This is a genomic window from Aeromonas sp. S2(2024) (assembly GCF_041402505.1).
Classification (GTDB): domain Bacteria; phylum Pseudomonadota; class Gammaproteobacteria; order Enterobacterales; family Aeromonadaceae; genus Aeromonas; species Aeromonas media.
This window is the reverse complement of sequence record NZ_JBGLRL010000019.1, coordinates 1-56,630: the sequence shown is the minus strand read 5'-3', so window position 1 is coordinate 56,630 and position 56,630 is coordinate 1. Positions and strand designations below refer to the sequence as shown.

The following is a 56,630-nucleotide window of genomic DNA, read 5'->3' as shown; positions in this document are numbered from 1 at the left end:
CCAGCATCAGCAAGACCCCCAGGGTCATGCCGGCCACCACCACGGCGGCGGCGAGAAAGCCGTCTCCGGTGATCCCCTCGGCCGCCTCCAGTCCCGGCAGCAGCAGGGAGAAGGCGCTGGCCGCCAGCATCATGCCGGCGGCAAAGCCCAGCATGGCGTCTTCCACCCGCTGGGGAACAGATCGCAGGAACAGGGCGGGCAGGGCGCCAAGCGCCGTGGCGGCAAACCCGGCGGCTCCGCCGATAAGGCCATAACGCACCCCGGGGCTGATGTCACCGGCCGCCAGCATGACGAGGCTCTGCAACAGGAGCAGCAGCACGGCGGCCAGGGCGAGCAGCAGTCCCAGGACGACGAGGGGGCGATCCGCTATCTGCTCGCGCAGTTGGACTGACCAAGAGGGGCTGAGGGTCGACGCGTTATCCATGGGGCCTCGGGGGACTGTGGTTGGGAGAGACGAGAGCGCCATTACATAACCTGGCCCCCGGTTTGTCCATGCTCGTGGACCGATTGCGGCAATCGGCTCAAGTTTGTGGTCATCCGGTCGCTCTTGTATCCCGGGCCCATGCCAAACGACATGGCCCTGTGCAACACGAGAGGGATGAGCGAGGGCGGCAGCTGTGATAGGGTGCGCGCCTGCGAACGCGCTTCCCCGCTCGTTCGCATTGTTTCATTTTCCCGTCAGGAGTCTCGGGTCACCGCTTACACGGATGTGATCGCCACTGTGCAGCTGCTTATCAGCAGTCGAGGATCACCAGCCAACATGTCTTACAAGAACCTCTCCATCGGCAAGAAGATTGCCGTGGTCTTTGCGGTTATCGCCGCCATCAACGTGATATTCGGTCTTTTTCTCGCCAGCGAGCTGCGCGGAGTTCGGGATCGGGTGCTCAATTTCACCGACTCCACCCTGCCGAGCGTGATCTCGGTGGAAACCCTGCTCTACGACGTCTCCTATGTGCGCCGCGCCCAGTTTGCCCTGCTGATGGTCGAGGACGCCGCCGATCAGCAGGCCCGTCGCGGCCGCATCCAGGAGAGCGTGGCCAAGGTGGAGCGCGCCCTGAGCGCCTATGAGGCCACCGTCGGGGCCGAGCACGAGCGCCAGGTGTTCAACCGGGCCAAGCAGCAGTGGCTGCACTACCTGAGCGCGGTCAACCGGGTCGACAGCCTGCTGGTGCAGGGGCTCAAGGAGCAGGCCAGGGACGCGCTGTTCCAATCCAACGGGAGCTACACCGAGCTGGAGCAAGGGGTCAACGCCCTGGTGGAGGTGAACCTCGGCTTCGTGCAGGAGAACCGCGGCAGCCTGCTTGGCAGCGTCAACATGGTGACGACCTTCGCCACTGTGAGCATCGGCGCCCTGCTGCTGTTCATGGGGGTGATGACCTGGTTCCTCACGCGCCAGATCTGCCTGCCGCTGCAGGCCGTGGTCGCCCAGGCCAACGCCATAGCGCAGGGGAACTTGACCCACAGGCTGGATCGCCAGCACATAGGGCAGGATGAACTGGGCATGCTGGCCAGTGCCTCCCTCAAGATGCAGGACAACCTGCGCGCTCTCATCGAGGAGGTGGTCGCCGCCGTGACCCAGTTGGGGGCCGCCATCGAGGAGGTGAGCGCCGTCTCCGAGCAGTCGGCCCAGGGGATCCAGAGCCAGCAGCAGGAGATCTCCCTGGTGGCGACCGCCATGGCCCAGATGAAGGCGACGGTGGCCGATGTGGCGGGCAACACCGAGGTCGCCTCGGAATCCGCCAGCTCGGCCAATGCCCTGGCCCGTCGCGGCAATCAGGATGTGCAGGGCGCCCTGGTGGCTATCACCCGGGTTGCCGAGGAGATGGAGCAGGCGGGCACCCTGGTGGCGGAGCTGGAGCGGGAATCGGCCCAGATCAACCTGGTGGTGGACGTCATTCGCGGCATCGCCGATCAGACCAACCTGCTGGCGCTCAATGCCGCCATAGAGGCTGCCCGCGCCGGCGAGCAGGGCCGCGGCTTTGCGGTGGTGGCCGATGAGGTGCGAACCTTGGCGGGCCGCACCCAGGCCTCGACCGGCGAGATAGTCGCCATCATCGAAACCCTGCAGGCCCGCGCTAACCAGGCGAAGGCGGTGACCAGCCAGAGCTGCGAGATGATCCGCCAGTGCGTGAGCCAGAGCGAGCAGACCAGCTCGGGGATCCAGCAGATCGAGGAGGCGGTCGGCCAGATTGCCGACATGGCGATCCAGATCGCCAGCGCCTGCGGTGAGCAGGATGCGGTCTCCGACGAGCTGGGCCGCAACGTGGAGCGGATCAACGAGTCCTCCAACGAGGTGGCGACCGGCGCCGATCACACCGCCCGCGCCTGTCTGGAGCTGAGTCAGCTGGCGGCGAGCCTGCGCCAGACCATAGGCCGCTTCCGCCTGGCCTGATGGTGGACGGCTGGCAGAGTACCAACGAAAACGGGGCCCCAGGGCCCCGTTTGCTATGTCACCACCAGGGTGCCGGTCTGGCTCAGACGCCGAGGCCGGTTCCTGTGTCTTTCTTGGCGATCAGCTCAATCTTGTAACCGTCCGGGTCTTCCACGAAGGCGATGACGGTGGTGCCCCCCTTGACCGGGCCTGGCTCGCGGGTGATCTTGGCGCCGGCGGCGCGCAGGGCGTCGCAGGTGCCATAGATGTCGTCCGCTTCCAGGGCGATGTGGCCGTAGGCAGAGCCCAGCTCGTACTCGCTCACCCCCCAGTTGTAGGTGAGCTCGATGACGGCCTCGTCCTTCTCGTCACCGTAGCCGACGAAGGCCAGGGTGTACTTGTATTCGCTGTTCTCGCTCTTGCGCAGCAGTGTCATGCCCAGCACGCGGGTGTAGAAGTCGATGGAGCGTTGCAGGTCGCCGACGCGCAGCATGGTATGCAGAATTCTCATTGCTCAATTCTCCGGGTTGGTGATTGGTACTGCTTTCAATCTAGGCCTTGAGGCCAACGGCTGGATATCAGCGGCCGCCGTCAGCTCTCCGGGTAGACCTTTTCTTTGTACTCGCACAGGTCTTCGATGATACAGGAGCCACAGCGTGGCTTGCGCGCCAGGCAGGTGTAGCGCCCGTGCAGGATGAGCCAGTGGTGCACATCCAGCTTGAACTCGGCGGGCACCACTTTCAGCAGTTTCTCCTCCACCTGCTCCACATTCTTGCCCACCGCGAAACCGGTGCGATTCGACACCCGGAAGATATGGGTATCGACCGCTATGGTGGGCCAGCCAAACGCCGTGTTGAGCACCACGTTGGCGGTCTTGCGACCGACCCCGGGCAGGGCTTCCAGTGCCTCGCGGTTCTCCGGCACCTCGCCGCCGTGGCGCTCCAGCAAGATGGCGCAGGTCTTGATGACGTTCTCGGCCTTGGTGTTGAACAGGCCTATGGTCTTGATGTACTCCTTCACGCCGTCCACCCCGAGAGCCAGCATGGCGGCTGGGGTATTGGCCACCGGATAGAGCTTGTCGGTGGCCTTGTTGACGCTGACATCGGTCGCCTGGGCCGACAGCAGCACGGCGATCAGCAGCTCGAACGGCGTGGTGAAGTTGAGTTCAGTGGTGGGATGCGGGTTGTTCTCCCGCAACCGCTCCAGTATCTCTCTGCGTTTTTGGTTATTCATCGAGTCTCATGTCTGTCTTGGTGCCAGCCCTCAGAGCTGGGTGGCGCGGGCACCGGCTGCGGGCAGGCTGCAGTGTGCCTTGTCGGCACGCTGTTTGCGGCCCATCCAGTCGTTGATGGCATTCTTGCCGGCGATGAGCAGGCCCAGGCCGATGAAGCCCCCCGGCGGCAAAATGGCCAGCAGCAGGCTGGCATCGGCATGGAACAGCTCGATGCGCAGGGACTTGGCCCAGTCCCCCAGCAGCAGATCGGCGCCGTCGAACAGGGTGCCCATACCGATGATCTCCCTAAGCCCCCCCAGCACCAGCAGCACCAGGGTGAAGCCCAGCCCCATCATAAAGCCGTCGATGGCCGCCAGCAGGGGCGGGTTCTTGGAGGCATAGGCCTCGGCCCGGCCTATGATGACGCAGTTGGTGACGATCAGCGCGATGAAGATGCCGAGCGCCTGATAGAGGCCATAGGTGTAGGCGTTCATCAATAGCTGCACGCTGGTCACCAGGGCCGCGATGATCATCACGTAGACCGGGATGCGAATGTCCTTGGGCACCCAGTTGCGCACCAGGGAGATGGCCAGGTTAGAGCTTATCAGCACCACCATGGTCGCAAGACCCAGCCCCAGGGCATTGGTGAAGGTGGAGGAGACCGCCAGGGTCGGGCAGAGCCCCAGCACCTGCACCAGGGAGGGGTTGTTCTTCCACAGCCCCTGCAGCATCAGCTCCTTGAGCTCTTCGCGGCGGCTGTTGCCTTCCTCGGCCGGGCTCTGGCCGTCAATCACATCAACTTGTTCCATTGCGTGTTCCGTTGTATGTGCCATAGGGGGTTCCGGTGTTAGGGGGTGGCGTCACAGGAGGGGGCCTCTTGCAGCAGATCGGGGTGCTCCTGTTGCAGCAGCAGCAGGTTTTTCACCGCCTTGACCACGGCGCGGGGGGTGATGGTGGCGCCGGTGAAGGCGTCGAATTCGCCGCCATCCTTCTTCACCGCCCAGCTGGCCGCGTTCTCCCTGGTGAGGAACTTGCCGACGAAGCTCTCTATCCAGCTCGATTTTTTCAGCTCTATCTTGTCCCCAAGACCCGGGGTTTCCTTGTGGGCCAGCACCCGCACCGCGCTGACGGCCCCCTTGGCATCTGTGCCGACCACCATGCGAATGGCACCACTGTAGCCGTCGGGGGCCACGGTTTCCAGCGCATAGCCGGTGTGCACCCCCTTGAGGGTCGCGGTATAGAGCGGCATGGGCTGATCGCTGCCCAGGTACTCGCGGCTGGTGACAAGCCGGCAGCTGGCCACCAGATCGTTGTCATAGCTCCCCGCCGGCAGCAAGGCTTCCAGGGTGCGCAGCTTCTCCAGCTGTTGCTGGTGGGCGATGCGATCCCGGGTCAGCTCGTTGGTCAGCACCACCATGGCGGTGCAGGCCAGGGCGAACAGGGCCAGGGTGACGCCGTTTTTGCGCATGCTCTTTAACATGGGAAGGCTCCTGAGAGTGAGATGTGCGCCATGATCATTTGCGGCGATCCCCATAGACCTTGGGGCGAGTCAGGCTATCTATCAGCGGCACGCAGAGGTTGGCCAGCAGCACGGCAAAGGCGAAGGCGTCCGGGTAGCCGCCAAAGCGGCGGATGAGGTAGACCAGCACGCCGATCAGCACGCCGTAGATGAGGCGCCCCTTGGCCGTGGTGCTCGCGCTCACCGGATCGGTGGCTATGAAGAAGGCCCCCAGCATGGTGGCGCCGCTGAACAGGTGCAGCATGGGGGTGGCGGTGGCGTCCGGCGTGGCCAGATAGCCCAGGGTGGCACAGAGCAGCAGGGCCCCCAGTACGGCGGTGGGAATGCGCCAGTTGATCACTTTTTGCTGCAACAGGAAGAGGCCACCCAGCAGGTAGCACAGGTTGACCCAGCTCCAGCCAATCCCGCCCCAGCCCTCGAACACGGCGTGAGTCATCACCTCGCTGGCGGTGAGCCCCTGGGTCAGGCCCGTCTTCAGGGTGTCGAGGGGGGTGGCCATGGTCAGGCCATCCACCCCCTGCTTGAGCTGCGCCAGGCTGTAACCGTCCAGGCTGAAGCCGGTGAAGATCACCGAGACGGCGTCCCCAAAGTCGACCCCGTAGGCGGCGATGCTGGAGGGGGGCAGCCAGCTGGTCATCTGGACCGGGAAGGAGACCAGCAGCAGCACATAGGCCACCATGGCCGGGTTGAACAGGTTCTGACCGAGCCCGCCATAGAGGTGCTTGGCGATGATGATGGCAAAGGCGGTGCCGAGTACCAGCATCCACCAGGGCAGCAAGGGGGGCAGGGAGAGGCCGATCAGCACGGCGGTGAGGGCCGCGCTGCCGTCCAGCAGGGCCGGTTTGACGGGGCGGCCGCGTAGGCGCAGGACCAGGGCCTCGCAGCCCAGCGCCGTCACCAGGGCCAGCAGGATCTGGATCAGGGTTCCCCAGCCGAAGAACCAGGTCTGGGCCAGGAAGCCGGGCAGACAGGCCAGGATCACCAGCAGCATCAGGGTCTGGGTCTGCTTGCGGTTATGGGCGAAGGGCGCACTCGCGAGATTGAACATGGATCAGTGGCTCTTGTCGGTCGAAGGGGAAGAGGTGTTCGCCGCGGCGTCGGCCGCCAGCTTCTTGGCCTTGGCCTTGGCACGTGCGATGGCGGCGGCGATGGCCGCCTTCTTGGGATCGACCTCGGGGGCGGGCTCAGCCACCGGCTCGCTCGGGGCGTCACTTGAGGAGACTGAGGCGTCGGATACGACCTCGTCACCGGCAGTCTGGGCAGCCTTCTTGGCCTTGGCGCGTGCTATGGCGGCGGCGATGGCTGCCTTCTTGGGATCGATCTCGGCAGCGGGCTCAGCCACCGGCTCGCTCGCGGCGGTAGGCGAGTCGGTTGTGACCTCGTCACCGGCGGCCTGGGCGGCTTTCTTGGCCTTGGCGCGGGCTATGGCGGCGGCGATGGCTGCCTTTTTGGGGTCGACCTCGGCAGCGGGCTCAGCCACCGGCTCGTTCGGGGCGGTAGGCGAGTCGGTTGTGACCTCGTCACCGGCGGCCTGGGCAGCCTTCTTGGCCTTGGCGCGCGCTATGGCGGCGGCGATGGCCGCCTTTTTGGGGTCGACCTCGGCAGCGGGCTCAGCCACCGGCTCGCTCGGGGCGGCGGGTGAGTCGCTTGTGATCTCGTCACCGGCAGTCTGGGCGGCCTTCTTGGCCTTGGCGCGGGCCAGGGCGGCGGCAATGGCCGCCTTCTTGGGATCGATCTCGGCAGCGGGCTCAGCCACCGGCTCGCCCGGAGCGGCTGCTGTGTTGCTGGCCTCGTCACCGGCAGCCAGGGCAGCCTTCTTGGCCTTGGCGCGAGCCAGGGCGGCGGCAATGGCGGCCTTCTTGGGATCGGCCTCGGCAACGACAGCAGTGCCGGCATCATCAGACTCAGCGGTCTCGACCGCCTTGGCGGCGCGGCGCGCCAGCGCCTCCTGCTTGCGCGCCTCGCGGGCGGCCATCATGGCGGCGTTGTCCGGCTGGGTTTCTGCGTTGGCGGCCTCCTGCTTGGCCTTGAGGCGGGCCAGGGCGGCGGCGACGGGATCATCCCCCCCTGCCGCGGCCATGGCCTGGCGACGCTGGGCTGCGGCCTCGGCGTGGCGAGCCTCCCGCGCTGCCTTGTCCCGCTCGAAGCGGGCCTGCTTGGCCTCGAAGCGCTGCTTGGCGCGCTCCGCCTTCTCGGCCTCGGCACGCACTTCGCGGATGTCATCCTTGGCAATCTTGTAGTACTGCACCAGGGGGATCTCGCTCGGGCAGACCCAGGCGCAGGCCCCGCACTCTATGCAGTCAAACAGGTTGAGCTTCTCGGCCTTGTCATACTCCTTGACCCGGCTGTACCAGTAGAGCTCCTGGGGCAGCAGGTTGGCGGGGCAGGCGTCGGCACAGGCGCTGCAACGGATGCAGGCCTGTTCGGGGCCGGGGGGCGGCAGCTCGGCGCGGGTGGGGGAGAGCAGGCAGTTGGTCGCCTTGACCACGGGCACCATGGCATGGGGCAGGGTGAAGCCCATCATGGGGCCCCCCATGATAACCCGCTGATCCGCCTCCGGTTGCAGCTCGAAGCGTTGCAGCAGCCAGCGTACCGGCGTGCCGAGCCGCACCCAGGCATTGCCCGGCTGCTTGAAGGCATCCCCTGTGAGGGTGACGATGCGCGAGATGAGCGGCTCGCCGTCTATGATGGCGCGCTTGATGGCAAAGACGGTGGCGACGTTGAGCACCATGATGCCCATGTCGACCGCCCGGCCCCCCTTGGGTACCTGGCGTCCGGTGAGCAGCTCTATGGTCTGCTTGGCACCGCCGGAGGGGTACTTGGTCGGCACCGACTTGACCAGCACATCCGGGTCTGTGGCATGGCGGGTCAGGGCGTCGATGGCCGCCGGTTTGTTGTCTTCCACCCCGATCAGGGTCAGCTTGGGCTTGAGCAGGTGCTTGAGCACCCGGATGCCGTCCATGATTTCGTCGGCATACTCCTGCATCAGACGGTCATCTGTGGTGATGTAGGGTTCGCACTCCAGGCCGTTGACGATCAGGATCTCGGTGAGCTGGCCGCGGCCATCGAGCTTGCTGTGGGTCGGGAAGACGGCGCCGCCGAGCCCAGCGACCCCCGCCTGCTGGATGCGCTCGAGCAGTTCGCCTCGCTCCAGATTCCAGTAGTCGGGTTGGGGGTTGCGCTCGCACCAGGCATCTTCCCCATCCGGGGTCAGGATGACGCAGAGATCGTCAAGGCCCGAGGGGTGCGCCACCGTGTGTTGCTCGATGGCGGTGACAGTGCCCGAGGTGGAGGCGTGCACCGGTACTATGCGCCCCTTGTCGTGATGGGTCAGGGGTTGGCCCTTCTTGACCCTGTCACCCACCCGCACCAGCAGTTCGCCGGCCGGGCCCGCGTGCTGGCGCACCGGTATGATGAGCTGGGGGGGCAGACCCGCGTCCACGACGGGGGTCAGGCTGGACTGGTGCTTGTTCTCGGGAGGATGAATGCCACCGTGAAAATCCCAAAGGGTGCCGGCTTTGATGCGTTCTAGCAGATGCTGCATGGTTACTCCGCTGTTTATTCCACTATCTTGACCGGAATGGCGACCTTGGCCAGATCCCATTTCCAGTTGTCGACCGTGGTCGGCACCGGGATCATCTCGATACAGTCGGTCGGGCAGGGGTCGACGCAGAGATCGCACCCCGTGCACTCGGCCGCGATGACGGTGTGCATCGCCTTGGTGGCGCCCAGGATGGCATCGACCGGGCAGGCCTGGATGCACTTGGTGCAACCTATGCACATGTCCTCATGAATGAAGGCGACCTTCTTGACGGGGACGGCGGCTTCGTCGCCACCGTCCAGCGGCTGGGGCTCGACCCCCATCAGATCCGCTATCTTGCGCATGGTGGCATCGCCACCGGGCACGCACTTGTTGATATGATCGCCGTTGGCCAGCGCCTCGGCGTAGGGCTTGCAGCCCGGGTAGCCGCACTGGCCGCACTGGGTCTGGGGCAGCAGGGCATCGAGCTGGTCGACTATGGGGTCGGCCTGCACATGAAACTTGACGGCGGCATAGCCCAGAATGATGCCGAAGGAGAGGGCCAGCAGGGCCAGCACCAGAATGGCAAAGAGTATGTGAGTCATAGCGCTATATCTTGATGAGGCCGGTAAAGCCCATGAAGGCCAGCGACATCAGGCCGGCGGTGACCATGGCGATGGAGACGCCGCGAAAGGGGGTGGGCACGTCGGCGGCCACCAGACGCTCACGCATGGCGGCAAACAGGATCAGCACCAGCGAGAAACCGCAGGCAGCCCCGAAGCCGTAGATGATGCTCTGGATGAAGTTGTGGCGCTCGTTGATGCTCAGCAGCGCGACGCCCAGCACGGCACAGTTGGTGGTGATGAGGGGCAGGAAGATGCCGAGCAGGCGATAGAGGGTCGGGCTGCTCTTGCGGATCACCATCTCGGTGAACTGCACCACCACAGCGATCACCAGGATGAAGCCCAGAGTGCGCAGGTAGGCGATGTCCAGCGGGATCAGGATATAGTGCTCCATCAGATAGGAGCAGGCGCTGGCGAGCGTCATCACGAAGGTGGTGGCCAGTCCCATGCCGATGGCGGTTTCCAGCTTGCCAGAGACGCCCATGAAGGGGCAGAGGCCGAGAAACTTCACCAGCACGAAGTTGTTGATCAGCACGGTACTGACCAGTAAAAGCAGGTACTCAGTCATTGACGATGGATTTTCCGGTGTGAAGGCGGCGGTATTATCTGATGTTAGGTGCCTTTAGACAACCGCAAGGCCGTATGGTTATTATTCGGGGGCCCAATTCATGGAGGCATTGTGCGCCCGCTACCCATACTGACCCTCACCCTGGCCATGCTGCTCTGGTCCAGCTCCTTCATCGCCCTCAAACATGTGCTGGAGGTCTGGTCCTTCGGCCAGGTGCTCTTCATGCGGATGTTGGTGGCCTCCTGCTGCTGGCTGCTTTGCTATCGCCAGCTTGGCCGGTTCAGCTACCAGAAGGGGGATTGGCGCTGGCTGGCCCTGATGGGCGCCCTGGAGCCCTGCCTCTATTTCCTGCTGGAGGTCAACGCCCTGCGCTACACCAGTGCCGGGCAGGCGGGCATGGTCTGTGCGCTGCTGCCCCTGATGGTGGCCCTGGTGGCTTTCGTGTTGCTGAGGGAACGGGTGAGCCGCCGCCAGCTGCTGGGTTTTGCCATCGCCATCTGCGGCATCGCCCTGCTGGGGCTGGCCGAGGGGGCGGATGAGTTCGCCCCCAACGCTCTGCTCGGCAACAGCCTGGAGATGGGGGCCATGCTCTGCGCCGCCACCTATTCGGTGGTGTTCAAGAAGCTCTCCAGCCGCTACGGCGTCATGACCCTGACCGCCCTGCAGGCCTTCGTCGGCACCCTCTTCTTCGCCCCCTTTGCCTTCAGCGAACCCTGGCCCATCACCTGGGACTGGCAGGACATGGGGGTCATCCTCTTCCTCGGCGCCTTCGTGACGCTTGGCGCCTACCTGCTCTACAACTGGTCGGTGACTCAGGTAAAGGTGACCCTGGCGGCCGCCTATGTGAACCTCATCCCTGTCTTTACCCTGCTGCTCGCCTATCTGCTGCTGGGGGAGACGCTGGGTGCCTTGCAATGGGTTGCCTGCGCCGCCGTGCTGGCCGGCATCGGGGTTGGTCAGTTGCCCGTGGGCAAACACCGGGTGCGCAGCGCCGCCGCCCAGAGTTGACTTCCCCCCGATCGGCTACAGTCTGGACAGGGATCTATGCTGGCCATGAAGGAGCCACACCATGAGCGACATGAACTTGCTGGCCGAGGCCAAGACCTTGCTGAGCCACCACCCTTTTACCCTGGCGGATGCCAGGGCCCTGGAGGCCCTGGAGGAAGCAGCGGTGGGGGAGGAGGGGCTGTGCATCGCCGAGTTGTGGGAGCTGGCCCTGGGTCAGGCCGACGAGGAGGCGAGGCGCTATCTGCAGGGGGAGGATTGACGCCTCTTCAAGCCTCCTAGATGACAAAAAACAACGCGGGGCCTGGCCCCGCGTTGTTATTGGATGGCGCACCCCTGGCTCAGATGGAGAGACTCTTGACGGTGTCCGAGACGGAGTTGGCGTCTTCGATGATCTCCTTGATGACGTCGGCGATGATGTTGGCCTGATCCTGCCCCGCCACCGCCTTGCCTGAGACGACGGAGACGGTCTGGGTGATCTTGGAGGTGAGTCGGAGTTGTGCTTGATCACGGAGACGATCTCGTTGGTGGAGGTCGAGGTTCTGGCGGCAAGCTGCCTCACCTCGTCGGCAACCACCGCAAACCCCCGGCCCTGCTCGCCGGCCCTGGCCGCCTCTATGGCGGCATTGAGTGCCAGCAGGTTGGTCTGATCCGCGATGCCGCTGATGGTGGAGATGATGGACTCTATGCTCTTGGATTGCTGATTGAGCAGGTCTATCTGCTTGCTCACCTCGTTGACCGAGGTGTTGATGTGGGAGGAGGTCTCCAGCACCTTGTCGATCACCTCGCGCCCCTTGGCGGCACTGGCGACGGTTTCGCTGGCGATGGCGCAGGCCTTCTGGGCCGCCTCCCGGGTGGAGATGGATTTTTCCACCCGCTCAGTGATGTCGCTCGCCAGCTTGATGATTTTGACCACCTTGCCCTCGTGGTTGAAGATGGGGTTGTAGGTCGCCTCCAGCCAGATCTTCTCCCCGCGGTGGCCAAGGCGCATGAAGAGCCCGGACTTGATGTCCCCGGAGCCGAGATCGCGCCAGAAGTTGGGGTTTTTCTGATAGAACTCCGGATCGCAGAACTGGCGGTGGTGTTTGCCGACCACCTCCTCCAGCCGGTAGCCGAAGCAGTGTAGGAAGTTCTGGTTGGCGGTGATGACGGTGCCGTCGGGCTGGAAATCGATCACCGCCAGCGACTTGTCGAGCGCCGCCAGCAGGGCCTGGGTGCGCTCCAGGGAGGATTGCTGCTGGGTCACGTCCGAGGCGACCTTGGCGACGCGCGCCACCTTGCCATCGATCATGATGGGGAAATAGGTAGCCTCCAGCCAGATAGCCTTGCCCGACTTCGACTGGCGGATGAAGCGGCCGTTGCGGGAGATGCCGCCGCGCAGATCCTGCCACAGGCTCTCGTAATCACGGGTCTTGACGTCCTCCGGGAAGCAGAGCGCACTGTGGTGCTTGCCAATTACCTCCTCACGTTGAAAGCCCACGATCTTCAGAAAGAGGTCGTTGACGAAGGTGACCATCCCCGCCGGGGTAAACAGGATGAAAGGCACCTGGGACTGGATGGCCTGCTCGAAAGCACCCAGCTCCGCCACCTGTTCACTCGCTTCCTTGCTTGCTTTGTGATTCCAGAACATACGGAGCTCCTCCATGAGACCCTTGAATGACAGACCGACAGTAATCTGAGTGAATTAACAATAGCATTGCTGCCTGATGAAGCTTCATCGACTCCGAATCAACTTTTTGAATATTTAATTTCAATCCTGATGAATTTTTCTCCCTCAATCAGGTTTCTAACGAAGATCGCTTCTGGCCGGATACAGGCGAACAGCCAGACACTGATAGTGGCATGAGGGTGACCCTGTTGGCACTGACGATTGTGTTACCTTTTGGTGTCACTGTGCGGGCAGTGAGCCCATCCGGTGAAAAACGGGCCTGGGCACAGGGAGGGGATTATTTTGACTGCTGGAGGGTGTTTATCTTCTTGTTCAGCGCCTCCATCTCGTTCTGGTATTGACGCGCCACGGCCTGCCTTCTGGGAGAGCGTACTCTGCCCTCGAGATCGCTCGTCTCTTTCGTCGTCGCCCTCTGTTCGTTGTTGTCACCGGCTATCTCACGGTTCATCTGCTGTTTCTTTGTCTCCATCTCGGCGCGAAGCGCGTCTATCTGGCGCTGCTTCTGGCCGCTGGCCAGGTTCTCTTCGATCTCCTCGGGGGAGGGGGTGTAGATATTGAGTGGCAGCGGCTTGGCGTCACTGCTGCAGGGGATGTCGCTGAAGGTGACCTGGCCGTTGCGGGTACATTGATAGACATCGGCACGGACGACCGGGGCTGTGACGGCAACCAGACAGCCAAGCGAGATGATCAGCACGGGTGACATAGACTCCTCCTTGAATCCTCTCTTTGCACAGTAGTACAGAGGCCCTGACCAGACAATCAGCCACTATCGACGCCGCCAGTATGGATCCGGCCTTTTCCCCTGTCGTGTCGCCACTCGTCCGGGTGCCCTAGTGTCCCCGCCGGGATCTGGCGATCGGCATATGGGGTGTGGATGGTGGCGACAAACGGCGGGATCTTGGCCGGTTTTCCCCGCAGTTCAACACATCAGAGCACCATAACGGGCCACAATGAGGTATCTTATGCCCCGATTTCATTCATTTAACGGTGTCGAGACCCAACATGATTATCAAACCCAAGGTTCGCGGCTTTATTTGCACCACCACCCACCCGGTCGGTTGTGAAGCCAATGTTCGTCGCCAGATTGCTTACACCCAGGCCAAGGGCACCATCGAGAATGGTCCCAAGAAGGTACTGGTGATCGGAGCCTCCACCGGTTATGGTCTGGCCTCCCGGATTGCCACTGCCTTCGGTAGCGGCGCCGCCACCATTGGCGTCTTCTTCGAAAAGCCGAGCTCCGAGACCAAGACGGGCTCCGCCGGCTGGTACAACTCCGCCGCCTTCGACAAGGCCGCCAAAGAGGCCGGTCTCTACGCCAAGAGCGTCAACGGCGATGCCTTCTCCCACGAGTGCCGTGCCAAGGTGATCAAGCTCATCAAGCAGGATCTGGGTCAAATCGATCTGGTGGTCTACTCCCTGGCCTCTCCGGTGCGCAAGATGCCGGACACCGGCGAAGTGGTGCGCTCAGCCCTCAAACCCATCGGCGAGGTCTACACCTCCACCGCCATCGACACCAACAAAGATCAGATCATCACCGCCACCGTCGAGCCGGCGAACGAGGAAGAGATCCAGAGCACCATCACCGTGATGGGCGGTCAGGACTGGGAGCTGTGGATGGGAGCCCTGCGTGATGCGGGCGTGCTGGCCGACGGCGCCAAGTCCGTGGCTTACTCCTACATAGGCACCGACCTGACCTGGCCCATCTACTGGCATGGCACCCTGGGCCGCGCCAAGGAAGATCTGGACCGCGCCGCCACCGCCATCCGTGGCGATCTGGCTGCCAAGGGCGGCACCGCCCACGTGGCCGTGCTGAAATCCGTGGTGACCCAGGCTTCCTCTGCCATTCCGGTGATGCCGCTCTACATCTCCATGGCCTTCAAGATCATGAAGGAGAAGGGCATCCACGAAGGCTGCATGGAGCAGGTGGATCGCATGCTGCGTACCCGCCTGTACGGCGCTGATCTGGCGCTGGACGAGCAGGCCCGTATCCGCATGGATGACTGGGAACTGCGTGAAGACGTGCAGCAGACCTGCCGCGATCTCTGGCCCTCCATCACCACGGAGAACCTGTCCGAGCTCACCGACTACGCCGGCTACAAGCAGGAGTTCCTGCGCCTGTTCGGTTTCGGTCTGGACGAAGTCGATTACGATGCGGATGTGAATCCGGATGTGACCTTCGACGTGGTCGAGCTCTGAGCCTGACTCAAGTGAAAACAGGGCCCTGCGGGGCCCTGTTTTTTTGGCAAAAATCCCGCCATGTTGCGGAATTTTATTATCCACGATCACCTTTTTCCCATATCAAACCCTCTAGGCTTGCGCTGTTTGGATCACATGACGGCATTGCCGAGGTACGGAAGCTATGACCACATCAACCGCGGCGCCCAAGAAGCGCCAACTCCCCACTGTCTATACCCTGCTTTTCATCATCATCGCCTTGATGGCGGCCCTCACCTGGGTGCTGCCGGCGGGAAAATACAACTACCTGACCGCCAAGACCCAGCAGCCTGTTGCGGCGGCGGCCGTGGCCGACTACAGCGGCGACGAGCGGCTGCTGCCGGTGCCCGGCAGCTACACCGAGCTCCCCTCCCAACCGCAGGGGGTGTTCGAGGTGCTCAAGGCACCGATCCAGGGCTTTCACAAGGCAGCCGATGTGGCGCTGTTCGTGCTCATCATCGGCGGCTTTCTGGCGGTGACCATGCAGAGCGGGGCGCTCGATGCCGGGGTGGGGGCCATAGTGCGCGCCTTCGCCGGGCGCGAGCGGCTGCTTATTCCTGTGCTGATCGCTTTATTCGCCCTCGGTGGCTCCACCTTCGGCATGGCGGAGGAGACGGTGGCCTTCTGGGCGCTCATCGTGCCGGTGATGATGGCCGCTGGCTTCGATCGCATGGTGGCGGCGGGGATCATCTTGCTCGGCTCCGGGGTCGGGGTGCTGGCCTCCACCGTCAACCCGTTTGCCACCGGCATCGCCTCCGGTTTTGCCGGCATTCCCATCGGTGAGGGGATTGGCCTGCGGGTCATCCAGTGGCTGCTGCTGGTGATCTTCGCCTCCTGGTTCGTGATGCGCTACGCCAAGCAGGTGCAGCAGGACAAGTCCCGCTCCGTGCTGGCCGACATCGTCTATGACGACGAGTTTTCCCAGATGAAGAGCGGCAATCTCGCCTTCACCGGCAAGCAGAAGCTCACCATGCTGGTCTTCTTCGGCACCTTCCTGCTGATGATCTATGCCGTGGTGCCCTGGTCGGATCTGGGCATCGATCTGCTGCCTACCTTAGGCTGGTAGTTCGATGAGCTCTCCACCCTGTTCTTCAGCGCCTCCATTCTGATTGCGATCATTAACCGGATGCCGGAGTCCAGCTATGTGGCGACCTTCCTCAACGGGGCACGGGATCTCATCGGGGTAGCCCTGGTGGTCGCGGTGGCGCGGGGCATTTATGTGGTGATGGAGCAGGGCGTCATCATCGACACCATATTGCACTGGGCCGAGGGTCTGGTGAGCGGGCTGTCGTCGGTCTTCATCCTGATGGCCTATCTGGTGCACATCATCCTGAGCTTTTTTATTCCCTCCACCTCGGGGCTGGCGACCGTCTCCATGCCGCTGATGGGGCCGCTGGCGGACTTCTCCGGCATCTCGCGGGATCTGGTGATCACCGCCTATCAGTCTGCCTCCGGCTGGATCAACCTGTTCGCTCCCACCGCCGCCCACCTGGTGGCGGGGTTGGCGCTCGCCAGGATCCCCTACGATCGCTTCGTGCGCTGGGTACTGCCCTTTATCCTGGGCGTCGCTCTCATCACCATGGGGGTGCTGGTGGCTGGCGCCCTGCTGCAAGGCTGATGGCACGGATAAAAAACGACAGATAACAAAAAGGCTCCCGAGGGAGCCTTTCTCATGAGTGGGGCTTACTGCTTGTAGCTCTTGAGGAAGCGGGCGAGGCGGCCGATGGCCTCTTCCAGCTCCTCTTCCCGGGGCAGGAATACCAGCCGGAAGTGATCCGGCGCCGGCCAGTTGAAGCCGGTGCCCTGCACCAGCAAGAGCTTCTCCTGCTGCAACAGATCGAACACCATCTTCTGGTCGTCGCGGATGTCATACACCTTGGGATCCAGACGCGGGAACATGTAGAGCGCCCCTTTGGGCTTGACGCAGGAGACGCCGGGGATTTCGTTCAAGAGCTCCCAGGCCTTGTCCCGCTGACGGCGCAGGCGACCGCCCGGCAGGATCAGCTCGTTGATGCTCTGATAGCCACCCAGGGCGGTCTGGATGGCGTGCTGCATGGGCACGTTGGCACAGAGCCGCATGGAGGCCAGCATCTCCAGCCCCTCGATGTAGCCCTTGGCACGGCCCTTGGGACCGGTGATGACCATCCAGCCCTGACGGAAGCCGCAGGCACGGTAGGCCTTGGAGAGACCGTTGAAGGTCACCACCATGACGTCGTCACACTGGGTGCAGACGCTGGTGTGGGAGATGTCGTCGTAGAGGATCTTGTCGTAGATCTCGTCGGCGAAGATGATGAGATTGTGCTGGCGGGCTATCTCGATCAGTTCCAGCTGAAATTCGCTGCCGTAGACGGCGCCGGTCGGGTTGTTCGGGTTGATCAGCACCAGGCCGCGGGTACGCGGGGTGATGCGGGCGCGGATATCGTCCAGATCCGGATGCCAGTCGGCCCCCTCATCGCAGCGGTAATGCACCGCATGGCCACCGGAGAGGGTGACGGCGGCGGTCCACAGCGGGTAGTCGGGGGAGGGCACCAGCATCTCGTCGCCGTTGTTGAGCAGCGCCTGCATGGCCATGACGATGAGTTCGCTGGCGCCATTGCCGATGTAGATGTCGTCGATGTCGACCTTGCGCATCCCCTTTTGCTGGTAGTACTGCATCACCGCCTTGCGGGCCGAGAAGAGTCCTTTGGAGTCGCAGTAGCCCTGGCTCTGGGGCATGTTGAGGATCACATCCTTGATGATCTCTTCCGGCGCATCGAAGCCGAACGGGGCCGGGTTGCCGATGTTGAGCTTGATGATGCGGTGGCCTTCGTCCTCGAGACGGCGGGCCTCTTTATGCACCGGGCCGCGAATGTCATAGCAGACATCGTCGAGCTTGTGCGACTTGTCGATAGTGAACATGGTGAGCGTGATTCCTTCCCCTGGGGGCGCGTTGGCAGAAAAGCTTTTTTTAGTATCAAATTTCTCTACCCCTATTCTTCACAGAATTGAATGCTAGAACAATCTAATTTATGGAATAAATCCCTGATATTTACCCCTGAAACAGGGTTGCCAGTCTGTTAAATTCAGCAGGATCGTTTGCCTCTCTCGCGAGAGACTAGTGAAAGATGAGGGCGAGGTTCATAAAGCAGTAAGAGTGTATTGAATTATCCACCTCATCTGGCACGATTGGCTGGGGTAAAAATCTGCTCCAACCCCTGCTGACGGCCTAGTACGCGCGCAGCTCAGGGCGTCTTTTCATCCTGTCATCGAGGCTCTTCATGCACGCACCCGCCACCGGTCGCTACCGCCACTTCAAAGGGGGTTACTATCAAGTGCTCGCCCTGGCCCTGCACACCGAAACCGAGGAACAGCTGGTTGTCTACCAATCCGAGCAGGATGGTCAGGTCTATGCCCGCCCGGTCGCCATGTTCATGGAGTGGATCGAGTATCAAGGGCAGGTGGTGAGCCGCTTCACGCCGGTGGCGTGAGCCTGGCTCGTTGCCATGAAAAAAGGCGCCTGAGGCGCCTTTTGCATTGGGAAAACTGTCTTACAGAGCCAGATTGGCTCTGGCATAGGCTTCGAAATCGGTGCAACCACCTATGTGCTGCTCGTCCAGGAAGATCTGCGGCACCGTGGTGACGGGCTTGCCCGCCTTGGCGGCGAGATCGTCCTTGGTAAGACCGGCGACGTTGATGTCCACATAGCGGAACTCGAAATCATCGCGCTCCTCGGTCAGCTGCTCGGCAACCTGCTTGGCACGAACGCAATAAGGGCAACCCGGGCGACCAAAAATTTCTACAAACATCTTTTCTCTCCGTTAGATAAGGCCGTTGAGACGAGGCTGGCGACAGCATAGCCTCGGCTCCTGGCCAGTCAAAGCTGAAAATTTCGATACGTCCATTCGCCGTGCTCGATTGCCCGGGAGCTCTACCCGGCCATCTGTTCGAACTGCCTCAGATAGAGGTTTCCCGGGCATCCCTTTACTGTTCGGCGATCTGGATGGGCTGCTGCTGATAGATGCTCTCCAGCACACCCTTTTCGAAGACGGTCCAGGGCCAGGCGGCCTTGCTGGCGCGGTAGCGCTCGTGGGTCGCCGGATCCTGGGAGAGGCCGCGCTGGAACATGACAAACGCCTTGCGCTGGCCACCCGCGGTGTCGATGAAACCGGCCAGGTTGGAGGTGCCCGTGATGGTGCCCGTCTTGGCGTGCACCTTGTTCTTCATCATTGGCGCGGTGACGCTGCGTCGCCAGGCCAGGGTGCCGTCCACCTGGGAGCTTGGCAGCAACTTGATGAAGTCGAGCTCGGCGTCGTTCGTCTGGATGAAGTGGAGCACCGACAGCATCTGGCGTGCGCTGATGAGGTTGTGGGCGGAGAGACCGGAGCCGTCGGCCAGGGTGGCGTTGCCCAGATCGATGCCGTGCTTGGTCAGGATGGCGCGCACCGCCATGGTGCCGCTGCGATAGCTGCCCGGCTTGTTGTAGTAGTGACGACCCACGGTTTTGAGGAAGGTATCGGCGTAGAGGTTGTCGGATTTCTTCAGCATCTTGGCAAGCATCACCGGCAGGGAGACCGAGTAGTGGGTGGCCAGGGTATCGGCGCCAACCGGAGCCTGATGGGTGACCCGTAGCAGGCCGTCGTGGCTGATCCCGGCGCGGTTCATGGCCCAGCGGATGTTGTCCCAGCCCCAGGCTTCCACATCGTGGATTGCAAAGCGCAGGCCCTGCGGCTCCTTGTTCGGGGTAATGCAGCCCTTGAGTTCGTAGAAGTTGCCCTTGGCCATGTCCACTTCCAGGGCGCAGAACTGACGCGCCATGTCGCCATAGCTCATCACCTCCACGTTGTCGGCGCCGATGCCGATGGGGACGCCGGTGGCAACGTTGCCCACGGCAGGCTTGCCAATCTGGGTGGCGGTGACGGTGCCGTAGGCACAGTTCTTGTCGATGATGACGGCCGAGACGGGAGCCGCGAAGCAGAGGGTCTGATCCCCCCAGGACCAGCCGTTGCCACGCTCATAGCCGTTGTAGGCGCCGGTGTTGACGTAGACGTTGCCCTGGATGCGGGTGACGCCGAGCTGCTTGAACAGGGCCACCAGATCCATCCGCGACAGGGTGGGGTCGCCGACGAAGTTGATCCAGATGTCGCCGTTGATGGTGTCACCCTGTGTGGCGCCGGGCTGGGCCTGAATATCGGTGGCGAAGCGGAAGTCGGCGCCGAGCTCGAGCCGGGCGGCCAGGGCGGTCAGCACCTTCATGGTGGAGGCGGGGGCTATCATGTCGTCAGCGTGACGGGCAAACTCCACCCCGTTGTTGCCCTGGACGATGACGGCGTACTGGCCCCCCTTGGGCGGGGTCAGCGGGGTGGCCTGGGCCACCAGAGAAAAGAGAGCACAAAAACCAATCAACAGCCGCTGCATAGGATCCTCTAACTGAACGAAGGGCGCTGGCAGTGCGATGCGCCCCTGATAATCAAATCTGGTGACTGTCATTTGCCCGCCAGACGATGTGGCTAGGCGAGTGAGTTGGCAGTGCGGTACCGCCCTTCATAGTCAAAAATTTTCTCCTTCACCTGCCAGAAACGCCCAGACTTGCGGGCGATGACGAAATCCGGGTGACGAAACTGGTTCGATACGGCCAGCACGCTCGCCAGGGTGGTGAATTCGGGCTCCAGGCCCGGGGCGGGCCAATGATGACGCACAAAGCGTTGTTGAAACAAGCGTCGTGCGCCGCTGGTATGAAAGGCGAAGTACTCCGTCAGGGTGAGACCGTCCTCGTCGTGGTAGGTCACCTCCAGCCGTTCCCCCTGTTTGCCGCGCCCTGCGGTGAGGGTGAGTCCCGCACAGCGGATCACCATGCAGTCCTTGAGATTGAGCGCTTCCTTGAGCTTGTCGTCAGGATCCACCAGCAACTGATCGCAGCTCTGGCAGCGGCGGGCGGCGATGTCGTTTTCGGCGCCGCAGGCGGGACAGATCTTGGCGCGGAAGCGGTAGTCGCACTCCTCGCGGTGGCCCTCGTCATCTTCAAACAGTCCCTGACAGCGGCGGCCGTAGTGCTCGATCACCTTGCCCTCCTCGTCGGTCTTGCCCCAGAAGGTGTTGGCAAAGCCGCAGGCGGGGCAGGGCACCTGTACCGGCTCTGTGCCGGCGTGGGGTCTGGGCTCCCCCACCTCGGGGGCGAACAGGTTGAAGTTGTTGCCTGCATAGTCGAGTACCAGGCAATCGGTCTTGCCCGGCGAGAGGCGCAGGCCCCGGCCCACGATCTGCTGATAGAGGGACACCGATTCCGTGGGGCGCAGCATCACGATGAGATCCACGTGGGGGGCATCGAAACCGGTGGTGAGCACCGCCACGTTGACCAGAAACTTGATCTCTCGCCCCTTGAAGGCATGGATGAGGGCATCGCGCTCCGGCCCCGGCGTCTCGCCGGTGACGAGGGCCGCCGTCTGGGCTTTTGCCTGCAGCAGCCCCTGAATTTCCCGGGCGTGTTCGACGGTGGCGGCGAAGATCATCACCCCCTGGCGCTCGCGGGCATACTCCAGCACCTGGTTCAGGATATGGGGGGTGACCCGCTGCTGGCGTTTGAGTTCGCCATTGAGTTCTGCCTCGCTGAACAGACCGTTCTCCCGCGCCACCAGCTTGCTGAAGTCGTAGTGGACTATGGGGGCATCGATCATGCGCGGTGGCGTCAGGTAACCATTTTTGACCATGAAACGCAGCGGCAGCTCGAATACGCAGTCGCCAAACAGCCGCTCGCCGTGGCTCTTGACCATGCCGTGGTAGTGGCGCCGGTAGATCCAGCCCAGCCCCAGCCGATAGGGCGTGGCGGTGAGACCGAGGATCTTGAGGGCCGGATTGGCGGCCTTGAGGTGGCCTAACACCTGATGGTACTGGCTGTCGTCATCGAGCGAGACCCGGTGACACTCGTCGATGATGAGCAGCGAGAAGGCGCCGTCGAAGGCATCCAGATTGCGCGCCACCGATTGCACCGAGCCGAACACCACCTGGGCGCTCGCCTCCTTGCGGGCGAGCCCGGCGGCAAAGATGTCGGCCTTGAGCCCCCAGGCCTCGTACTTGGCGTGGTTCTGCTCCACCAGCTCCTTGACATGGGCCAGCACCAGCACCCGGCCACGGGCCTTGCGGGCCAGCTCGGCGATCACCAGACTCTTGCCCGCCCCGGTGGGCAGCACCACCACGGCGGGATCTGGGTGCTTGCGAAAGTGGCTGATCACGGCGTTGACGGCGTCGGTTTGATAGGGTCTGAGAACGAACATGAGGGGGTGGTGTTTGGACATGGTGCGGCGCAGGATGGCGCCATTATAGGGATCTTGGGGCCACAAAAACAGCGGGCCGGCATGATTGCCGGCCCGCAGGTACCACCAAGGCGCGCTTAGTGGAAGGGGAACAGGTAATTGAGCCAGCTACCCATGCGCATCAGGATCTTGCGCATGATGGCCACATGGTGGACATGCTCGGTGTAGATGGCGGCCTGGCCGCTGGAGCCCGCGATCACCTGATACTTGGCCCACTCGGGGTCGATGATCTCAAGGATGATGGGCAGGCGGCCCGGTACCTGGGCTGTGGTCTGATCGATGAGACCTGCCTGGGCCTGGATGTTGCCCGGTGCCATGGCGGGGATCACCGACAGCACCCTGGCCTTGAATATCTTGCCTGGGATACCGTCCAGTACCACCTCGGCCTCATCGCCATCCTTGAGCCGCTGCATGCTGTTTTGCCAGAACCAGCCGACGTAGGCATTTTCATCTTCATGGATGAAGGTCATCACGGGGCGATACATGAAGGGGGTAGCGATCATGCCCGGACGCAGCGCCAGCTGCACCACGTGGCCGTCGCTCGGGGCATAGACCACGGTCTGAGCCAGCTCGTACTTGGCGATGTTGAGCTGGGCGCTCAAGTCATCCAGCGACGCCTTCTGCTGGTCAATCTGGGCGACGATGTCGTCCACGTTGGCCTGGGTCACGTCGAGATCCCGCTGCTTGCCGATGCCGCGACGCATCAGCTCCTGAGCACGATCCCGGTCCAGGCTGGCGGAGCGCAGTCTGGAATCGAGGGCTTTGAGGAAATCCTTGTTGGAGGCGAGCCGTGCGGTCAGGCTGGCGACTTTCTCCTGGAAGGGCACCGCATCGAGGCGAAACAGCACATCACCCTGCTTGACTGGCTGGTTGGCCTTGACCGGCACCTCGATCACGCGACCCTTGACCAGGGGAACGACGGGGGTGGAGACGTAGTAATTGCGCGCCAGCTCGGAATAGGGGTGGTTGTAGTTCATCAGGACGATGAGGGCGCCGATGATGAAGACACCGCCGAGCACGGCGGTCGGTACAGTCCACTTGTTGAGCGGGATCTTGAAGATCTTGAAAATCCCTACACAGATGGCCGTATAGGTGAGGATAAGTAGCAAGTCCATGAAAGATTACCTATTTGTCGGTCTGTTCGAGCGTGGTCATGCGGGCCTGCAGGGCGGCAAGCTCTTGCTTGAGCGCGTTGATCTCATCTTCGTCTTTCTGCAATCGTTGATTGAAGCCCCAGCCGCGATCGGGACGATACACAGTGGCCCAGATCCAGAGGAAAGGCCAGAGCACATGCAGGGTGAACAGGCTGACCCAGCCGGCCACGTGAATGGCATCCTGGTGGGGGTGATTGCGATGTTTGGCAATCTCATACGGAATGTCGTGGATGACGATGATCCCGTAGAACATGACCAAGACGACGAACACCAATATTCCCAGGGCAATGTAATCAAGTACCATCGATTTCTCCCATCTTAGTCGCGAGGTAATGCCTTGTTTCGTCTAGACAAGGCATCCGGCCATGATGACAGCATATTAGCTGAGTGCAATAGTGCAACCGGGGAGTTGATATTCCGGTACAGGCTCGGTTAAACGCTTGGTTATTTATCATGCGCCATGAATTTCCTTCTATAAAATCAATCAGGAAAGATATTCGTATGTCTCGTAGCATAAAAGGGTGGTGCGATGGAGAGGCGATGCAGGATAAGCCGCTGGTTGGCGGTGTTGCTGTTGTTCAATATCACGTTGATTGGCAGGCCGTGGGCAGCAGAGCCCAGGCTGGAGCCAACCGAGCAGGAGAAGGCACAGACACTGGTGTTGCTTCACGAACCCATCGTCATGCTCCAGGCCAAGTTTGGCCGCCTGGACGGAGCGGCCAGGGTCCGATTGACCCATGAACGGATCCAGCGTCTGGATCCCGCCGACCTGATCCCCCCCATCACCGTTCTCAAAGGCAGCCGGCAAGGCCAGGAAACGCGGGAGTTTATGGTCAACGGCAAGCGGATCCTGGTGCTGGTGGAAGGCGACCTGGAAGCCCTCGACGAGCTGACGCTGGAGCAGGCGAGCGAGCTTGTCCGGCAGCGGCTCGACAGGGTACGCCTCAAATACCTTGAGTTACACTCGACCCCCTATCTGGTCAAGGCTGGCGGTATGGCGCTCCTGGCCAGCGTGATCTTCTTCGGCCTCATCTGGTCGCTGCAATGGGGGCATAGACGAGTCAGGAAGTGGCTCGCCAATCGCCTGCTGCTGCAGAAGGGATTGATCCCCCACCAGTGGCGTCAAGTAGCGGGCAACGTGGAGGTCCGCTTGCTCGGCCTCCTGACCCTGCTGCTGCTCTTCATGCTCACCTATGGCTGGCTCACCTATGTGCTCGGCCTCTTCCCCCATACCCGGGCCTGGAGCGAGCAACTGGGTGACTCCCTGTTTACTCTGTGCGGCGACATGCTGGAGGGCATGATTGCGGCCATGCCCGGTCTGGTGACCGTGCTGTTGATTGTCGCCATCACCCGCTTCTTCATCCGGATGCTGGCCATTCTCTTCGATCGCATCGAGCAGGGACAGTTTCGTGTGCAGGGGTTGCACGCCGAGACCATTGGGGCCACCCGGCGGCTACTCTCCGTGGTGATCTGGCTGTTTGCCCTGACGGTGGCCTACCCCTATCTGCCCGGTGCCGACTCCGACGCCTTCAAGGGGATCAGTGTCTTCTTTGGCCTGATGGTGACCCTGGGATCGGCGGGAATCATGAACCATGCCATGAGTGGCTTGGTGCTCATCTACTCTCGTGCCCTGCGACCCGGCGATCTGGTGCAGATTGGCGAGGTGGAGGGGATGGTGAGCGAGCTCAATGCCCTCTCCACCAAGCCGGTGACGCGCCAGGATCATGAGGTGACCCTGCCCAACGCCGTGGTGGTGGGGGGCAAGGTGGTGAACCTGACCCGGCTGGCGGGGGAGAAGGGGGTTGCACTCCTGACCAAGGTGACCATCGGCTACGATGCGCCCTGGCGCCAGGTGCATGCCATGCTGGAGTTGGCGGCCCGGCGCTGCACCCAGCTCAACCAGGACGAGCCGCCTCTTGTGCGTCAGTTGAATCTGCAGGATTGGTACGTGGAATATGAGCTGCAGGTACGGATGAAAGACGGCCTGCTGCCTGCCGTGGTCAAGACGGAGCTTCACGGGCATATCCAGGATGTGTTCAACGAGTTTGGAGTGCAGATCATGTCCCCCAACTTCATTGCCCAGCCGGAGCAGGCGGTGCTGGTGGCCAGGGAGCACTGGTACCAGGCGCCTGCCAAGGGGCCCGGGGCGACCAGCAAAGGGTAAGCCCCTGGAAAATGAAGAGGCCCGGCAGCAATGCCGGGCCTCTTGTCATGGGGAAAGTGTAGTCTCGCGACTCAGCTCTCCTTGGCCTCCCTCAGCTGGGAGGGCCTGAACTTTATCAGGAAGACCAGGGTGATCAGGGCGGTACTCACCAGACCGATGATGGTGGATACGTTCATCGCCAGCCCGAAACCGATGGGGGCGTTGGCCAGGTAGGTGATCACCACGGCGGTCATGAAGATGGCGGGGATGGTGCAGATCCAGTGCAGCTTGCCCTCCTTGATGAGGTAGGCAGCCGCAGCCCACAGCATGATGACGGCCGTGGTCTGGTTGGCCCAGCCGAAGTAGCGCCAGATCACCCCGAACTCGGCCTTGGAGATGATGAAGCCGAGGATGAACATGGGGATGGCGATCAGCAGACGCTTGGCCAGCGGCTTCTGGGTCATCTTCAGGAAGTCCGCCACGATGAGGCGGGCACTGCGAAACGCGGTGTCACCCGAGGTGATGGGCAGGATCACCACGCCCAGGATGGCGAGGATGCCGCCGACGGTGCCGAGCAGGCTGGTGGAGACTTCGTGTACCACAGCCGCCGGGCCGCCGTTGGCCATGGTGGCGTTGAGCGCTTCGGTGCTGTCGTAGAAGGAGAGGCCCAGGGTGCACCAGATAAGGGCGATGATGCCTTCACCTATCATGGCGCCGTAGAAGATGAAACGGCCGGACTTCTCGTTCTGCATGCAGCGCGCCATCAGCGGAGACTGGGTGGCGTGGAAGCCCGAGACCGCGCCGCAGGCGATGGTGATGAACAGCAGCGGCCAGAGCGGCAGCTCGGTCGGGTGCAGGTTGGAGAAGTCCATCCCGGTGTTGTAGAAGCCCTTGCCCGAGAAGATGAGGCCGACGATGAGACCGACCGACATGAACACCAGCAGGGCGCCGAAGATGGGATAGAAGCGGCCGATGATCTGGTCGATGGGGACTATGGTGGCGAGGATGTAGTAGGCAAAGATCGCCACGATCCAGTAGACCAGGTCGGTGGAGGTGAGGTTGGCCAGGAGGCCTGCCGGGCTCAGCACGAATACCACGCCCACCAGCATCAGCAGTACCACGGCAAACAGGTTCATGAAGTGCTTGGCGGCGGTGCCGAGGTGTTCACCGACCACGGTCGGCACAGAGGCGCCCTTGGCTCGCACCGACAGCATGCCGGAGAAGTAGTCGTGTACCGCGCCCGCAAAGATGCAGCCGAACACTATCCAGAGCATGGCGACCGGGCCATAGAGGGCGCCGAGTATGGGGCCGAAGATGGGGCCGACGCCGGCGATGTTGAGCAGTTGCACCAGGTAGACTTTCTTGTCCGACATGGGGACATAGTCCACGCCATCGGCCATGGTGATGGCGGGGGTGGCAAGTTCGGGTTTCGGGCCGAATATCCGCTCGACGAATTTGCCGTAGATGAAGTAGCCCGCGACCAGCAGACCGACACAGAGGAAGAACCAGATCATTGTTACGCTCCAGCATTGTTATTTTATGGTGTGCGCGGTCAGTCTAGGTGGGGACTTCTGTTAACGGCAGGTAAAAGCGGGTGAGCGGCGACATGGCGACCCAAGCGGTCGCCTGCTGTGATCCGGCGCACAGTGGCGCCCTTATTCCAGCCCCAGCTCGTCTTTCAGCTCCTTGAGATAGCGTCGGCTGACCGGCACCCGGGCGCCGCTCGGGGTGACTATCTGGGCCAGCTGGTTTTCCAGCAACTGGATCTCGAAGATCGCACTCGGGGCCACCAGGTACTGACGGTGGCAACGCAGCAGCGGGGTCTTCTCCTCGAGGGATTTCAAGGTGAGCTGGGTGTGAAACAGCTCCCCCTGACAGGCGACGTGCACGCCGCCGAGATCCGAGAAGGCATACTCTACCTGCTCGATGGGCAACAGCCGCACCCGGTTGTGCAGATAGCCGGGGATGTGGCGAATGGCCGGCGCCAGCGCCGCCACCGGCTGGGGGCTGAGATCCTGGCGCAGGCGGCTTAGCGTCTTGGCGAGGCGGGCAGGCTCTACTGGCTTGAGCAGATAGTCGAAGGCGTTCTCCTCGAAAGCCTGGATGGCGTACTCATCGAACGCGGTGACAAACACGATGCGGGGCAGGGGATCGAGCATGGCCACCAGCTCCATGCCGCTGAGTTTGGGCATCTGGATGTCGAGAAATACCACGTCCGGTTTGAACCGCTGGATGAGGCCAAGCGCTTCGATGGCATTGGCGGCCGAGCCCAGGATCTCGATGTCGGGATCGCTGCCGAGCAGCTCGGCCAGCTCCTCGCGGGCATAGGGTTCATCGTCGACGATCAGGGTGCGGATCATGTCGGCTCCTTGGCAGGGGATTGCGGCTGTCTGGGCAGGGTGAACGAGACCCGGGTCCACTGCTCAGGCTCACACTGCACCCGGATGCCAAAGCGCTCGCCGAAGGCACTCCTGAGCCGCCTGTCCACAATGCTCATGCCAAGGCCATCGCCCTGTGAACCCGGTGGCCAGGCCCCGGCATTGTCCTCCACGCAGAGGGTGACACTGTCCTGGTCCTCCTCGGCGAAGAGCCGGATCCGTCCCTGTTCGATCAGGGAGCCGGTCCCGTGTTTGATGGCATTCTCGATGAGGGGCTGCAGGGTGAAGCTCGGCAGTTGCACGTCGGCCAGGTGCGGCGGGATCTCGTTGATGACGGTCAGGCGCTCGCCAAAGCGTGCCTGTTCTATCTCCAGATAGGACTGGCAGTGCTCCTGCTCTTCCTGCAGGGTGGCCAGATCGTTCTGACGCTTGAGGTTCTTGCGAAAGAACAGTGACAGATGCAGCAACAGCTGGCGTGCCCGTTCGGGGTCGCGCCGGGTGATGGCACTGATGGTATTGAGGGTATTGAACAGAAAATGGGGATTGATCTGCGCCTGAACGAGCTTGAGCTCTGACTGGACCAGCAATCGCTGCTGCTGCTCCAGCCGCCCGCTCAGCAACTGTTGTGACAGCAGGTTGGCTATCCCTTCCCCCAGGGTGTGGTTGATCTTGAGGAAGAGCCGCTTCTTGGGTTCATAGAGCTTGATGGTGCCGATCACGCCTCTGTCTCCCTGCAGCGGGATCACCAGCACGGAGCCGAGCTGGCATTGGGGGGAGATGCTGCAGCGATAGGGGTGGCGGTTGCCATCGGCAAACAGCACCTTGTTCTGGGCGATGGCCTGCAGGGTGATGGCGGACGTGATGGGGGTACCCGGTTTGTGGTGATCCTCCCCCGTGCCGATGAAGGCGAGGATCTTGTCGGTGTCCGTGATGGCGACGGCGCCGACCCCGGTCTCCTCCTGCACGATATGGGCTATCTTGCGACTCGCCTCGGGAGTGAAGCCCTGGGTCATGATCCCCAGAGTACGATTGGCTATGGTGAGCGCCTTGGCCGAAAAGACCCGGGAGAACTTCTCGTACATTCGCTGCTGGTCGCGGATCATGCTGATGAAGAGTGCCGCACCACAGGCGTTGGCGAGGATCATGGGGGTGGCGATGGTGCGCACCAGCAGCAGGGACTTGTCGAACGGGGTGGCGACCAGCAGGATGATGAGCATCTGCATGATCTCGGCCGCAAAGGTGGTGAAGAAGGCAATCCGGGGCTGGAACAGCGCATCCACCCGGTTCGTCTGCATCAGCCGCCAGTGCACCAGGCCACCCAACAGCCCCTCGCACGTGGTGGAGATGGCGCAGGCGAGATCGGTAAAGCCGCCCAGGGTATAGCGATGCAGGCCCCCGGTCAGTCCCACCAGGAAGCCCACCAGAGGGCCTCCCAGCAGTCCTCCCAGCACGGCGCCGACGGCACGGGTATTGGCGATGGCATCGTCGATATCCAGCCCCACATAGGTGCCCAGTATGCAGAAACAGGAGAAGATAACGTATATCAGTATCTTGTGAGGAAGCCTGACTGAGTAGTTGGCCAGTGGGCGCAGCAAGGGACTCTTGGAGAAGAGGTAGGCGATCACTAGGCTGACGCTCATCTGCTGGAGCAGGGAGAGGACTAATTGCATAAAAAACCTTCCTCAAGAATCATCCCGGGCCAGAACGCCACCGAGGCGTACTGTGAGCAAGATCCTGTCTTGCTGCAGGACTCGGCCCCATGGCGGGGGAAGTTTGCCAGAATGAAAAAATAAAACCATATAAAATCAGCACGTTAAATTGATATTTGTGTAACCGGGCGGCACTTGATATTGCTGGAGAGAGCATGAATGTGCCCGCTGGGTACGCCACATGGAGGTGGCATGCTCCGCCCGGCCTTTGGCTGGGCGTTTTTTATCCAGCTCCAATGGCGGACAGTTTTGAGGGGGCTCGAGCAATTATTCAGGTTTGTCCAATGAGTTATCCCCAGCTTCTGGGGATAACTCAGAAGGCGAAATAGTAGCAGACGCGTCGGCCTAGATGGAAAAACAACCGCTGCCCCTCATCCAGCTCCTCCTGCCTGAGGGTGGCGATGATGCTTCTCTCATCTTCCCGCAGATCGATCATGGCCACGGCTTCCGGGCGCTGCCCCTTGATGTAGGGTTGCACCTTGGGTTTGAGGGGCATGGTGGGTTCGCTCGAGAACACCAGCGCCACCGTATCATCCTCCAGGCGTACCAAGGATCCGGGCGGATAGACCCCCAGCACCTTTATCAACAATCTGACCAGATCTTGATCGAATTTCTTCTGGGACAACTTGTAGAGCTGGCCGATGGCCTGACTCGGCCCCGCGGTGTGGAGGCCGCTGCGCGGGTGCAGCAGTTCGTCGTAATAGTCCACCAGGCCGATGAGGCGGGCGAGGGGAGGGATCCTGTCACCCTGAATACCGAGGGGAAAGCCGCTGCCGTCCAGCCGCTCGTGGTGGAGATGGGCAACCTCGCGGATCCTGGGTTCGAAGGCCTGCAGCTGGTTGAGCATCTCCAGCCCGTACTGGGGATGCATGTTGAGAAAATTGAGCTCCGCCTTGCTGAGTTCTCCCCGTTTCTGGGTGATCTGGCTCGGGATCCTGAGCTCGCCGATATCGTGCAGCAGGCCGGCCAGCCCTGCCTCCTCGATCTCGATATGGCTCATGCCGAGCTCCCTTGCCATCAGCATGGCGATGAAGGCCACGCTCAGGCTGTGTTGCAGCAGGATGTCCGTGTGCTGGCTGCGAATGAGGTGCAAACCCAGAGGTCCCTGATGGTCGGCGAGGCGGGTGGCGACGATGCGCACCATCTGGGCGGTGTTGGCCAGCCCCTCGTCGGGCTTGAGATTGAGGGCGCCGAGGGCGTCACGAAGATCTGACAGGGATTGGCCGAATGCCTTGTCGGCGGTGCGCAGGGAGCGGCGAAAGGCCTTCTCGTCGAATGTGGATTCGGTCGGAAGGGGGGAGGCATCTTGCGTCGCACCGAGCTCAAATGAAGGGGCTGGCTCTGCACGCAGGAGGGGCTCGACGGGGAGATCGCTCTTGTCGGGATCCACCATCAGCAGGGTGAGTTCGAGGTGACGGAGGATGTCGAGCTGCTGCTGGTCGCGGATCTTGAAGGCATTGAACATGAAAGGGTGGTTGGTCCATCCCGTGGGGAGATGGATGTAATGGCCGATTTTCAACTGCTCGATGGAGGCCTGTATCAGCGCCATAGACTCGCTCTTCTGTCGAATTTGCCTATCAACAAGCTAGCAAAATTAAACAGATAGACAAACAAAAAAGCCCGCGCATGTGCGCGGGCTCTTGTCATCCGGACCGGTTATCAGGCCTTGGATTTTTTCTTGCTGTCTACCTTGGCGTCGACTTTGGCCTCAACCTTGGTCGCTACCTGAGCTTCCTCGATGAAGGGACGGCCATAGTAGGTGTCCATCAGGATGGCTTTGAGCTCGGTGATCAGCGGGTAGCGCGGGTTGGCGCCAGTGCACTGGTCATCGAAGGCTTCCAGCGCCAGCTGGTCAACCTTGGCCAGGAAGTCGGTCTCGTTCACGCCGGCTTCACGGATGGAAGCAGGGATCCCTAAGGTCGCTTTCAGCTCGTCCAGCCAGGTCAGCAGTTTCTCGATCTTGGCCGCGGTGCGGTCACCGGCAGCAGTCAGACCCAGATGGTCGGCCACTTCGGCGTAGCGACGACGAGCCTGCGGACGGTCGTACTGGGAGAACGCGGTCTGCTTGGTCGGGTTGTCGTTCGCGTTGTAGCGGATGACGTTGCTGATCAGCAGGGCGTTGGCCAGGCCGTGCGGGATGTGGAACTCGGCACCCAGCTTGTGGGCCATGGAGTGGCACACACCCAGGAAGGCGTTGGCGAACGCGATACCGGCGATGGTGGCGGCGTTGTGCACCTTCTCGCGGGCAACCGGGTCGTTGGCACCGTTCTGGTAGCTGGATGGCAGATACTCTTTGAGCAGTTTCAGGGCTTGCAGCGCCTGACCGTCGGAGTACTCGTTGGCCAGCACGGACACATAGGCTTCCATGGCGTGGGTCACGGCATCGATACCACCGAAGGCGCACAGGGATTTGGGCATGCCCATGACCAGGTTGGCATCCACGATGGCCATGTTCGGGGTCAGCTCGTAGTCGGCCAGCGGGTACTTCATGCCGGTGGCGTCGTCGGTCACGACCGCAAACGGGGTCACTTCAGAACCGGTACCGGAAGTGGTGGTGATGCAGACCAGTTCGGCCTTCACGCCCATTTTCGGGAACTTGTAGATACGCTTGCGGATGTCCATGAAGCGCATGGCCAGGTCTTCGAACGCGGTGTCCGGGTGCTCGTACATGACCCACATGATCTTGGCGGCATCCATGGGTGAACCACCGCCCAGGGCGACGATCACGTCCGGCTTGAAGGAGTTCGCCATCTCGGCGCCCTTGCGTACCACGGACAGGGTGGGGTCAGCTTCCACTTCGTAGAAGATTTCCACTTCCATGTTCAGCTTCTTGAGCAGACGAACCACTTCATCGGCATAGCCGTTGTTGAACAGGAAACGGTCGGTGACCACCATGGCGCGCTTCTTGCCTTCCAGGTCGCCCAGGGCGATCGGCAGGGAGCCACGACGGAAGTAGATGGATTTCGGAAGTTTGTGCCACAGCATATTTTCTGCCCGTTTTGCGACTGTCTTCTTGTTGATCAGGTGCTTGGGACCGACGTTCTCGGAGATGGAGTTACCACTCCAGGAGCCGCAACCCAGGGTCAGGGACGGGGCGAGCGCGAAGTTGTACAGGTCACCGATACCGCCCTGGGTGGAGGGGGTGTTGATGAGGATACGGGCAGTCTTCATCTTGTCGCCGAAGTACTTGATGCGGTCGGCGTTGCGATCCTGGTCGGTGTAGAGGCCGGAGGTGTGGCCGATACCACCGATGTTGACCATGTCGCAGGCCATTTCGACGGCTTCTTCGAAGTTCTTGGCGCGGAACATACCCAGGGTCGGGGAGAGTTTCTCGTGAGCGAACTCGTCTTCTGCACACAGCTCCAGACCTTCACCGATGAGGATCTTGGTGGTGGCAGGCACGGTCACACCGGCCATGGCGGCGATCTTGGTGGCGGGCTGGCCCACGATGTCGGCGTTCAGGGCGCCGTTGATCAGCAGAACTTTACGCACCTTGTCGGCTTCGTCCTTGGAGAGGATGTAGCCGGCGTGAGTTGCGAAACGCTCCTTGACCTGGTTATAGATGGAGTCGACCACGATGACGGCCTGCTCGGACGCACAGACCACGCCGTTGTCGAAGGTTTTGGACATCAGGATGGAGGCGACGGCACGCTTGATGTCGGCGGTTTCGTCGATAACGATGGGTACGTTACCGGCGCCCACACCGATGGCGGGTTTGCCTGAGGAGTAAGCGGCCTTCACCATGCCCGGGCCACCGGTGGCCAGAATAAGGTTGATGTCGTTGTGCTTCATCAGGGCGTTGGACAGTTCAACGGACGGTTGGTCGATCCAGCCGATGATGTTCTTCGGTGCACCGGCGGCGATGGCTGCATCCAGTACCAGCTTGGCTGCGGTATTGGTGGAGTTCTTGGCGCGGGGGTGCGGGGAGAAGATGATGGCGTTGCGGGTCTTCAGGGAGATGAGGGCCTTGAAGATTGCAGTGGAAGTCGGGTTGGTGGTCGGTACGATACCGCAGATGATGCCTACCGGCTCGGCGATGGTGATGGTACCCATCTCGTCGTCCTGGCTCAGGATGCCGCAGGTCTTCTCGTCTTTGTAAGCGTTATAGATGTATTCGGAGGCGAAGTGGTTTTTGATGACCTTGTCTTCGATGATACCCATGCCGGACTCAGCCACTGCCATCTGGGCCAGGGGGATACGGGCGTTGCTGGCTGCCAGGGCAGCGGCGCGGAAGACTTTGTCTACCTGCTCTTGCGAGAAGCTGGCGAATTCACGCTGGGCTTCCTTGACGCGGGCAACCAGTGCATCCAGTTCAGCCAAATTGGTTACTGCCATGTTTATCTCCTGATGATTTGAAAACTGTTTAGTAAGACCTTGGCAATGCCCGGCAATTATAGTCGCCCTGTCAAGGAGAGAATCACCACAACGGGGTATTTACATGCCTTACTAAATTGTTTTCTGACCCGATTATAGAGCGGGGATGTGTCAGAAAAGATTGATCTGGATCATATGTAACAAAAGAACAAAAGAAATTTTGTTTCACCATCCCGAACGGTCAGATGTTACGGGTTTGTAGAGTAGAGTGCCGGGGGGATGAACACGAGGTGAACAAGCGCTTTTCTACCGAATGACGGCTGTCGGGTCACCCACTCTCCGCTGTTTCAGTGGTGGCAAAGAGGGCGGTGAGTGCCAGCATGGTGCCGTCCCCGGAGATCCTCTCGGCCGTGAATGGGTGCAGACGTTTCATTTCTGTTGGAAAAATGGTGGTTGCTTTCATCCGGTGACAGGCTTGGGGGCGAGATATCTGATGGTTGTGCGGCAAACAGCGGGGGCGATCCCTGTTCGCGTACAGTGCGGATGCGGATCAGGGGCGGCGAGAAAGGTCACCATGAAGATCAAGATCGCGTGTCAACGTGGAGACGAGCAGTGGTGGTGAATGCGGGTTATCGCCTGGGATCGTCAGGATCAATCCATGAAAATGGCTCTTTATTGCATGGAAATCTTGTGATGAGTGGATGGGGCGACATAAAACGCCAGCAGACTTTGCTGAATTGTTAAGTTGATATCATTGCCATTAACAACTCGATGTGTTGATTTTTGTCGATTCATTAGAGGAACTAACTAAAAAGCCCCGGAAAGGGTGAGATTATTTGATTGGAGAAGGGAAATAGCATGGTGTAAATTTACGCGCAGTTTGACGGGGATGGCCCTCGGTGGCCCGAATTGGTTCTGGATGGCGCTTATGGCAGCAATTGACTTCTCTTTATACCTGAAATTTTTCGTTGGCCTGTTTGCGATCATCAACCCGCTGGGTCTGTTGCCGGTCTTTGTGAGCCTGACGGGCCACATGCAACCGGATGAGCGCAGGAAGACCAACACCACGGCCCACATTGCCGTGATGGTCATCCTCATGGTCTCCATGTGCATGGGGCAGCTGATCCTCGATGGTTTCGGCATCTCGCTCGCGTCGTTCCGCATTGCCGGTGGCTCACTCATTACCCTGATCGCCTGGTCCATGTTGCAGGGCAAGCTGGGGGAGGTGAAGCACAACAAGCAAGAGAAGGGTGAACTGGCCGCGCGCGAATCCATCGCTGTGGTGCCGCTGGCTCTGCCCCTGATGGCCGGCCCCGGTGCCATCTCGTCCTCCATCGTCTATGCCAGCCAGAAGACTCTGCCCCAGCTGCTGGGCATGTTCCTGGTCGTGGTGGCCTTTGCCTACTGCTCCTGGCTCATCTTCCGTGCTGCCCCCCTGCTGTTCAAGCTGATGGGCAATACCGGCATCAACGTGGTGACCCGGATCATGGGTCTCATCATGATGTCCCTTGGCATCGAGATCATGGTGGCAGGGATCAAGGGAGTCTTTCCCGGATTGATGTGATTCAGGTCTGTTTTGTCGGAGCCGGTCCTCGTGACCGGCTTTTTATTGTTTCTTTTTTGTTAGTCATTTCCTAGAATCGAGCGGCTTTGTATGAAAAACACCCATTGCTCGATATTTAAATGCTGAATAAATGGTTTAAAGCTGTTTTTTTGACCGTCAAAGCCGCCCCTACCTGATGATATCTATTGCATTATCAGAATTGTCAGGGAATTATGCGGGCAGCGGGATTTTTATCTCGTGAATGGACAAATGCATGGAATGTTCTTGTTGGAGTATGGAAATGACTCATAGAAAAACAATTATTAATACCCTTTTATTGACTGCACTCTTTGGTGGCGCCACCCTGGCACACGCCGCCGACGTCCCCGCCGGCACCAAGCTCGCTCCCGAGCAAACCCTGGTGAAAGGCAATGGCTCCGAGCCCGCCACCCTGGATCCGCACAAGACCGAAGGAACGGTTGAATCCAATATTCTGCGCGACCTGTTCGAAGGTCTCGTCACCTCAGGCCCCAAGGGTGAAACCCTGCCCGGCGTCGCCGAGTCCTGGGAAACCAAGGACAACAAACACTTCGTGTTCCACCTGCGCAAAGATGCCAAGTGGTCCAATGGGGATCCGGTCACCGCACACGACTTCGTCTTCGCCTTCCAGCGGGCCGTGGATCCCAAGACGGCTTCTCCTTACTCCTGGTACATGGAGATCCCGACCATCACGAATGCGACCGACATCATCGGTGGCAAGAAACCGGCCGACACCCTGGGGGTGAAAGCCAGCGACGATTACACCTTCGAAGTGCAGCTGGAGAAGGCGGTGCCTTACTTCGTCAGCATGCTCTCTCACACCACCACCTATCCGGTGCCCAAGAAAGTGGTCGAGAAGTTTGGTGACAAGTGGACCCAGCCCGGCAACATGGTTTCCAACGGCGCCTATGTGCTGAAGGATTGGGTGGTCAACGAGCGCGTCGACGTCGAGCGCAACCCCAGCTACTGGAACAACGCCAAGACGGTGATCGAGAAGGTGACCTACCTGCCGATCCAGTCCACCAACGCCGAGCTGAACCGCTACCTGGCCGGTGAAGTCGATCTCACCTACAACATGCCGATCGAGCGCTTCAAGCAGATGAAGAAGGAGCACCCGAACGAGGTGCAGGTCAGCGGTTATGTAGGCACCTACTACTACCAGTACAACTTCAAGCATAAGCCGTTTGACGACGTGCGTGTGCGCACCGCGCTCTCCTACGCCATCGATCGCAACGTGATTGCCGACAAGGTGATGGGCAAGGGCGAAACCCCGGGCTACACCCTGGTGCCTGATTTCGTCGACGGCTTCAAGCCGGTGGCCCCGGCCTGGTCCAAGCTGACCCAGGCAGAGCGCGACGCCAAGGCGAAAGAGTTGCTGACCGAAGCCGGTTACGGCCCGGGCAAGCCGCTCAAGTTCGAGCTGCTCTACAACACCGACGACAACCACAAGAAGGTAGCCGTGGCCGTTGCCTCCATGTGGAAGAAGCTGGGTGTGCAGGTGAGCCTGGTGAACCAGGAGTGGAAGACCTACCTGGAAACCAAGAAGCAGGGCAACTTCGACGTAGGCCGTGCCGGCTGGATTGCGGACTACAACGAAGCCTCCTCCATGCTGGATCTGATGCAGACCACTCACGGCAACAACGACGGCAAGTACTCCAACACCGCCTTTGACAAGCTGATGAACGAGTCTCGCAACCAGGTGGATGCGGCTGCGCGCAACAAGCTCTATGTCCAGGCCGAAGATATCCTGGCCAAGGACATGCCAATCGCCCCCATCTACCAGTACGTGACCTCGCGCATGGTCAAGCCCTATGTGGGCGGCTACCCGGCCAACCCGCTGGACAACCTCTACAGCAAAGACATGTACATCATTGCTCACTGAGTAAAGCAACAAGTCGCATAACAAGCAGGCCCGCCGGACGGCGGGCCTTTATTACAACCGCGACCCTTTGGAAGCAGTACAGGACAGGAAATGTCTATGTTGAAATTCATCCTTAAACGTCTATTGGAAGCGATCCCGACTCTGCTGGTCTTGATCACCGTCTCCTTCTTCATGATGCGCTTCGCGCCGGGTAACCCCTTCACCAGCGAACGCGCCCTGCCGCCGGAAGTGTTGGCCAACATCGAGGCCAAATATGGCCTGGACAAGCCCATCGGCGTGCAATACCTCACCTATCTGGGCAACCTGGTCCAGGGCGATCTGGGGCCCTCCTTCAAGTACAAGGACTTCACCGTCAATGATCTGGTGAGTCAGGCGCTGCCGGTCTCCGCCAAGATTGGCTCGGTCGCCTTCCTGCTGGCGGTCACGCTGGGAGTTACGTTCGGCACCATTGCGGCCTTGAAACAGAACACCCTCATCGACTATCTGCTGATGTCGTCGGCCATGGCCGGGGTGGTGATCCCGGGCTTCGTGCTGGCACCCTTGCTGGTGCTCTTCTTCAGTATCTATCTGGGCTGGTTCCCGGCGGGAGGCTGGCAGGGAGGCGGGGTGCAGTTCATGGTGCTGCCGGTGTTCGGCATGATGATGTATTACATCTCCGCCATCTCCCGCATCATGCGTGGCAGCATGATCGAGACCATGAACTCCAACTTCATCCGTACCGCCCGCGCCAAGGGGTTGCCGCTGCGCCACATCATCCTGAGACACGCGCTGCGTCCGGCCATGCTGCCGGTGGTCTCCTATCTGGGCCCGGCCTTCGTCGGCATCATCACGGGTTCCGTGGTGATCGAGACCATCTTCGGTCTGCCTGGCATAGGTCAGCTGTTCGTCAACGGTGCCCTCAACCGTGATTACTCCATGGTGCTCGGCCTGACCATTCTGGTCGGCGCCCTCACCATCACCTTTAACGCCGTGGTCGATATTCTCTATGCCGTCATCGATCCCAAGATCCGTTACTAAGCCGGGAGTACATCATGGTTGTCACAACTGAAAAACGCGAAGCCATCGAGGCATTCGCCCAGAAAGTGGAAGTGGTGGAAGGACGCTCCCTGTGGAAGGATGCCCGTCGCCGTTTCCTGCGCAACAAGGCGGCGCTGACCAGCCTCATCATCCTGACCATCATCGGTCTGGCGGTGATCGTCGGGCCGCACCTGTCCCAATACACCTTCGATGATCCGGACTGGGGGGCCATGCAGGCCGCTCCTGACATGGAGACGGGGCACTGGTTCGGCACCGACAGCCTGGGGCGCGATCTGTTCGTGCGCACCCTGCTCGGTGGTCGCATCTCGCTCATGGTCGGCATCATGGGGGCCGTGGTGGCCGTCATCATCGGCACCCTGTATGGCGCCGCTTCCGGCTTCATCGGCGGTCGGGTCGACAGCCTGATGATGCGGGTACTGGAGATCCTCAACGCCTTCCCCTTCATGTTCTTCGTCATCATGCTGGTGACCTTCTTCGGTCGCAACCTGGCCCTCATCTTCCTCGCCATCGGCGCGGTGAGCTGGCTCGACATGGCGCGGATCGTGCGAGGCCAGACCTTGAGCCTCAAGAGCAAGGAGTTCATCGAGGCGGCCCACGTCTGTGGCGTCTCCAAGTGGAAGATCATCACCCGTCATATCGTGCCGAACGTGCTGGGCATAGTGGCGGTCTACGCCACCTTGCTGGTGCCGGGCATGATCATGTTCGAATCCTTCCTGAGCTTCCTGGGACTTGGGGTACAAGAACCCATGACCAGCTGGGGTGCCCTGCTGGATGAAGGCTCCAAGTCGATGGAAGTGGCCATCTGGCAACTCCTGTTCCCCGCCGGTTTCATGGTGGTGACCCTGTTCTGCTTCAACTTCCTCGGGGATGGTCTGCGTGATGCCCTCGATCCAAAGGATCGATAAGACGCCAAAGGACTGGTAGACGCCAACGGCGCCATAAGACCCATCCGCTGAACGCGCGGCGTCAGCCAGATGGGCAGGAAAGCATCACGAGAGATCGATAAGGAGTTTTGATATGAAGTTACTGGATGTGAAAGATCTGCGGGTCGAGTTCAAGACCCCGGATGGCAATGTGGTGGCGGTCAACGACCTCAACTTCTCCCTCTCTGCCGGAGAGACCCTGGGGATCGTCGGTGAGTCAGGCTCAGGCAAGTCTCAAACGGCCTTTGCCATCATGGGGCTGCTCGCCAAGAACGGCATCATTACCGGTTCTGCCAAGTTTCAGGGGGACGAGATCCTGAATCTGCCGGAGCACAAGCTCAACAAGATCCGCTCCGAGAAGATAGCCATGATCTTCCAGGACCCCATGACCTCCCTGAACCCTTATATGAAGGTGAAGGATCAGCTGATGGAAGTGCTGATGCTGCACAAGGGAGTGAGCAAGGCGGCGGCGTTCGAGGAGTCGGTGCGCATGCTGGACGCGGTGAAGATCCCCGAGTCGCGCAAGCGGATGAACATGTACCCCCACGAGTTCTCCGGTGGCATGCGCCAGCGGGTGATGATCGCCATGGCGCTCCTGTGCCGGCCGCAACTGCTTATCGCCGATGAGCCGACCACGGCGCTGGACGTGACTGTGCAGGCCCAGATCATGACCCTGATGAACGAGCTCAAGCGGGAGTTCAACACCGCCATCGTCATGATCACCCACGATCTTGGCGTGGTGGCGGGCATCTGTGACAAGGTGCTGGTGATGTATGCTGGTCGCACCATGGAGTACGGCCGGGTCAACGACATCTTCTATCGCCCGAGCCACCCCTATACCGAAGGCTTGCTGCGCGCCATTCCCCGTCTCGATACCGAAGGGGAAGTGCTGCCCACCATACCGGGCAATCCGCCCAACCTGCTGCGTCTGCCCACCGGCTGCCCCTTCCAGGAGCGTTGCCACCGGGCACACGAGATTTGCGGCCAGCAATCTCCAGTCCTGACCCCCTTCGGCGACGGACGGACAAGGGCCTGCCATTGGGTATCGGATGCCATGATCAAGGGGGTGAACTGATGGGTACTGACAAGAAACTGCTGCTGGAAGTGTCTGACCTCAAGGTTCACTTCAGCATCAAGAGTGACAAGGCCTGGCCCTGGGCCAAGCCCTCCGCCCTGAAGGCGGTGGATGGTGTCACCCTGCGCCTCTACGAAGGGGAGACCCTGGGGGTGGTGGGGGAGTCCGGTTGCGGCAAGTCCACCTTCGCCCGGGCCCTGATAGGTCTGGTACCGGCCACCGACGGCAAGGTGGTGTGGCTGGGCCAGGATCTGACCAAGCTCGAGCAGGGGGCGCTGCGGGAGAAGCGCAAGGAGATCCAGATGATCTTCCAGGACCCGCTGGCCTCCTTGAACCCACGCATGACAATCGGCGACATCATCGCCGAGCCGCTCATCACCTTCTACCCCACTCTCTCCAGGGAGCAGGTGAAGGAGAAGGTGCGGGCCATGATGACCAAGGTGGGGCTTTTGCCCAACCTGGTGAACCGCTACCCCCATGAGTTCTCCGGCGGCCAGTGCCAGCGTATCGGCATCGCCCGGGCGCTGATCCTGGAACCCAAGATGATCATCTGCGACGAGCCGGTCTCTGCGCTGGATGTCTCCATCCAGGCTCAGGTGGTGAACCTGCTCAAATCCCTGCAAAAGGAGATGGGGCTCTCCCTCATCTTCATCGCCCACGACCTGTCCGTGGTCAAGCACATCTCTGACCGGGTGCTGGTGATGTATCTGGGCAACGCGGTGGAACTGGGCACCCGTCAGGAGATCTTCGCCAATCCTCTGCATCCCTACACCAAGGCGCTGATGTCGGCGGTGCCTATTCCGGATCCGGATCTGGAGCGCAGCAAGGTGATCCAGATCCTGGAAGGAGATCTGCCCTCGCCGATGAACCCGCCGTCCGGCTGCGTGTTTCGTACCCGCTGCCCGGTGGCGGGCCCCGAGTGCGCCAAGACCCGCCCCATGCTGGAAGGGAACTTCGATCATGCGGTTTCCTGCCTCAAGGTGGACCCGCTCTGAACCAGAGAGCCGTATTCGGGGCGCCCAGGTGGCGCCCCGATTTTTTTGCAGGGGCAGATAAGATGCCCCTTGGCGCCACCTTTGGAGGCTGTTACTATCCGCCGCACAAGGGGAGTAACTTCTCGCCGGTTTGTCGTCATTACGGTGCACCCATATCCTGCAGTGCACCCGGCAGCCGGGCAGTTGATGAAGATCAGCTGTAAGTGAGACCTTGCCGAGAGGCAAGGTGTATCTGCTCCAAACGCAAACCCACGCCTCTCGGTCGTGGGTTTTGTCGTTTTGGGAGAAGTGAAAAATGGGTGAATGGTGGATGTGGACCGGTTTCTTCAGCATAGTGCTGGTCCTGTTGTGGATTGACATCCGCTTTGTCGGCGGCGGCAAGGCGCACAAGGTGTCTCTGAAAGAGGCGGGGATCTGGTCCCTCATCTGGGTCAGCGTGGCCCTGCTGTTCAACCTGGCCATCTGGCTCTGGCTGGATCACAGTGCCGGGCGTGAGATCGCCAACCAGAAAGGGCTGGAGTTCCTCACCGGCTACCTCATCGAGAAGGCGCTGGCGGTGGACAACGTCTTCGTCTGGCTGATGCTGTTTGGCTACTTTGCCATTCCGGCCGAGCTGCAGCGTCGGGTGCTGCTCTACGGGGTGCTGGGTGCCATCGTCATGCGTGCCGGCATGGTGTTCGCGGGCAGCTGGCTCATCGAGCAGTTCCACTGGATCCTCTACCTGTTTGGCGCCTTCCTGCTGCTGACCGGGGTCAAGATGCTGTGGGCCGCAGACAAGGAGCCGGATCTCGCCAACAACCCGCTGCTGGGCTGGATGCGTCGCCGCTTCAAGGTGACGGAGACGCTCGAGGGGGAGAAGTTCTTCGTCTGGCGTGACGGTGTGCGCTATGCCACCCCGCTGCTGCTCATCCTGGTGCTGGTGGAGGTGAGCGATCTCATCTTCGCGGTGGACAGCATCCCGGCCATCTTCGCGGTGACCACGGATCCCTTCATCGTACTGACCTCCAACATCTTCGCCATCATGGGCCTGCGCGCCATGTACTTCCTGTTGGCTGGCGTGGCCGAGCGCTTCGCCCTGCTGAAATACGGTCTGGCGCTGATCCTGATGTTCATCGGGGTCAAGATGCTGCTGCTCGATATCTTCAAGATCCCAACCGGCATCGCGCTCGGCGTGGTTGCGTTGATCCTGCTGGCCTCCATGGGGCTCAGCCTCTGGGTGACCCGCAAGAAGGTGATTGACCAGAAGAGAGTGTAAGCATCCGCAAAAAAGGGCTCCTTAGGGAGCCCTTTTTCATATCTGATCTGTGCTTAGCGCTTGATCTTCTTGGGGTTGGTGTAGCCCCAGACGGTGTACATGTCCGCCAGCAGAGCGCCGTTGTACTCTTCCAGATCAGACTGCTTCACTTCGGCATCCCCCTGACGGCCGAACAGCACCACCTCGTCACCGGGTTTGATCCCCTTGATGTCGGTCACGTCCACCATGGTGGTGTTCATAGAGGTCTTGCCCACCACAGGGGCCTTCTGGCCATGGATCAGCACATAGGCCTTGTTGCTCATGGCGCGGCGGTAGCCGTCGGAGTAACCCATCGGCAGGTTGGCGAGCAGGGAGTCGCGCTTGAGGGTGAAGGTGCGGTCATAACCGACGGTGTTGCCCGCCGGGTAGTGGTTGACGGAGGCGACCTGGGTCTTGAACGCCATCACCTTCTTGTACTCGGTGTAGGAGGGGATGGTGTCACCGTAGATGATGCCGCCCGGGCGTACCATGTCAAAGTAGGCTTCCGGCACTTCCAGGGTGGCGAAGGAGTTGGCGGCGTGGATGGTGAGCTTGCTGCGATCCAGCTTGCCGGCGTCGATCAGCCACTGGTAGTCAAGCTTGAACTGGGCCAGCCCCAGCTTGACGTCCTCTTTCTCCTCCACCGGGAAGTGGGTCATGATGCCGACCGGGGTGATCCCCTTCAGTTTCAGCATGGCCAGGGCATCGGCCTTGGCGTCATTCTGGCGCAGGTCGATGCCGTTGCGGCTCATGCCGGCGGAGTTCAGGCCGATGTGCACCGACACGTTGGTGTTATGGCGCTGTGCGATGTCGGCGATCCCCTTGGCGCTCTCCAGGCTGCCTACCAGCTCTTCCAGCTTGTAGGGCAGCGCCTGCTCTACCTCGACCGGGGTGGCGGCACGGACCCGCATCAGGCGCCCCTCGAAGCCCTTCTCGCGGGCCACGCGTGCCTCTTCATTGCTGGCGATGCCGATGCAGGGAATGCCCGCCTTGACCACGGAGGGCACCAGCAGATCGATGCCGTGGCCGTAGGCGTCCGCCTTCATGATGGCGCAGATCTGCGGGCCCTTGTCGCCGAGACGATCCTTGAGGGTCTGGATGTTGTGCTCGAAGGCGGTCAAATCCACTTCCAGCCAGGCGTTGGCGGCGGTCTGCTCCTGGCCGTTGCGGGTGTCACTGGCCAGCGGCAGATAGGGGGCGGCGACGGCCTGTCCGGCGAGCAACCCGAAGACCAGGGTCGCGAGCAGGGTTTTCTTGTGCATGGGATGGTTCCTTTTTATTGTTTCTGTTGAGGATGGGCTCGCGTCAGACGCAAGCAGTGGCATGGCTGGGTCAGCATGTTGCTATGCTAATGATATGTTTAAATTTTTACCCAGATACCGACGCTGCGAGTGTATCTCAATGGCGTCATTTGTGGCACTTGTTGCAGGAAGAAAATATGCGTTTCGAGCTGCGTATCCCACCCTTGTTATTGTTTGTCGTGCTCGCCCTCGCCATGTGGCTGGGGCGGGGGGAGGCGCAGGGGACGGGGCTCCTGCTGGTGTTGGCCACGGTGTTGCTGCTGGTGGGGGCCGTGCTGGGGGGCGGGGCGCTGCTGCACTTTCGCCGGGAGCGTACCAGCGTCCATCCGATCCGCCTGCAGCAGAGCCGGGTGCTGGTGACTCAGGGGGTCTATCGCATCAGCCGCAACCCCATGTATCTGGGGCTGCTGTGCTGGTTGATGGGGTTGGCTTGCTATCTCGGGGGCCCCTGGGTCTGGTTCGGCCCGCTGCTGTTGCTGGGTTGGCTCACCCGCTTCCAGATCCTGCCGGAGGAGCGGGCCCTGCGCGCCCGTTTCGGTATCCCCTATGTGCAATACTGCCGCCGTGTGAGGCGCTGGTGCTGACAGCCAAACGACAAGAGGCCCGCAGTTGCGGGCCTCTTGTCGAGTAACGGAGAACCTTAAACCTTGGCGAGGTCAGTCTCGCCCAGGGGCGCGGTCTCTCCCAGGCTGTCTTCCGTCTTGGCCACCACGCTGGCGGCGATGGCGTTGCCCAGCACGTTGGTGGCGGAGCGACCCATGTCGAGGAAGTGATCGATGCCGAGCAGCAAGAGGATGCCGGCCTCCGGGATCTGGAACTGGTTCAGGGTGGCGGCGATGACCACCAGGGAGGCGCGCGGCACCCCGGCCATCCCCTTGGAGGTGACCATCAGCAGCAGCAGCATGGTGATCTGCTGGGCCATGGAGAGCTCGATGCCATAGGCCTGAGCGATGAACATCACCGCGAAGGTGCAGTACATCATGGAGCCATCCAGGTTGAAGGAGTAGCCCATGGGCAGCACGAAGCTGGCGATGCGCTTGTCACAGCCGAACTTCTCCAGTCTGTCCAGGGTCTTGGGATAGGCGGCCTCGGAGCTGGCGGTGGAGAAGGCGAGCAGTATGGGCTCGCGGATCATGGCCAGCAGGGTCAGGATGCGACGGCGGATGAAGAGGCTGCCCATGGCGATGAGCAGCAGCCAGAGGCAGGCCAGGGCCAGGTAGAACTGGGCCATGAAGGTACCATAGGTGGCGAGGATGCCGAGCCCCTCCTTGGCGACCATGGCGGCGATGGCACCAAACACCGCGAACGGCGCGAAGTTCATCACGTAGCCGGTCACCTTCAGCATGATCTCGGCGGCGCTGGCCATCAGCATCACCACCGGTTTGGCGGCATCCCCCAGGGCGGCGGCGGCCAGCCCGAAGAACAGGGAGAACACCACGATCTGCAGGATCTCGTTGGTGGCCATGGCCTCGATCACGCTCTTCGGGATGGCGTGGGTCACGAAGTCCTTGAGGGAGATGGCGGTGGCGGCCACGCCAGAGCTGGCGCCGTCATCGGGCAGTGAGAGGGAGAGGCCGACCCCGGGCTGCATCAGGTGCACCATCACCAGCCCCAGGGTCAGGGACATCAGGGAGGCCAGCATGAACCAGCCCAGGGTCTTGGCGCCGATGCGGCCCACGGTGCGGGTGTCGCCCATCTTGGCGATGCCGACCACCAAGGTAGTGAACACCAGGGGGGCGATGATCATCTTGATGAGGCGCAGGAAGATGTCGGTCAGCAGGGTGATGTCGCTGGCAAAGGTGGCGGCCTGGGTCGGGGCAAACAGGCGATAGCCTTGCCCGGTAACAATGCCAAGCAACATCGCAATGAGGATGGCAACGGTCAATTTGTTCATTTTCATGGGGGGACAGTCTCGATATGTGCAGTGCCTGTGCAGGTGGGAAGGGGGCCACCTAAGTCCGTTTTTGTGATCCGGGCCATGGAATCCTGACAGCCGGTATGCTGGCAGCATGCCTAATCACGGAGGGGAAATCCAGCGACTTATATCAGAACTTTATGTTGCAATTAGTTGTATGTTATATGGTTCTTGTGAATTAATTATATTAATCGCTGCTTATTTTCATATTAGCCAGATAAATGGCTTCCAGGCTCTGGTCGTCCAATGGGGCTTTTCCCAGAGAGAAGATCAGCAGTGCCGAGGTGCGGTGCTCTACCTGCATCTCGTCCATGAAGGTGTCGGGTTCGTACTCATCAAAGCCGAACTGGGGGCGGGTCGGGGTGATCCTGACCGCATCCCGCGACAGGGTCAGCGTCTGCACCTGCACCCAGGCGTACCCCTGCGCCAGCGCTATCTCCCCCGCCCGCTTGAGCACATACTTGCGGGCCGTCTCCCTGTCCACCAGATCGTTGCCTACAAACTCCAACTGCCAGCGTGTCTCCCCGAGCCGGGACTGGGAGAAACCGGTCTGGCCGTTCCAGAAGGACTTTTCGCTGTCATAGGCGGTGGCGCAGCCGCCGAGCAGCAGCGAGCCGCACAGGGTGAGGGCGAACAAGAGGGGGGAGTTTGGTGACATGGTGCTGGCCCTTGGCTGAGAGGAAGTCACTACAGCACAACGTTGCCCACGAGACAATCGCCGACCCGGGGGCCGCCGGGGAGACAAAAAGAAAAAGCCTTGTCGTATGACAAGGCCTTTCTCGGGGAATTTGGTCGGTGTGAGAGGATTCGAACCTCCGACCCTCTACACCCCATGCAGATGCGCTACCTGGCTGCGCTACACACCGACGGAGTCAGCTCGGCTGACGGGGAGGGAGTTTATGGAGATGCCCCGACCCTGTCAACAGGGGAAATCCCGGTTCGAGATCGTTTGCCTGCTTTGCGAGCAACTTCGGATCAAAGTGCGACCAGTGGTGCATTTTGTCGGCACCTCAGCGCCGTCTTGCATGAAAAACGGCCGCCCTGGTGGGCGGCCGTTTGGCGTGAGTGACAGGCGTCGCTCTCAAGCAGGGATCAGCGGTTGAAGGTCAGTCGCTTGCCCAATACCTGATCGGTGACCTGACCGTTCTGCCAGGCGATCTGACCGTTCACCAGCGTCATGTCGATGGTGCTTTGGAAACGGTAGCCGTTGAACGGCGACCAGCCGCACAGGTAGAGCAGGTTGCTGTCGTTGACCACATAGGGCTTGCCGAGATCCAGCAGCACCAGATCCGCGAAGTAGCCCTCGCGGATGTAGCCGCGATCCTGCACCTGGAAGCGCTCGGCCACCGCGTGGGAGGTCTTCTTGACGATGGTCTCGAGGCTGAACACGCCGTTGTGGTAGAGCTCCAGCAGCGCCTGCAGGGAGTGCTGCACCAGGGGCACGCCGGACGGCGCCTTGAAGTAGCTGTTCTGCTTCTCCTCCCAGGTGTGGGGGGCGTGGTCGGTGGCGATGATATCGAGCACGTCGTTGCGCACCGCATCCAGCAGGGCGTGCTGGTCGGCGGCGCTCTTCACCGCCGGGTTGCACTTGATCTGGCTGCCCAGGGTGTCGTAGTCCGCCTCGTTGAAGAACAGATGATGGACGCACACCTCGGCGGTGATGTTCTTGTCCTTGAGATCCTTCAGGTCCGGGGTGGCGGTGAAGAGCGACAGCTCCTTGGCCGTGGTCAGGTGCAGCACGTGCAGCTTGGCACCGTACTGCTTGGCCAGGGAGACCGCCATGCTGGAGGATTTGTAGCAGGCATCGGCGCTGCGGATGCGGCCGTGCTCGCGCATGGGCACATCCTCGCCCCACTTGGCGCGGGCCTCGTCTTCCAGCACCTTGATGGAGGGGGTGTCCTCGCAGTGGGTGACTATCATGACCGGGCTCTCGCGGAAGATGGCCGCCAATGTCTCCTGGTTGTCCACCAGCATGTTGCCGGTGGAGGCCCCCATGAAGATCTTGATGCCGCAGGACTGCTTGGGATCGAGTTTCTTGATCTCTTCCAGGTTGTCGTTGGTGGCACCCAGGTAGAAGCTGTAGTTGGCGGCGGCGGAGTTGGCGGCTATCTGGTATTTGGCTTCGAGGGCATCGATGGTGGTGGTCTGGGGATTGACGTTGGGCATTTCCATGAAACTGGTGGTGCCACCGGCGACGGCGGCCCGGGATTCACTGGCGATGGTCCCCTTGTGGGTCAGGCCAGGCTCCCGGAAGTGCACCTGATCATCGATCATCCCGGGGATGAGGTGACGGCCTGCGGCATCGATCACCACGGCATCGGGGGCGCTGATGTCCGGGGCGATGCGGGCGATCCGCTCACCTTCGATCAAGACGTCGGAGGCATAGATGCGGCCTTCGTTGACCAGGGTGGCATTCTTGATAAGCAATTTGTTCATGGGGGGTTCCAGTTCCTTTGCCGATAATCCGGGGTCATAATATCGCAAACTGCACTTTCTCTGTAGCAAGGCCTGAGTAATGAAGTTATTTGTTAGAGATTTGACTGTGATCGATTCGAGCTATTTGTGCGAGCGTCGCGGCATGGTGGGTGAGAGCTGGCTGGTGGACATCGAGATGAGCGGTGAGCTCAACGAGATGAGCATGCTGCTGGATTTCGGGCGGGTGAAGAAGCTCATCAAGTCGATCATCGATGAAGAGGTGGATCACAAGCTGCTGGTGCCGGCCGAATGCCCCCTGGTCCATGTCCACGCTCTGGACGGCGGCGAGAGCACCGTGGATCTGCTGCGCCCAGGGCGTTCCATCCACCTGCGCTGCCCGACCCAGGGCTTTGCCTTCATTCCCGCCTCCCAGGTGGACAAGGAGTCGGTGACCCGCTATCTGCTGGCGGTGCTGGCCAAGCGGTTGCCGGGCAACATCAAGGATCTCTCCCTGACCCTGCGCCAGGAGAAGATCGAGGGCGCCTTCTACCACTACAGCCATGGCCTGAAGAAGCACGACGGCAACTGTCAGCGCATCGCCCACGGCCACCGCTCTCCGGTCGAGATCGAGGTGGATGGGGTGCGCGACGAGGAGCTCGAGCTGAACTGGGCCGAGCGCTGGGCCGACATCTATCTCGGTACCCAGGAGGACAAGGTGGCCCTCTCCGAGCTGGCGTTGAGCGAGCTGGCCAAGGCCCATCTGGGGGAACACCACCTGGGCTTCAAGTACGTGGCGCCCCAGGGGCTGTTCCAGCTCGCCATGCCGGCCGCCGAGGTGGAGATGATCGACACCGACACCACCATAGAGCTGCTGGCCCACTACATCGCCCGCGAGGTGAAAAAGCAGGTGGGGGAGAAATTCGTCAAGATTGTCGCCTATGAAGGGGTCGGCAAGGGTGCCATCGCCTACGCCTGATCTCCCTGCAAGCCCAATAACAACGAGGCCCCGCATCTGCGGGGCCTCGTTGTTTCACTGCCATGGCTCTGGGCGTCAGGCGCTGAGCCGGAAGCGCTGCACCAGACCCTCCTGCTGCTCGGCCAAGCTGTCGAGTTGCTGACTGGTCTCGGCGACCCGTTCTATGCCCTGGTAGTTGAGATCCGAGATATCGGAGATACGGTTGAGGTTGGTGGCGATGTCGGCGCTGGTGGCCTGCTGCTGCTCGGCGGCGGAGGCTATCTGGCTCGACATGTCGCTGATGAGTACCACTATGCCCTGCACCTCTTCCATGGCGTTGTTGGCCTGGGAGCTCTGATCCATGCAGCTGTCCATCTCGCGGGAGCACTCCTGCATCACGTTGACCGCCCGGGCGACCCCCTGCTGCAGGTTCTCGATCATGGTCTGGATTTCGCTGGTGGACTGGGCGGTTCGACCGGCCAGGTTGCGCACCTCGTCGGCCACCACCGCAAAACCGCGCCCCTGCTCGCCGGCACGGGCCGCCTCGATGGCGGCGTTCAGCGCCAGCAGGTTGGTCTGCTCGGCGATGCCGCGGATGACGTCGAGGATGTTGCCAATCTGGCCGCTCATGGCACTCACGTCACCGATCACCTTGCCGGTCTGCTGCAGCTTGCCCGCCAACTGGTGGGTGGTGGTGATGTTGCCTGCCATCACCTTGCGGCCCATCTGTGAGGCCTTCTCCACGTCCTGTACCCGCTCCAGGGTCTGGTTGGCGGCCTGGGCCACTTCCCGCACCGAGGCCTCCATCTGGGTCATGGCGGCGGCGACCGAGGCGGTCTCCTGGCGCTGTTTCTCCAGATCCGCCCGCACCGCTTCGGTGGTGTGGCGGTTGTCGTGGGCGGCGCTGTTGAGCTGGGTCGAGGCCTGGGAGAGTTGTCTGAGCACGTCTCCCATCTGCTGGATCAGCAGGTTGATCTGGCTGCCGAGCTGGCCGAATTCGTTCTGGCTCTTGAAGCCGACCCGCTGGGTCATGTCACCCTGGGTCACCTCGGTCAGTACCCGCAGCAGTTCCTTGAGGGGGCGGCGGATGGCTTTGCCCAGGGTAAAGGCCACCAGGATGGCGACGAAGATGGCGATGGCGATGCTGATCCCCTGGGTCAGGGTGCTCTGGGTCTGCACCCGATCAGAGGCGCGGATGCTGGCGTTCATCAACTGCTGGCTCTGGGTTGTGATCCCCTCCAGCTTGTTCTGGATGCTGACGATGAGCTGGCTCGCTTGCTTGCTCTGCTCGCGCATAGTCTGCTGCTGCTTCATCAGCGCCAGGTACTGGGCGAGCACCCCTTCATTGGCCGTGGTGTCGCGCACGAAGCCATGGACGTAGTGGCCCATGTTGTTGTCAAAGTCCTTGAGCTCCCCCTGGAGATCTTTGATGGTGCTGTTGAAGCCCTCGATCTGCATCTTGTTGCGCTTGAGCGCCGCTTCTATGGGGGCGGGGATGCTCTGGTTGAGGGCATCCATGGTGGAGAGCTCGATGGCGGAGAGCTTGGTGGTCAGGGTCTCGGAGAGCATCTTGATGAAGCTGTCGTCGACGGTCACCATCATGTCGCCGAGGTTCTTCTTGAACTGGGGCAGGCTGACCTGGAACTGGCCCTTGGCCTGGTTGACCTTGTGCAGCCGGGTGAGCAGGGCCTCGTGCTCGGTGGGCAGGGTCTGGGTCAGTTGCAGGTAGTCAGTCACCAGCTTGCCGAGGGCTGTCATCTCCCCCTGCAATTCGGGGTGCGCCGCCACCTGCTGCCTGAGGGTCGTCAGCATCTTGTCGACCTGACCCTTGGCCTGCTGCAGCTCGGCCACTTCCGCCGGCAGTTGCTTGGGATCCTGCTCGGTCAGCACGTCGGTGAGCCACTTGTTGGCGCTGAGCAGGCTTATCTGGGTCTGGCTGCTGGCGATCACCAGCGGCATGGACTCTTGTGTTACCTGATCCAGGGCATCGTTGAGTTCGCTCTGGCCGCGAAAGGTCAGTACCGCACTGGCGACCATGACGGCGACCAGGATGGCAAAGCCCAGATAGACTCTCTGTAAGATCGAGAGGTCTGACATTGTTTGTTTCATTATTGTCCCGCTGTCTATGCAAAAGTCCCTTGTCTGAGTACCCCGTCCCTTTGGTACCCTGCATGCCCAGACGGGGATGCCACTGAGGTACTCGGGACGTCATCCTCACTATCGGTATTCTTCACAATAACTGAAGGGATTGGGACAACGGCTGTGTCAAATGTCGGCTTGTGTCACACTTGGCGGGCTGTGGCGACATTTTTGGGAGTCGCTTGAGTTTTGCATTGAATTTTCTTTTTCATATAAAGGAGTTACCCATGGCGCAAGAAACCATTTTCAGCAAAATCATCCGCAAGGAGATCCCCGCCGACATCTTTTATCAAGACGATCTGGTGACCGCGTTTCGGGACATCCAACCCAAGGCGAAGACCCACATCCTGATCGTGCCCAACGTGCTCATCCCCACCGTCAACGACGTGGAAGCGGATCACGAGCTGGCGCTCGGCCGCATGTTCACCGTGGCCCGCAAGCTGGCGGCCGAGGCCGGGATCGCCGAGGACGGCTACCGCCTCATCATGAACTGCAACCGCCACGGCGGGCAGGAGGTCTACCACATCCACCTGCACCTGGTGGGTGGCCAGCCGCTGGGACCCCTGCTCAGCCTGTGATGCGTCCCGCCTCATTGACCGGCCTGCTGTTGGCCGGTCTGCTGCTGGGGGGCTGCGCCTCCCGCTGGCAAGACCTCTTCGTCTCCTATTCCGATCAGATGGTCCCCTTGCGCAACCAGCTGCTGCTGGGTCATGCCGCCGAGGCGCTGCCGAAGGTGCATGAGTCGGCTCCGGGGGACGACACCTATGTGCTGGACCAGCTGGAGAGAGGGCGCATCGCCTGGCTGGCGAGTCAGGACGGGGCCAGCAAGCAGGGCTTTGCCGCCGCCGACAGCCGCCTCGTCTGGGAAGACAATCAGGCCCAGTACCGCCTGAGCCGGGGTCTGGCCCAGGCGGGCAGCCTGCTCACCAACGATCAGACCATGGCCTACCGGGCGCCGGACTACGAGCGCACCATGCTGCACCACTATCTGGCGCTGAACTACCTGCAACGGGGGCATGCCGAAGGGGCCCTGGTGGAGGTGCGCCGCGCCAACCAGGTGCAGGAGCGGGCGCTCAAGGCGCGGGCCGGCGAAGTGCGCAAGGCCAAGGAAGAGAGCGAAGAGGCCGAGGCAGATGGGAATATGCGCCAGCTGATGTCGCGCGGGGCACCCGAACTCGATCGCCTGATAGGTCAGGTGAAGAACGGTTTCCAGAATGCCTATACCTTCTATTTCTCCGGCGTGCTCTATGAGGCGGCCGGGGATCTCAACGACGCCTGGGTCGACTATCAGCGCGGCTACCAGATAGCGCCGGACAACCGGAGCCTGCAGGATGCCTTGCTGCGCCTGGCGTGGCTTCGCGGCTCCGCGGACGAGCTCAGGGAGACAGAGAAAAAGGTGGGCCGCAAGGCGCCGCCGCTGGTCAAGGATCAGGGCCAGCTGGTGGTGCTGTTTGAAGATGGCCTGATCCCGGCGCGGCGGGAGATCTTCCTGCCGTTGCCGATCTCCACCTCCAGCGGCGATTTTCGTACCTTTACCGTGGCGGTACCCTATTACGACAACAGGGCCAGCGACACTGGCCCGCTGACGGTGTCGGCGGGCAAACAGGCCGGGCGGACCAGCTCGCTGGTGCGACTCGAGGCGCTGGCGGCCAAGGATCTGCAGGAGCGGCTGCCCGGCATGCTGACCCGGCAGGCGCTGCGGCTGGTGGCCAAGGAGCAGGTGCGACGCACCGCCGCCAAGGAGGGGGGCGATGTGGGCAACATCCTGGTGGGCATCTTCAATACCCTCTCGGAGCGGGCCGATACCCGCAGCTGGCTGACCCTGCCCGCCGAGGCATCGAGCTGGCAGGGAATGCTGCCGGCCGGGGAGGTGCAACTCCAGCTGGGGGCGGGCAGCGCCATGCGTACACTGCCGCTTACCGTGCACGGCGGGCGCACCACGCTAGTGTGGGTGCAGCGCCTTGGCAACCGCCTGACTACCCGGGTGATGCCCCTATGAGTGCCCGTTCGGGCGAGATCACACACTGACCGGTTCGGCCCCCTGGCCACCGGCAAGGAGCACAAGATGAAAGCACATGGCTTGGCCCTCGGGCTGGTACTGCTGCTGGCGGGCTGCGCCACCAATACCTCCGGCGTGGCGCTCTATGGCGCGGCCGGGGCGGCGGCGGTGCAGGAGCAGCATCAAGATGTCAACGTCACTCTGACCGAGCTCAGCCGCCGCGAGCAAAACGGCCTGCTGCAGGTCAACGTGGCCGCCGCCAGCACCCAGCGCGGCGACAACCGGCTGCAATACCTGTTCTATTGGTATGATGACGCCGGGCAGGAGGTGGCCAGCGATGGCCGCGGCTGGACCCCGCTCAAGCTGCACGGCTACCAGACCCGCACCCTGTCCGCTCTGGCGCCGAGCCCGGCAGCCCGGGGCTACCGGATTTACGTACGCGAAGTGATTGAGGAATCGAACTGATGAGAATGAACCATGCCCTACTGATATTGACCGGCGCCCTGCTGCTTGGCGGCTGTTCCAGCACCACCGTCAGCTATGGCGACGCGACCGAGACCGAGACGGTGACAGTGGATTACGGCTCCTCCGACTTGCAGGCCATCGCCGACAAGATGGCGGACTCCATGCTGGCCTCACCGGCGACCTCCGAGATCACCGCCGGCGGTCGTCCCGTGATGTTCATGGACTCCATCCGCAACAAGACCTCGGAGCACATCGACACCGAGGCCATCACAGACACCTTGCGCACCAAGCTGCTGAGCTCCGGCAAGTTCCGCTTCGTCGACATGAGCAAGGTGAGCGCGGTCAAGCAGCAACTCGAGCACCAGCAGGGCAGCGGCATGGTGGATCCCGCCACCATGGTGCGCCTTGGCAAGCAGACCGGCGCCCGCTACATGGTCTATGGCAACCTCGCCAGCATCGTCAAGGACAACGGCAAGGTGAAGGACGTCTACTACCAGATGACCATGAACCTGATGGATCTGGAGAATGGCGAACTGCTGTGGGCCGATCAGAAAGAGATCCGCAAGCAGGCGAAGACCTCCACCTTTGGCTGGTGAGGCGACCCGGCAGCAGGGGGACCTGGCGGAGCTGACCCTGCTGGCCAGCCTGCCGGCCCCCTGGAACCGGGGGCGCCTTGAGCCACTGGCGAGCGGCCTGACCAACGGCAACTACCGGCTGCACCTGCCCTCGGGGCAACGCGCCTTCCTGCGGCGCGGGCACCCGGATCCGGTGCGTCTCGGTATCGACAGGGCCACCGAGTGGCAGCTCTATCAGGGGGCCGTGGGGGAGGGGCTGGCCTTGCCCTGTCATCACAGTGAACCCGCCACCGGCCTGATGCTGCTGGCGTGGTGCGACGAGCCGAACTGGGCCGCCGCGCCGCCGCCCCTGGCGGCGCAACCCCCCTTGCTGGCCGCAGTGCTGAGGCGCTTACACCGGCTGCCACTGCCCGCCGTGGTGATGGCGGTGCGAGCCCACAGCGCCGGCTATCGCGACCGCCTGGCCCGGGTGCCCGCCTGGTTGCCGGCGCTGGAGCGGGCCCTGCTCGCGAGCCGGGAGCCGGACGACTGCTGGCTCCCTTGCCATCATGATCTCAATCCGGCTAACTTGTTGGGCCACAGACCCTGGGTCATCGACTGGGAGTATGGCGCCGCCGGCCACCCGGGCTTCGAGCTGGCCAGCATCCAGCGCACCCATGGCTGGAGTGATGAGCTGCGGTGTCAGTTGGAGAGCTGCTATCTTGAAGGCAGGGAGGGTGCTCATAAGCTGCTCAATACCAAAGGATTCCAGGCCGAAGCCTTCCTGCCCTGGGTCGATTACATCGGCCTGTTGTGGGCGCTGTTGATGGCGGAGCAGCAACCCGGGCCCGACTATCAGGCCCTCATCGACATGAACCGCCAGCGCCTGGAGTGACATCGGGCAGAGGCCATGGCGCGACGCTTATTTTCTACGAATTGGAGGCATGCATGGTGACCAGATTCTCATGGCATCAACCCCGCAGCTGGAGCCTGCTGCTGCTCTGCCTGCTGCTGACCGGCTGCGCGACCCGGGTGATCTACTACTGGCTCGACTCGGCCATCGTCTGGCAACTGGACGACTACTTCTCGCTGGACCGCAGTCAGAAGACGCTGCTGGACAGGGAGGTCAAGGGGCTGATGGCCTGGCATCGCCAACACGAGCTGCCCATCTATGCCCGGGATCTCGATGCCCTGGCCAAGGCGGTGGCCAGCCCCATGACCCCGGCCCAGGTCACCCTGCATCTGGACCGCACCCAGGCCAGCCTGACCCGCACCCTGGAGAACGCCATTCCCCGCACCGTGCGCCTCGCCAGCACCCTGACCGATGCCCAGGTGGCGCGCTTCATGACCGATAGAGTGAAACGCCAGCAGGAGCGCCAGCATGACTTCGCCACCGAGTCCAAGACGCAGATGCTCAAGGAGTTTCGGGAGAAGATGAACGAGCGGCTGGTGTTCTGGATTGGCAAGGTGAAGCCAGCCCAGGAGCCGCTCATTGCCCAATGGGCCGAGTGGCAATACGAGATGATGCCCCCCTGGCTGGAGTTCCAGGAGGCCTGGACCAAGGAGCTGGCGCGGCTGATGAAGCAGCGCCAGGATCCGGACTTCGGCAAGGAGCTGACCCGCCTGCTGCAACAGGGGGATGGACTCATGGATGGCCGCTTCACCGGCTACACTGACCAGTCCCGCCAGCGCACCATCCAGTGGCTCAGCGACCTCAGCCAGTCGATGGATCTCTCCCAGCGCGCCCACCTCTACACCCTGCTCAAGGACTATGCCGAGGACTTCGAGGCCATGATCCGCAGCCGCTGATTGACAGGATCCGCGCCGCAAGGGCGGCAGGCGTCATGGCCTGCCGCCCTTGTCCTTGTAGGGGGGCTATGGTAGTTTGCCCTTTCTATTATTCGGGAATTAACTTTTTGAGCCTGCTGGACAAAGTGAAACTGGCGGCGATGACCCTGCTCATCGCGCTCACTCTGCTGCTCTCTACCGTCTCGGTGGAGGGGCTCAAGGCACCCGCTTCCCAGCACGCCGCCCAGCTGATGGGGGAGGCCGCGGACTCCACCGACGGCGCCCGGATCCAGCACGGCGCCAGCGACAGCGATGACGGTGTCGTCAAGTTCATCGGTTCCCACCAGAATCACCTGCTGCGCCTCGAGCACTCCCTGAGCCGGGATCATCAGCCTGGCCGCGTGGTCTACGAGCTCGTCATGAGCTGGGCCCAGCAGGGGATCCTGCTGCTGCTGTGCGGCCTGCTGCTCTACGCCGCCCTCTGCTACCCGAGGACGAGCTTTCGCGATCACTTCGCCAGCATCCACCGGCACCGCCTGCAGCGTCGTCACCTGCAATACCGCTTCTCCCAGAGCTTCCTCGCCTGACCCCGATGGGGTCAGTCTGCCTGCTGTTGCCTCATCTTCTCTCTGTTGCTGTTCATTT

At 61.6% G+C, this 56,630-nt stretch carries 48 protein-coding genes, 1 tRNA gene and 2 pseudogenes (1 of these 51 running past the window's edge); 23 read left to right on the top strand and 28 right to left on the bottom strand.

The features are described 5' to 3' along the window. Positions 1-424, bottom strand: the beginning of a protein-coding gene (locus ACB039_RS16980; protein ID WP_371166067.1) for a ZIP family metal transporter. The gene continues 506 nt to the left of window position 1, outside the view; the window shows 424 of its 930 coding nt (coding positions 1-424); its start codon is at positions 422-424; the stop codon falls past the left edge of the window. 336 nt (positions 425-760) lie between these two features. On the opposite strand from ACB039_RS16980, the gene ACB039_RS16975 reads away from it, so the two are divergent. Next, positions 761-2,392: a methyl-accepting chemotaxis protein gene (locus ACB039_RS16975; RefSeq protein ID WP_371166066.1), complete on the top strand. Its 1,632-nt coding sequence runs from the start codon at positions 761-763 to the stop codon at positions 2,390-2,392. An 82-nt stretch (positions 2,393-2,474) separates the two neighbouring features. On the opposite strand, the gene gloA is transcribed toward ACB039_RS16975, so the two are convergent. The 8 genes from gloA to rsxA all read right to left on the bottom strand — a co-directional run bounded on the left by gloA (position 2,475) and on the right by rsxA (position 9,814). Continuing rightward, positions 2,475-2,882 (bottom strand): lactoylglutathione lyase, encoded by a 408-nt coding sequence (gloA, locus tag ACB039_RS16970; protein ID WP_025326535.1) that lies wholly within the window; start codon positions 2,880-2,882, stop codon positions 2,475-2,477. Positions 2,883-2,962: 80 nt separating this feature from the next. Then, entirely contained in the window at positions 2,963-3,604 is a 642-nt protein-coding gene (gene nth / locus ACB039_RS16965; protein WP_371166065.1) for an endonuclease III, read from the bottom strand. A 30-nt stretch (positions 3,605-3,634) separates the two neighbouring features. Further along, entirely contained in the window at positions 3,635-4,393 is a 759-nt protein-coding gene (locus ACB039_RS16960; protein ID WP_025326537.1) for an electron transport complex subunit E, read from the bottom strand. A 38-nt stretch (positions 4,394-4,431) separates the two neighbouring features. Beyond that, a complete protein-coding gene (gene rsxG / locus ACB039_RS16955; RefSeq protein ID WP_262109541.1) occupies positions 4,432-5,064 on the bottom strand; it encodes an electron transport complex subunit RsxG in 633 nt (210 codons plus the stop codon). A gap of 34 nt (positions 5,065-5,098) precedes the next feature. After that, positions 5,099-6,151, bottom strand: coding sequence for an electron transport complex subunit RsxD (rsxD, locus tag ACB039_RS16950; RefSeq protein ID WP_371166064.1), 1,053 nt, complete (start codon positions 6,149-6,151; stop codon positions 5,099-5,101). Positions 6,152-6,154: 3 nt separating this feature from the next. Then, positions 6,155-8,647, bottom strand: coding sequence for an electron transport complex subunit RsxC (rsxC, locus tag ACB039_RS16945; RefSeq protein WP_371166063.1), 2,493 nt, complete (start codon positions 8,645-8,647; stop codon positions 6,155-6,157). Positions 8,648-8,661: 14 nt separating this feature from the next. Continuing rightward, the gene (gene rsxB / locus ACB039_RS16940) at positions 8,662-9,228 is read right to left on the bottom strand and encodes an electron transport complex subunit RsxB (protein WP_371166062.1); all 567 of its coding nucleotides are present in this window, start codon (positions 9,226-9,228) and stop codon (positions 8,662-8,664) included. A 4-nt stretch (positions 9,229-9,232) separates the two neighbouring features. Then, positions 9,233-9,814 carry an electron transport complex subunit RsxA gene (gene rsxA, locus ACB039_RS16935; RefSeq protein WP_106887207.1) on the bottom strand — a complete coding sequence of 194 codons (582 nt, stop codon included), beginning with the start codon at positions 9,812-9,814 and terminating at the stop codon, positions 9,233-9,235. A 111-nt stretch (positions 9,815-9,925) separates the two neighbouring features. Between rsxA and ACB039_RS16930 the strand changes: the two genes are divergently transcribed. Both ACB039_RS16930 and ACB039_RS16925 read left to right on the top strand, forming a co-directional pair. Beyond that, positions 9,926-10,822, top strand: a complete 897-nt coding sequence (locus ACB039_RS16930) for a DMT family transporter (protein WP_371166061.1) — start codon at positions 9,926-9,928, stop codon at positions 10,820-10,822. Between the two features lie 61 nt (positions 10,823-10,883). Beyond that, a complete protein-coding gene (locus ACB039_RS16925; protein WP_111912429.1) occupies positions 10,884-11,081 on the top strand; it encodes a hypothetical protein in 198 nt (65 codons plus the stop codon). A gap of 79 nt (positions 11,082-11,160) precedes the next feature. Here the strand turns inward: ACB039_RS16925 and ACB039_RS16920 are convergent. Then, a pseudogene (locus ACB039_RS16920) lies at positions 11,161-12,449 on the bottom strand (methyl-accepting chemotaxis protein). Between the two features lie 316 nt (positions 12,450-12,765). After that, positions 12,766-13,191: a DUF4124 domain-containing protein gene (locus tag ACB039_RS16915; protein ID WP_371166060.1), complete on the bottom strand. Its 426-nt coding sequence runs from the start codon at positions 13,189-13,191 to the stop codon at positions 12,766-12,768. Positions 13,192-13,490: 299 nt separating this feature from the next. Here ACB039_RS16915 and fabV point away from each other — a divergent pair, with 299 nt between their 5' ends. Both fabV and ACB039_RS16905 read left to right on the top strand, forming a co-directional pair. Continuing rightward, a complete protein-coding gene (gene fabV, locus ACB039_RS16910) occupies positions 13,491-14,684 on the top strand; it encodes an enoyl-ACP reductase FabV (RefSeq protein WP_371166059.1) in 1,194 nt (397 codons plus the stop codon). A gap of 163 nt (positions 14,685-14,847) precedes the next feature. Next, a pseudogene (locus ACB039_RS16905) lies at positions 14,848-16,320 on the top strand (YfcC family protein). 65 nt (positions 16,321-16,385) lie between these two features. Here the strand turns inward: ACB039_RS16905 and ACB039_RS16900 are convergent. Continuing rightward, the gene (locus ACB039_RS16900) at positions 16,386-17,600 is read right to left on the bottom strand and encodes a pyridoxal phosphate-dependent aminotransferase (protein ID WP_042649222.1); all 1,215 of its coding nucleotides are present in this window, start codon (positions 17,598-17,600) and stop codon (positions 16,386-16,388) included. Between the two features lie 359 nt (positions 17,601-17,959). Here ACB039_RS16900 and ACB039_RS16895 point away from each other — a divergent pair, with 359 nt between their 5' ends. Next, complete coding sequence (locus tag ACB039_RS16895) at positions 17,960-18,169, top strand: DUF1653 domain-containing protein (protein ID WP_042649223.1); 210 nt, start codon at positions 17,960-17,962, stop codon at positions 18,167-18,169. 60 nt (positions 18,170-18,229) lie between these two features. Here the strand turns inward: ACB039_RS16895 and ACB039_RS16890 are convergent, their stop codons facing one another. The 5 genes from ACB039_RS16890 to ACB039_RS16870 all read right to left on the bottom strand — a co-directional run bounded on the left by ACB039_RS16890 (position 18,230) and on the right by ACB039_RS16870 (position 23,446). After that, a complete protein-coding gene (locus tag ACB039_RS16890) occupies positions 18,230-18,487 on the bottom strand; it encodes a GrxA family glutaredoxin (protein WP_042649224.1) in 258 nt (85 codons plus the stop codon). Positions 18,488-18,662: 175 nt separating this feature from the next. After that, a complete protein-coding gene (gene dacB, locus ACB039_RS16885) occupies positions 18,663-20,096 on the bottom strand; it encodes a D-alanyl-D-alanine carboxypeptidase/D-alanyl-D-alanine-endopeptidase (RefSeq protein WP_371166084.1) in 1,434 nt (477 codons plus the stop codon). 92 nt (positions 20,097-20,188) lie between these two features. After that, positions 20,189-21,949 (bottom strand): DEAD/DEAH box helicase, encoded by a 1,761-nt coding sequence (locus ACB039_RS16880; protein WP_042649235.1) that lies wholly within the window; start codon positions 21,947-21,949, stop codon positions 20,189-20,191. A gap of 116 nt (positions 21,950-22,065) precedes the next feature. Next, the gene (locus tag ACB039_RS16875) at positions 22,066-23,103 is read right to left on the bottom strand and encodes an HlyD family secretion protein (RefSeq protein ID WP_371166058.1); all 1,038 of its coding nucleotides are present in this window, start codon (positions 23,101-23,103) and stop codon (positions 22,066-22,068) included. 10 nt (positions 23,104-23,113) lie between these two features. Next, positions 23,114-23,446: a DUF3302 domain-containing protein gene (locus ACB039_RS16870; protein WP_005326851.1), complete on the bottom strand. Its 333-nt coding sequence runs from the start codon at positions 23,444-23,446 to the stop codon at positions 23,114-23,116. A gap of 225 nt (positions 23,447-23,671) precedes the next feature. Here ACB039_RS16870 and ACB039_RS16865 point away from each other — a divergent pair, with 225 nt between their 5' ends. Then, entirely contained in the window at positions 23,672-25,306 is a 1,635-nt protein-coding gene (locus ACB039_RS16865; protein ID WP_371166057.1) for a mechanosensitive ion channel family protein, read from the top strand. Positions 25,307-25,377: 71 nt separating this feature from the next. Here ACB039_RS16865 and ACB039_RS16860 read toward each other — a convergent pair whose 3' ends face one another. The 5 genes from ACB039_RS16860 to adhE all read right to left on the bottom strand — a co-directional run bounded on the left by ACB039_RS16860 (position 25,378) and on the right by adhE (position 33,707). Further along, positions 25,378-26,799, bottom strand: a complete 1,422-nt coding sequence (locus ACB039_RS16860; RefSeq protein ID WP_371166056.1) for a carbon starvation protein A — start codon at positions 26,797-26,799, stop codon at positions 25,378-25,380. Positions 26,800-26,940: 141 nt separating this feature from the next. Next, positions 26,941-27,645 carry a two-component system response regulator BtsR gene (btsR, locus tag ACB039_RS16855; RefSeq protein ID WP_371166055.1) on the bottom strand — a complete coding sequence of 235 codons (705 nt, stop codon included), beginning with the start codon at positions 27,643-27,645 and terminating at the stop codon, positions 26,941-26,943. Continuing rightward, positions 27,642-29,333, bottom strand: a complete 1,692-nt coding sequence (locus ACB039_RS16850) for a LytS/YhcK type 5TM receptor domain-containing protein (protein ID WP_371166054.1) — start codon at positions 29,331-29,333, stop codon at positions 27,642-27,644. The genes btsR and ACB039_RS16850 overlap by 4 nt, the downstream gene beginning before the upstream one ends. A 352-nt stretch (positions 29,334-29,685) precedes the next feature. Then, the gene (locus tag ACB039_RS16845; protein WP_371166053.1) at positions 29,686-30,921 is read right to left on the bottom strand and encodes an HD-GYP domain-containing protein; all 1,236 of its coding nucleotides are present in this window, start codon (positions 30,919-30,921) and stop codon (positions 29,686-29,688) included. 110 nt (positions 30,922-31,031) lie between these two features. Further along, positions 31,032-33,707: a bifunctional acetaldehyde-CoA/alcohol dehydrogenase gene (gene adhE, locus ACB039_RS16840; RefSeq protein WP_043129282.1), complete on the bottom strand. Its 2,676-nt coding sequence runs from the start codon at positions 33,705-33,707 to the stop codon at positions 31,032-31,034. A 907-nt stretch (positions 33,708-34,614) separates the two neighbouring features. Here adhE and ACB039_RS16835 point away from each other — a divergent pair. The 7 genes from ACB039_RS16835 to ACB039_RS16805 all read left to right on the top strand — a co-directional run bounded on the left by ACB039_RS16835 (position 34,615) and on the right by ACB039_RS16805 (position 42,436). Continuing rightward, positions 34,615-35,250 (top strand): YchE family NAAT transporter, encoded by a 636-nt coding sequence (locus ACB039_RS16835; protein WP_041205423.1) that lies wholly within the window; start codon positions 34,615-34,617, stop codon positions 35,248-35,250. A 280-nt stretch (positions 35,251-35,530) separates the two neighbouring features. Beyond that, the gene (locus ACB039_RS16830) at positions 35,531-37,150 is read left to right on the top strand and encodes an ABC transporter substrate-binding protein (RefSeq protein WP_161507316.1); all 1,620 of its coding nucleotides are present in this window, start codon (positions 35,531-35,533) and stop codon (positions 37,148-37,150) included. A gap of 96 nt (positions 37,151-37,246) precedes the next feature. After that, on the top strand, positions 37,247-38,167 hold the full coding sequence (gene oppB, locus ACB039_RS16825; protein WP_041205427.1) for an oligopeptide ABC transporter permease OppB: 921 nt from the start codon (positions 37,247-37,249) through the stop codon (positions 38,165-38,167). A gap of 14 nt (positions 38,168-38,181) precedes the next feature. Next, complete coding sequence (gene oppC, locus ACB039_RS16820) at positions 38,182-39,093, top strand: oligopeptide ABC transporter permease OppC (RefSeq protein ID WP_005326827.1); 912 nt, start codon at positions 38,182-38,184, stop codon at positions 39,091-39,093. 112 nt (positions 39,094-39,205) lie between these two features. Continuing rightward, complete coding sequence (locus tag ACB039_RS16815) at positions 39,206-40,186, top strand: ABC transporter ATP-binding protein (protein WP_043129280.1); 981 nt, start codon at positions 39,206-39,208, stop codon at positions 40,184-40,186. Continuing rightward, positions 40,186-41,181, top strand: a complete 996-nt coding sequence (oppF, locus tag ACB039_RS16810; RefSeq protein WP_042649233.1) for a murein tripeptide/oligopeptide ABC transporter ATP binding protein OppF — start codon at positions 40,186-40,188, stop codon at positions 41,179-41,181. The genes ACB039_RS16815 and oppF overlap by 1 nt, the downstream gene beginning before the upstream one ends. A 295-nt stretch (positions 41,182-41,476) precedes the next feature. Further along, entirely contained in the window at positions 41,477-42,436 is a 960-nt protein-coding gene (locus tag ACB039_RS16805; RefSeq protein WP_171274025.1) for a TerC family protein, read from the top strand. A gap of 53 nt (positions 42,437-42,489) precedes the next feature. Here the strand turns inward: ACB039_RS16805 and alr are convergent, their stop codons facing one another. Beyond that, complete coding sequence (alr, locus tag ACB039_RS16800) at positions 42,490-43,716, bottom strand: alanine racemase (RefSeq protein WP_005326819.1); 1,227 nt, start codon at positions 43,714-43,716, stop codon at positions 42,490-42,492. Between the two features lie 176 nt (positions 43,717-43,892). On the opposite strand from alr, the gene ACB039_RS16795 reads away from it, so the two are divergent. Next, on the top strand, positions 43,893-44,339 hold the full coding sequence (locus ACB039_RS16795; RefSeq protein ID WP_171274024.1) for an isoprenylcysteine carboxylmethyltransferase family protein: 447 nt from the start codon (positions 43,893-43,895) through the stop codon (positions 44,337-44,339). 56 nt (positions 44,340-44,395) lie between these two features. Here ACB039_RS16795 and ACB039_RS16790 read toward each other — a convergent pair whose 3' ends face one another. The 4 genes from ACB039_RS16790 to ACB039_RS16775 all read right to left on the bottom strand — a co-directional run bounded on the left by ACB039_RS16790 (position 44,396) and on the right by ACB039_RS16775 (position 48,106). Next, positions 44,396-45,655: a dicarboxylate/amino acid:cation symporter gene (locus tag ACB039_RS16790; protein WP_005330120.1), complete on the bottom strand. Its 1,260-nt coding sequence runs from the start codon at positions 45,653-45,655 to the stop codon at positions 44,396-44,398. 202 nt (positions 45,656-45,857) lie between these two features. Continuing rightward, entirely contained in the window at positions 45,858-46,328 is a 471-nt protein-coding gene (locus ACB039_RS16785) for a hypothetical protein (RefSeq protein WP_049832155.1), read from the bottom strand. A 131-nt stretch (positions 46,329-46,459) separates the two neighbouring features. Continuing rightward, positions 46,460-46,536: transfer RNA gene (locus ACB039_RS16780), tRNA-Pro, on the bottom strand. Between the two features lie 226 nt (positions 46,537-46,762). Then, positions 46,763-48,106 carry a dihydroorotase gene (locus ACB039_RS16775; protein WP_005330115.1) on the bottom strand — a complete coding sequence of 448 codons (1,344 nt, stop codon included), beginning with the start codon at positions 48,104-48,106 and terminating at the stop codon, positions 46,763-46,765. A 79-nt stretch (positions 48,107-48,185) separates the two neighbouring features. Here ACB039_RS16775 and ACB039_RS16770 point away from each other — a divergent pair, with 79 nt between their 5' ends. Next, positions 48,186-49,061 carry a 6-carboxytetrahydropterin synthase gene (locus tag ACB039_RS16770; protein WP_171274022.1) on the top strand — a complete coding sequence of 292 codons (876 nt, stop codon included), beginning with the start codon at positions 48,186-48,188 and terminating at the stop codon, positions 49,059-49,061. A gap of 75 nt (positions 49,062-49,136) precedes the next feature. Here the strand turns inward: ACB039_RS16770 and ACB039_RS16765 are convergent, their stop codons facing one another. Then, positions 49,137-51,149 (bottom strand): methyl-accepting chemotaxis protein, encoded by a 2,013-nt coding sequence (locus ACB039_RS16765; protein ID WP_171269615.1) that lies wholly within the window; start codon positions 51,147-51,149, stop codon positions 49,137-49,139. A gap of 257 nt (positions 51,150-51,406) precedes the next feature. On the opposite strand from ACB039_RS16765, the gene hinT reads away from it, so the two are divergent. From hinT to ACB039_RS16730, 7 genes are all read left to right on the top strand, one after another. Further along, positions 51,407-51,757, top strand: a complete 351-nt coding sequence (hinT, locus tag ACB039_RS16760) for a purine nucleoside phosphoramidase (RefSeq protein WP_005330109.1) — start codon at positions 51,407-51,409, stop codon at positions 51,755-51,757. After that, positions 51,757-53,178 (top strand): COG3014 family protein, encoded by a 1,422-nt coding sequence (locus ACB039_RS16755; RefSeq protein ID WP_005330108.1) that lies wholly within the window; start codon positions 51,757-51,759, stop codon positions 53,176-53,178. Before hinT ends, ACB039_RS16755 begins: the two co-directional genes overlap by 1 nt. Before the next feature lie 66 nt (positions 53,179-53,244). Continuing rightward, a complete protein-coding gene (locus tag ACB039_RS16750; protein ID WP_041205436.1) occupies positions 53,245-53,643 on the top strand; it encodes a YcfL family protein in 399 nt (132 codons plus the stop codon). Then, positions 53,643-54,239, top strand: coding sequence for a penicillin-binding protein activator LpoB (gene lpoB, locus ACB039_RS16745; protein WP_041205438.1), 597 nt, complete (start codon positions 53,643-53,645; stop codon positions 54,237-54,239). The genes ACB039_RS16750 and lpoB overlap by 1 nt, the downstream gene beginning before the upstream one ends. Then, positions 54,229-55,092 (top strand): phosphotransferase, encoded by an 864-nt coding sequence (locus tag ACB039_RS16740; protein WP_041205440.1) that lies wholly within the window; start codon positions 54,229-54,231, stop codon positions 55,090-55,092. Before lpoB ends, ACB039_RS16740 begins: the two co-directional genes overlap by 11 nt. Positions 55,093-55,145: 53 nt before the next feature. After that, positions 55,146-56,006: a DUF6279 family lipoprotein gene (locus ACB039_RS16735; protein WP_371166052.1), complete on the top strand. Its 861-nt coding sequence runs from the start codon at positions 55,146-55,148 to the stop codon at positions 56,004-56,006. Between the two features lie 68 nt (positions 56,007-56,074). Then, positions 56,075-56,572, top strand: a complete 498-nt coding sequence (locus ACB039_RS16730; protein ID WP_290071832.1) for a hypothetical protein — start codon at positions 56,075-56,077, stop codon at positions 56,570-56,572. The last annotated feature ends 58 nt before the right edge of the window (positions 56,573-56,630 follow it).

What these genes read in the sequence shown, in the direction of transcription:
- ACB039_RS16880 (WP_042649235.1), bottom strand. Translation starts at nt 21,949, where the DNA reads ATGTTCGTTCTCAGACCCTATCAAACCGACGCCGTCAACGCCGTGATC.
- ACB039_RS16865 (WP_371166057.1), top strand. Translation starts at nt 23,672, where the DNA reads ATGGAGAGGCGATGCAGGATAAGCCGCTGGTTGGCGGTGTTGCTGTTG.
- ACB039_RS16790 (WP_005330120.1), bottom strand. Translation starts at nt 45,655, where the DNA reads ATGAAAATGAACAAATTGACCGTTGCCATCCTCATTGCGATGTTGCTT.
- oppB (WP_041205427.1), top strand. Translation starts at nt 37,247, where the DNA reads ATGTTGAAATTCATCCTTAAACGTCTATTGGAAGCGATCCCGACTCTG.
- adhE (WP_043129282.1), bottom strand. Translation starts at nt 33,707, where the DNA reads ATGGCAGTAACCAATTTGGCTGAACTGGATGCACTGGTTGCCCGCGTC.
- ACB039_RS16960 (WP_025326537.1), bottom strand. Translation starts at nt 4,393, where the DNA reads ATGGAACAAGTTGATGTGATTGACGGCCAGAGCCCGGCCGAGGAAGGC.
- ACB039_RS16875 (WP_371166058.1), bottom strand. Translation starts at nt 23,103, where the DNA reads ATGGACTTGCTACTTATCCTCACCTATACGGCCATCTGTGTAGGGATT.
- ACB039_RS16755 (WP_005330108.1), top strand. Translation starts at nt 51,757, where the DNA reads ATGCGTCCCGCCTCATTGACCGGCCTGCTGTTGGCCGGTCTGCTGCTG.
- ACB039_RS16785 (WP_049832155.1), bottom strand. Translation starts at nt 46,328, where the DNA reads ATGTCACCAAACTCCCCCCTCTTGTTCGCCCTCACCCTGTGCGGCTCG.
- ACB039_RS16815 (WP_043129280.1), top strand. Translation starts at nt 39,206, where the DNA reads ATGAAGTTACTGGATGTGAAAGATCTGCGGGTCGAGTTCAAGACCCCG.
- ACB039_RS16775 (WP_005330115.1), bottom strand. Translation starts at nt 48,106, where the DNA reads ATGAACAAATTGCTTATCAAGAATGCCACCCTGGTCAACGAAGGCCGC.
- ACB039_RS16765 (WP_171269615.1), bottom strand. Translation starts at nt 51,149, where the DNA reads ATGAAACAAACAATGTCAGACCTCTCGATCTTACAGAGAGTCTATCTG.
- ACB039_RS16830 (WP_161507316.1), top strand. Translation starts at nt 35,531, where the DNA reads ATGACTCATAGAAAAACAATTATTAATACCCTTTTATTGACTGCACTC.
- ACB039_RS16975 (WP_371166066.1), top strand. Translation starts at nt 761, where the DNA reads ATGTCTTACAAGAACCTCTCCATCGGCAAGAAGATTGCCGTGGTCTTT.
- ACB039_RS16835 (WP_041205423.1), top strand. Translation starts at nt 34,615, where the DNA reads ATGGCAGCAATTGACTTCTCTTTATACCTGAAATTTTTCGTTGGCCTG.
- ACB039_RS16750 (WP_041205436.1), top strand. Translation starts at nt 53,245, where the DNA reads ATGAAAGCACATGGCTTGGCCCTCGGGCTGGTACTGCTGCTGGCGGGC.
- rsxD (WP_371166064.1), bottom strand. Translation starts at nt 6,151, where the DNA reads ATGTTCAATCTCGCGAGTGCGCCCTTCGCCCATAACCGCAAGCAGACC.
- hinT (WP_005330109.1), top strand. Translation starts at nt 51,407, where the DNA reads ATGGCGCAAGAAACCATTTTCAGCAAAATCATCCGCAAGGAGATCCCC.
- rsxG (WP_262109541.1), bottom strand. Translation starts at nt 5,064, where the DNA reads ATGTTAAAGAGCATGCGCAAAAACGGCGTCACCCTGGCCCTGTTCGCC.
- rsxA (WP_106887207.1), bottom strand. Translation starts at nt 9,814, where the DNA reads ATGACTGAGTACCTGCTTTTACTGGTCAGTACCGTGCTGATCAACAAC.
- ACB039_RS16860 (WP_371166056.1), bottom strand. Translation starts at nt 26,799, where the DNA reads ATGATCTGGTTCTTCCTCTGTGTCGGTCTGCTGGTCGCGGGCTACTTC.
- dacB (WP_371166084.1), bottom strand. Translation starts at nt 20,096, where the DNA reads ATGCAGCGGCTGTTGATTGGTTTTTGTGCTCTCTTTTCTCTGGTGGCC.
- ACB039_RS16925 (WP_111912429.1), top strand. Translation starts at nt 10,884, where the DNA reads ATGAGCGACATGAACTTGCTGGCCGAGGCCAAGACCTTGCTGAGCCAC.
- ACB039_RS16730 (WP_290071832.1), top strand. Translation starts at nt 56,075, where the DNA reads ATGGTAGTTTGCCCTTTCTATTATTCGGGAATTAACTTTTTGAGCCTG.
- ACB039_RS16895 (WP_042649223.1), top strand. Translation starts at nt 17,960, where the DNA reads ATGCACGCACCCGCCACCGGTCGCTACCGCCACTTCAAAGGGGGTTAC.
- ACB039_RS16870 (WP_005326851.1), bottom strand. Translation starts at nt 23,446, where the DNA reads ATGGTACTTGATTACATTGCCCTGGGAATATTGGTGTTCGTCGTCTTG.
- nth (WP_371166065.1), bottom strand. Translation starts at nt 3,604, where the DNA reads ATGAATAACCAAAAACGCAGAGAGATACTGGAGCGGTTGCGGGAGAAC.
- gloA (WP_025326535.1), bottom strand. Translation starts at nt 2,882, where the DNA reads ATGAGAATTCTGCATACCATGCTGCGCGTCGGCGACCTGCAACGCTCC.
- alr (WP_005326819.1), bottom strand. Translation starts at nt 43,716, where the DNA reads ATGCACAAGAAAACCCTGCTCGCGACCCTGGTCTTCGGGTTGCTCGCC.
- ACB039_RS16850 (WP_371166054.1), bottom strand. Translation starts at nt 29,333, where the DNA reads ATGCAATTAGTCCTCTCCCTGCTCCAGCAGATGAGCGTCAGCCTAGTG.
- fabV (WP_371166059.1), top strand. Translation starts at nt 13,491, where the DNA reads ATGATTATCAAACCCAAGGTTCGCGGCTTTATTTGCACCACCACCCAC.
- ACB039_RS16900 (WP_042649222.1), bottom strand. Translation starts at nt 17,600, where the DNA reads ATGTTCACTATCGACAAGTCGCACAAGCTCGACGATGTCTGCTATGAC.
- oppF (WP_042649233.1), top strand. Translation starts at nt 40,186, where the DNA reads ATGGGTACTGACAAGAAACTGCTGCTGGAAGTGTCTGACCTCAAGGTT.
- ACB039_RS16915 (WP_371166060.1), bottom strand. Translation starts at nt 13,191, where the DNA reads ATGTCACCCGTGCTGATCATCTCGCTTGGCTGTCTGGTTGCCGTCACA.
- ACB039_RS16735 (WP_371166052.1), top strand. Translation starts at nt 55,146, where the DNA reads ATGGTGACCAGATTCTCATGGCATCAACCCCGCAGCTGGAGCCTGCTG.
- ACB039_RS16805 (WP_171274025.1), top strand. Translation starts at nt 41,477, where the DNA reads ATGGGTGAATGGTGGATGTGGACCGGTTTCTTCAGCATAGTGCTGGTC.
- ACB039_RS16845 (WP_371166053.1), bottom strand. Translation starts at nt 30,921, where the DNA reads ATGGCGCTGATACAGGCCTCCATCGAGCAGTTGAAAATCGGCCATTAC.
- ACB039_RS16770 (WP_171274022.1), top strand. Translation starts at nt 48,186, where the DNA reads ATGAAGTTATTTGTTAGAGATTTGACTGTGATCGATTCGAGCTATTTG.
- rsxB (WP_371166062.1), bottom strand. Translation starts at nt 9,228, where the DNA reads ATGACTCACATACTCTTTGCCATTCTGGTGCTGGCCCTGCTGGCCCTC.
- ACB039_RS16795 (WP_171274024.1), top strand. Translation starts at nt 43,893, where the DNA reads ATGCGTTTCGAGCTGCGTATCCCACCCTTGTTATTGTTTGTCGTGCTC.
- lpoB (WP_041205438.1), top strand. Translation starts at nt 53,643, where the DNA reads ATGAGAATGAACCATGCCCTACTGATATTGACCGGCGCCCTGCTGCTT.
- oppC (WP_005326827.1), top strand. Translation starts at nt 38,182, where the DNA reads ATGGTTGTCACAACTGAAAAACGCGAAGCCATCGAGGCATTCGCCCAG.
- ACB039_RS16890 (WP_042649224.1), bottom strand. Translation starts at nt 18,487, where the DNA reads ATGTTTGTAGAAATTTTTGGTCGCCCGGGTTGCCCTTATTGCGTTCGT.
- btsR (WP_371166055.1), bottom strand. Translation starts at nt 27,645, where the DNA reads ATGATCCGCACCCTGATCGTCGACGATGAACCCTATGCCCGCGAGGAG.
- rsxC (WP_371166063.1), bottom strand. Translation starts at nt 8,647, where the DNA reads ATGCAGCATCTGCTAGAACGCATCAAAGCCGGCACCCTTTGGGATTTT.